The organism is Streptomyces sp. GLSS-08 (assembly GCF_056387915.1).
On the sequence record NZ_JBWJAQ010000002.1, the window covers coordinates 395,794 to 452,678 of the forward strand.

Genomic DNA, 56,885 nt, shown 5'->3' on the forward strand with positions numbered 1-56,885 from the left:
CACTCAGCATGGACGAGAAGTGGAACGCGTACCTGGAGGGCGACCAGCTCGCGTTGCACCGCAGTTGGACCGGACGCGGGATCTACGGGTTGACCGTGGCCGAGGGGCCAGCCGGCCGGTGGCGGTTGGTGGCCGCGCTGGTCGAATCGGACCCGGAGCGCTATCGCCGTCGCAGCGGGGAGACGGAGAGCGCCCTCCTGGAAGTCTTCCTGCGCCGCTGGTACATGGACGACACCCGGCCCGAACTGTGGCAGCGCTACCAGGAGTTGCATCGAGCGGAGCCCACGCCCGGCCCCGCGGCCGGCTAACAGACCAGTACTCCAGTAGGACTTTGCTGTCTGACCTGCGGGTTTTGCTGGGCGGCTGGACTGTAGCGGGACTTCGTTCGTGCGGGGGCGGTCCCACGGAGACCGCCCCTCGATCGTGCGACAACGCCGCAGGTAGTGACAGCGGCGGGGCAGCCTCCCAGGGTGATCACCGAGCTCGTCGCCGCGCAGCGGAACCTCGAACTGGACCTTCGCTTCCTGACCATCGGGCACCGCTTCGGAGTCGAGCTCCGCCGCCGCATGCGTGACTACGTACGCGGACTGCTTGCCCCGGTGACCCGAAAGGACAGCTGGCAGCTGACCGAACAGGCCGGCCACCCCACGCCCGACGGCCTGCAGCACCTCCTCGCCGGATCATCATGACTACCAGCCGAACGCGAGCTTGCGCCTGCCGTTCCGGCGCTCCGGCACCACCCGCTCGGACACCACGCGCCCCAGCAGGTGCACGACGGCGCGCACCGCCTCGGCGACTGTGTCCTAGCGCCAGGAGGCCGATCGCGGCGACCAGCGCGCTGTCCAGCGGCTCGTGCCACGACACGGAGGGCAAGTCGGGGGCGTTGGCACGCACCCGATGCCGGGAGCGAGGTCACCGTCCTGCCATACGCACTTGGCGGGGTGGTCCGCGGATCACCTCCCGCGCCATCGGGAACTGCGGGGCGGCGGATAGCGTGCGGGCATGACGATAACGAGGAAGCGGCAGGTCCTGTACCGGCAGGGCACTGGGTTCTGGCGGATGACGGCGAAGTGGGTTGGGGTCTTCGGGGCCCTGTGCTTGCTGGACGGCGGGCTGCTGCGATCGTGGGGCCACGCTCTGGTCTGGCCGATGATCGGGATTCTGCTGTGGGTGCCGTTCGGGATCGGCGTCGTCTGGTATCCGAGAAAGGACCAGCGGGTCACGCTGACGACGCGTGAACTGCGTGTACGGCGCAAGCGGCTGCCGATGGAAGAGGTGAACCTGCTGCACGTGGCGCGGCTGTGGCTGGAAGGGCGGTCGACTGCGGACGACCAGCCGGTGCTGGAGTGGACACGGTCCGACCGGGGGGTGTGGGTGCCCCTGCGGGACGGCCGGGCGTTCGGCGTGGAGTTTCGCGAACCCGCCGCCTTCGCCGAGGTGTTCGGCGCCTTCGCGGTTGCAGCGTGCGGCGGGCCGGAGGTCGTCCGCGCGAGAGCGGCAGCGGCCACCTACCCGGAGCCGCGCCCGATGCGGGCCCGCTCCGCCGACGACGGCTCCTGGCTGGATGTCCTGGACGTCTTCAGCTGAGAGCCGGAAGCGCACGGTAAGGGGCAGAAGGGTTCAGCGGTCCGCAGGAGATCCTGGGGCGGTAGGGGGACTCCACGCGGATAGCCCAGCCGCGGCGGCGAGCGTGGCAGGCCAGGGCGAGGACGTCGAGGTCGACGGAAACATCTGGACCATCGGCGCGGTCGGAGACCTGGTAGTAGGCGCGATGGGCTTCCAGCGCGTCGGCGGTGCCGATGACGCGTGCGCCGCGGGCGACGGCGAGCTGGACGGCGACGGTGCCCAGCGCGCCGGACGCGCCGTGGATGAGCAGGGTCTCACTGGCCTCGACGTCGAGCAGGTCCAGGACCCGGTCGAAACGGTCCACCGATTCCGTCGGCGGACCGTCATGCAAGATCAGCTCAAATGCATGGACATGATCGGCAACGGATCAGTAACCTGCTTCCCGACCAGCCTGTCGGTCATCCACAACCGACGGCACGGCCGGCCTGACCAGCCGGCCCGAACAGAGGGGGATCTTGTGCTCAACAGGAAGACGCTCGGCAAGAGGAAGCTCACCTCGCTCCTCACGACACCGCTGCTGCTCGGCGGCATCGCCGTGGCCGCGCCCGTCGCCTTGGCCACCCCGGCCAGCGCCGCGCCGCACGGCTGCTCGTTCCACCAGATCAACACCTACTCGATCAGTTCGACCTGCAGCTACGGCCCGGGAGAGCAGCGGGCCAAGATCCGCTGCACTGACGGCATCAACGGCGACACGTCCATCGTCTACGGCCCGTGGAAGCAGTGGTACCAGAAGTCCGTGGCCGCGTGCGGCGCGCCCCAGCGGACCAGCGCGAAGTTCATCGATACGCAGGTCAGGGACTGACCCGCAAGCCGCACAGGCTCTAGCCTGCGCGATTCACTTGCGGCCGTGTCCGGATCTTGAGCGGAAGCGAAAGTGCCTTCTGAGCTGGGTGATGAGGCTTCTCTAAGGCTTCTGTCACCACAGCAGGAAGGCACTTTCTGCTTGCGGTCGTAATATCTGGGCGGCCGACTGGTGAGGATTGAGACTCAGCCGTCTCCGTGACGGTTCGGCGAACGGCCTCCCTGCGGGCAGTCCCGAACCAAGAGCGTCGCGACCTGCGGGTTCGAAGTTCAGAAACAGGCTCGCATGGATAGGTTGCCGTCGATCTCCTCGCCCCGCACGCCGACCGCGAGATCGGCGTAGCCGTCGCCGTTGACGTCACCCGCGAGACGGATGAGCCGAACTCGTCGTAATTGTCCGGGCCCCGGCGACGCCACTCGTCGACTGGGTGAGGCGGGCGCTTCGGGAGGGGCCGGCGGACGAGTCGCACCAGATGCTGACGCGGCCCTTGGGCTTGGAGTAGAGGGATGTGCCGACGTTGATGTCGCCGTAGCCGTCCTTGTCGAAGCCGGCGATGACACCGTCGCCGCCGCGCTCGGAGCTGCCGCCGTTGCCGGACTGGGATTCCAGTCGGAGGCTGTTGACCGGGTGAGCGAACTCGCGCCGCCCTTGATGAACCAGACGTCGGACGCGATGAATTCGGAGCTGACTACGTCACCGACGATCGCGAGATCGGTCTTGTTGTCGCCGTTGACGTTGGCGGAGAACAGGGGAAAGGGGAGGGTCCCACACCCACCGCCCTTTCGTACCATGCGATCACGGATGTACGGCGCGATCACCGCTGTACGACACCGGGGCGCCTGCTGAAATCGGCGGCTTCCGGTTCCTTTCGGGGCAGTGCGGGGAGCCCGCCCGGCATCCCATACGCTGCGCCTGCAAGCCGCCCCTCCCACCCGCACTGGGCATGGGACGTGGGCGCATCTGATGTGCTACCAGGGGTGGGGACAGGGGAATGGGATCGCAGATCGCTGCGGAGCGGACACAGGCGTGTCCGGAGTGCGGCGTGGACGTACCGGTTGATCCGCGCTTCGGCGCGTGGTGTGCCGAGTGTGGCTGGAACATCGACCCCGGCGCGCCGGAGCCGGCCGCGGGGAGGACCGAGGCTCGGCGTCGACGTCTGGCCGACCGGCACGGGCGGCAACTGCTCGACGAGATGCGCCAGGGCGGGGCGAAAGCGCCCGGGCGCGACCTTCCCGGCATCCTCGCGCTGACGATCTCGACAGTCGTGAACGGCATCACGGTCGCGCTCGCCGTCATCGGAGTGCTGCTGTTCGTCCTGGGCTGGAGCACCGTCGTCCAGCCGGTGCTGGGCGCGGTGCTGATCGTCCTCGCCGTCGTACTGCGACCCCGCTTCGCGTCGCTCCCGGACAACGAACCGGTCCTGCACCGAGCGGACGCGCCGCGGCTGTTCGCGCTGATCGACGAGGTCGCGACGGCCATCGGCACCAATGGAGTCCACGCCGTGGTGATCGGTCCGGACACCAACGCGGGCGTCACACTCGTGGGGATCAGGCAGCGGCGTGTGCTGCACCTGGGTCTCGGGCTGTGGGAGATCCTCAGCCCGCAGCAACGCCTGGCGCTGCTGGGACATGAACTCGGCCACTACGCCAACGGGGACCTGCGCCGCGCCAAGACCGTCGGCAGCGCGCTGCGGTCCCTCGCACTGTGGTGCTACATGCTGGCGCCCGAGCCGTCACCGACGTTCCTCGAACGCATCGCCAACCTGCTGCTGGCCCCTCCGCGGTGGGCGGCCCGAGGACTGCTGGCGCTGCTCGACGGCCTGACCATGCGCGGCTCGCAGCGTTCGGAATACCTCGCCGACCGGGCCGCCGCCCGGATCGCCTCCAGTGAGAGTGCGGTGGAGCTCCTTGACCTGCTGCTTGTCGCCGACTCCGTTGACATCGAGCTGCGCCGGGAATCGGTGCTGGCCCAGACCGGCATCGGCGGGCGGTCACGCCGGGACGCGTGGGAGGGCCTGTGGGAACGACTCGCCGCCCACGTCGGGTCGGTACCGGAGCGGGAGTACGAGCGGCTGCGCCGGGTCAGCGCACTGCGCGGCCACAGCGTGGACTCGACGCACCCGCACACACACGCGCGTCGTCAGTGCGTCAGCGAGGGGGAACCGCAGCCCGCGCTGCTCTCCCTCGACGACGACGCGTCGGCCGCGATCACCGCGGAACTCGCCGCCGCCAGGAAGCGGGTGGCCCAGCAGGTCATCCGTGACTTCGCGGGCTGAGCAGCGGGAGCCTTGTCTCGGCAGCAGGTCGAGAAGATCCGCGAGCAGTCGTTCGACCAGTGAGACGTCGATGCGTACGAGGGCGGCCCGGCCGTCGGACCGGCCCGGCCACCCCCATGCGAACTCACAGGCAGCAACGTGCCCGAGCGCGGCACCTGCGTCTGCGCCGGGATGCTCACGCGTCGACGCTTTCAGCGAGTTTGCGTTGCCGCACGCCTCGCCGCCAACCCGCCTGCGCCCGGGGCGTGTTTTCCCCCAGGTGAGGTCACCGGTGTCCGAGGCCGACGGGGCCGTGATCGGCTTGGTCGCGCCGAACTTCATGTAGTCCATGGTGACGTCCATGCCACCGCCGTGCTCCTGCATACGGGGAGAATCTTGCCGCCGACCCAGATGTCGAGAACCATCCACGGTCGGAGCGGAGCAGATCGATGCGTCCAAGCTGCCGGCAAAGGAGAAGAGCCGCCATGAAGTTCCTCGCCTGGACCGGCAAGTTCTATCTCGCAAGCCCGCTTGTCGAGTGTGGTGCGAAGGCCGGTTGACGTTGACGGGGAACGACGGGGTGGCTGCACGTCGGGCTGGTCGTCGCCACGACCCCTGCGGTCTCAACGGGCCGGACCTCGCCGGACCGTGGGCCGGCTCACCCCAGGACGGCCACCACCGCCAACGCACCCACCAGCGAGTCGATCCGGTCCACGCATCCGCACGCAGTGAGCTCGCCGGCTACGTCCGCCCGGGCGCGCTCCAACAGCGAAGACTGCGCAGCCGCGGCTTCTTGGCCCGTGTTCGCAGGAGCGGTCCGGGCGGTCCCGGCCGGGCCGCGATTGTGCTTGACGCTCTCGAACGGCATGTGGAATGCAGCAGGCCGGACCACCTTGGTCGGCTCGGAAAGAGCTCGTCGGCACTGAGGGACGACCAGATGAGACAGACGGGCCGCCGATGTACCGAGACCGGTGGGGCCGCGGGCTTGCCCGGAGCCGCGCCCTGATGCACTTCACGCAAGGCCAGGTGAGCAGGACGCAGCCGGGCTGACCTCGGGTTTCAGTGGAATGACCATGGTACGGTCCCCCAACTTGATCATTCTTTTTAGCTGATCAGTGAAGTACACAGGGGGGAACATGAAGCGAAAATTCATGGCGTTGGCCATGTCCTTGGCGTTGTCCAGCACGCTCGCTGTCCATGCAGCAGGCACTGCGCAAGCCGCAGGGGCGTCGTCCTCAGGGGGCCAGGCACCCTCATCGACGGATGCTCTCACAAGGGTTACCGAAACTCCCGATGTCACGTCGGCTCAGTTGGCAGCCAAGCTGAGTGGGCGCCGAGTAGAAGCCGTCTCGGAGCGAATGGCGGCTTCGACTACATTCGCCAATCCTGACGGCACCCTCACCACCGAAGTCTCCTCGGGGCCCGTGCGGGTGCAGGAGGACGGCAAGTGGAAGCGCCTCGACACCAGGCTTGTTGACACAGGTCAGCAGCTGGAGCCTAGGACAGCTGTTGCCGACATCGCGCTGTCCGATGGAGGCTCCGAGGACTTCGCCACGGTAGCCCGCGGTGCGCGCTCCTTCGGGCTGGACTGGGGCAAGGCCCTCCCGGTTCCGCGGCTGGACGGTGACACCGCCGTTTACTCGTCGGTAGTCCCGGATGGTGATCTGCATGTCACCGCGCTCCCGAACGGGTTCTCCGAGTCGCTGATCCTCAACAAGCGGCCCACCGAGCCGCTCGAACTGCGCCTGCCCATCACCATGGAGGGCATGGAGCTGGAGAAGACCGCCCAGGGTCACCTGCGCCTTGAGGACACCAAGGGCGCGCTCATCGCCAGCGCGCCGGCGCCCCGGATGTGGGGAAGCGGAACGGACGCAAAGTCCGGCGAACCGCTGCGGTCCACGGAGATCGCCACCGCCATTGAGCGCACCGCCGAGGGCACCGTGCTCGTGCTCAGGCCCAGCCAGACGTTCCTGTCGGACCCCAGCGTCACCTACCCGCTCACCATCGACCCGACGACGACTCTTGCTGCCTCCACGGACACCTGGGTTGCCACCAACTACCCTGATTCGCAGCGTGGTTCGATTGAGTTGAAGGCCGGAACCTACGACGCGGGCGCCACCAAAGCCCGCTCGTACGTGAAGTTCGACGTGTCCAAGTACGCGGGCAAGCATATTCTTGGCGCGGAACTGCGTCTGCATTCGTACTGGTCGTCCACCTGCGCCACCACCGGATCAGGTGTCGAAGCCCGCCGAATAACCGAAAACTGGGACCCCAGCGGAATCACGTGGGGGGCTCAGCCGGCGACCACGGCGACGGGCGCGGCCGTAGCCAAAAGCGCCTACGGGTTCAGCTCCGCGTGCCCGGCGAACTTTATGCGCTGGAACGTCAGCACCACGGCCCAGGCCTGGGCGGATGGGCAGCCCAACCACGGCTTCCAGCTCAAGGCCGTTGACGAAGCCGACTCGCTGAGTTGGCGCCGCTTCCGGTCCGCCAACTACGTCGATGGCTCCCAGGGCCCGACCGAACCGGCCCTGTCCATCACCTACAACACCAAGCCGGGCATCGCCACACCGGCCGGCCCGGCCGAAGGCGCCGTCACCGCTGACACGACTCCGACGTTTCAGGCCAAGGCTGCCGACGCAGACGGCAACAACCTGCGCTTCACCTTTGAGGTGTGGAACGCAGACGGCACCACAAGAATGGCCTCAGGCGTCTCCCCCTACGTTGCTCCGGGCACACCCGGAGCGTGGACAGCCCCACCGCTGACTGCCGGATCCTACAAATGGCGCATCGCCACGTACGACGGCACCGACTGGAACGGTAACTGGTCGCAGTGGCGCACTCTGACCGTTGACACCTCAGTGCCGGCTGCACCGACCTTCACGTCCACCGACTACCCCGCAGACGGGCTGTGGCACGGGGACACCGGCCGTCCCGGAACCTTCAAGATCACAGACCCCGCCGGCAGCGCGGTGGCCGTCGAGTACACCTTCGACGGTGGAGTTGCTGCGAACGCATCTCTCACCAACGGGGCCACAAGCATCAACTGGGCACCTGCCAGCCGGGGAACGCACACGCTCAGCGCCCGGGTGAAGAGCGCGGCAGGTACCTGGTCCGAATGGGGCCAGCACCTCTTCCACGCAGGAGCCATCACCGGAAAGCTCGCCACACCGTTCATCAGTGAGATAGCCGAAACTCACTTCGCTGAGAATCTCCACCCCATGGATGAGACCGCGGACAGTGGTGAGGAGTACTCCGGAGAGGACATCCCCGAGGAAGGCGACGACGCTCCGCCCGGTTCTGTCGAACAAGTCGACCCGGAGAAGCAGGAAACCGAATACTCGGCGACTGCTACGCCGGTCATGGAACTGCCGGACAGCGCCGACAGCAATCTCACCAACACCAGCGCAGACGGCACCGCTCAGACCCTGCTGGACATGCCGGCAGCCGGCGCTTCCGCCGCGGAACTGAGCAACACCGGCCTGGTGATCTACCCCAACACTCAGCCCGACGCCGACACCGTGGCAATTCGCTCTGGCACGAGCCAGGTCGAGATCTTCCACCTGCTGCGCAGTGCTGATGCTCCCAGGTCCTTCACCTACAAAGCCAACCTCCAAGCCGGTCAGGAGCTCTCTTCGGTCTCGGAGAACACCTTGATGATCTCGAGCAGCCAGGGTGGTCTCGCTACCTTCATCTCCGCCCCGCTCGCCCTCGACGCCAAGGGCAGCACCGTACCGGTATCCATGGAGAAGTCCGGCAGCGACATCGTGATCAAACTCGACCCGGCGGCCGGCCAGACCGTGCACTACCCGGTCCTACTGGACCCGAGCGGGGGCGGATACACCGTCACACCCTCCGAGCGTGACTACTGCTTCTGGAACCCGTACGACTGTGGCGTGGCCCGCGACCAAGCCGACCGGGCGCTGTACTGGGCCAAGAAGCTATACCCCGATTCGACGCTCTTCCAAGGCACGGGCGACGCCTTCAGGCACTGCTGGTGGAACGCCTTGATGGAGATCAAATCGAACCATGAGACGGCGTACGAGGTTGCCACTCGTCACGAGTCGCAGTCCCGCGGAATTGACAAGACGATGGACCTGAACAACAACAAGAAGGGTCGCGAAATCGGCCGCTACTACGAAGACGCGTATCACTCTGTGGAGAAATCCAAGAGTTCCTGCAAGAGCGCAGTTTCGACCGGCAAGCTGTGGAAGATCAAGAATGGCAATCTGGTCAGGAGCAACGCATGACGCACATACTCAGCCGACGCATTGCACCCATCCTGGTCCTGGTTCAGCTCGCGTACGTCGCATTGCTCGAAGCCATGTTCGCTCTCGCACCCGACACCGCAGAGCTGGACCACACCAACCCTTCGAGCTCGGGCGGGATCCTGTATACCGCGGTCGGCGTCGCCGTGGTACTCACATGGGCGGGAGGAGCCGCACTCCTGGGACTGGACAAGGTGCGGACAAGTACACCCCGTGCCCTGAGTGTCGCCTGGCTCGCGGTCCTCGCTCTGGGAGAAGTCGCCGTCGCCGTCACTTTCCTGGCCAAGATCGCGAGGGAGGCCTTCGGCCCGGACACGCTGAGCGTCACCGCCGCCACAGCGATGTGCATACTCATCGCTCTGGCATGCGCCACTGAACTGCGCACACTCGTTCGTCCCTCTTCTGCCGACGCCAACAGCTGACGCGGGGGCATGAGCGCACGGAGGCCCCCGGCCATGGTCGGGGTGCCACCGTCACAGTCAGGTGCCGTTCCGCGCCGCTGTGGTCCTGGCCGTCGCCCACTCCGCCGGGTGAACCTCCGGCCCGGGTGAACCAGCGTCGCCACCCCAGCGTCGACCAGAGCATGAAACCGATCAGGGATGAACACATCGCGGAGCCGGGACTTGTCGTCGTCGACGTGGAGGTCGCGGATGACGAACCGCCCTCGCCTTCCAAACGGCGCCGGCCAGGATCTGGGCCACCGCGCCAGGAGACCGCACCACCCGGACGCCCGGCAAGCCGGGTGTCCGGGTGCGCTGCTATCTGGCCCTGCGCCAGGAACTCGGTGCCGTAGCGCGACCGGCCACGGAGCCGGTCAGCGTCCAGGTATCCGATCACGGCTTCGGGCCGGCAGCCGGGGCAGGGGGTGACGTCCTGCCGCATTGCGAGGAGCGCCTGCTCCTCGCTCACCGGCCCGGCTGCTTTCGGGGCCAGGGCGCAGATGCCGGTGTGCAGGACGTGCCGGGACGGCAAACGCTGCCTCGCACACAGCTCCTACCTGACGGCAGCCGAAGAAGGCCGTGTCACCGGAATGACCCAGGGTCAGGCCGGACAGCAGTGGACCTTCCCTGCCATTCCGTAGGTCCGAAAACGGAGAAGGGCGTTACCGGATATGAACAGTTAGCCTCTTCCGCCCTGAAGGGCGACGAAAGAGGCTATCGCCTGGGTTCGTGCACCGCTCGCGGTTTGCGCCACGCGACAAGCGCCGCCGATAGCTCTGAAGGGCAGCCGCTTACGGCCACGTCGTCGTAGCTTGCGTCCGAAGTGCTGCCCCCTTGGCGAAGTCGGGTGTAAGTGGTTGGCGTACAGGAAATCCCGGTGAGAACGATCATCGTCGGCTAGCACAACGGCCGGAGGCCCCGCTGAGGTTCGAGGAGAGATCGTTGGGCGGGTGTCGACGCTGGCTACGGTCCACTTCGTGCCGGTGGAACTTCAGGCCGCCCACCTCGCCACGAGGCCCAGTGCAGCACGTGGGAACCGCTGGCACCGCGCTGGTGACGACCACACGTCGTCGGGGCTGACGTGCCTCGCAGCCGTCGGCCAAAAGGCAGCCAAGGAAGGGTTCAGACATGACCGTAGACTTTTGCGCCTGGGACTCCCAGAGCCCGCAGTACGAGAAGGCGTTCGCGACGTTTCTCGCGCATACCGACCAGAAGCAGAACGCCCACACCTATCTCAGTCAGGTCGTCTCCACGCTCCCGCACCGCCGGGTGCTGCTGGATGCGGGAGCCGGCAGCGGCGAGACCACCGGCCACCTGGCCGGGCACTTCGGGCACACCATCGCCCTCGAACCCAACCCGGGTCTGCGCCAGCGCCTGGCGCACCGGCTTCCCCAGGCGCAGATCCTCGAAGAAGGGATTCTGGATGCCCGGCCTCGCAGCAAGGCCGACCTCGTGCTGTGCGCGCATGTCCTCTACTACATCCCGTTAGACCACTGGCCCGCCCACTTGCACCGGCTCGCGTCCTGGAAGTCCAGCGGCGGGGAGTGTGTCATCGTCCTGCAAAACCCCGACAGTGATTGCATGCGCATGCTGCAGCACTTCGGCGGCCCCCGATTCGATCCCAGCAGCGCGCTGGACGGCAGAGACACCAGGCTCGTCGACCGGGCCACCGTGCCTGCGTACGTGCGCGCCCCCGATCTGCCCAGCGCCGTCGAGATCGCCGCCTTCATGCTTGGCCTCGCCCCCTTGCCTGCCCCTCCCACCCGGGAGCAGGTCGAGGACTACGTCCAGGTCAACTTCTTCGCCGGCAGCGGGTACAGATTCACCTGCACGCAAGATTTCCTGCACATCGAGTAGCGAGATCGGGAGTCCACCATGGCCATCCAGTACGACGCCAAGGGCGACAGCTACCGGCGTTTCAAGGAAACCGCCGCGCTGCGCGGTCCTGAACGGGCGACGTCCGCGGAAAGCCGCACCGGCTGAGGCGCTGTGCCCGCTTTCCCGCCCAGACGCATCAGCAGCCTGAGCGCAGCCGTGCCCCACCCGCCTGCGGATGAGCCGGAGCCGGTCTGCCGAGGCGCCACCGCCGCCGTGCACCTCTGGGCCGCCCGGGCTGGAGCTCTGGCGGCGGAGGCCGGGGGTCAGGAGCGGCGGAAGCCGCGGTCGGGGTCGCGGGCCTGACCGGGACTGAAGGGCACGAACCACTCTGCGGCGGCCGGGTTGGCAAGTCCGAGGGCCTCGTTGATCTCGTTGCCGCTGTCCTCGATCCCGTCCAGGGAGGCATCGAAGAGCATCAGCACGTCGTGGTCCTCGAACAGGACGGCCCAGCACCAGTCCCAGTCGAAGTCCCGGTGCTCCTCATCCAGGCCGGCCACCGTCTCTGCGACCAGACGCGGCCGGTTCCGCGTCGGCGACCTGGCCCGGTCGATGCCCAGGTGCGGGGCCATCTCCTCGCCGGTGCAGCCCGGGCGGACGGTGCCCGTCTCGGCGAGGTCGGCGGCCAGGTCGTAGGAACAGCAGGCCATCTGCCGCCGCCACTGCTGGTCCTGGTGAAAGGTGATCGGTGGCAGTGAGCCCAGGACACGGACCTGGTCCCGCCCGAGCGGTGTGTGACCCCGGCCAGCCCGCAGGCCCCCAGTGCAGCACCCGTATCGCTGGCCGAAGCCCGTACAGCACCACCGCTCCGCTGACCAGCGTCGCCAGCGCACCCACCGCTATGACCGCCCAACCCAGCCCGGAGGCCCCTGAGCCTCTGCCGTGGTAGAGCAAGGAGGTCCCACTCGGCGTGCACGCCTGGCGAGGAGAGTCTCGTGGAGCCTGGCCCACACACCGGCCTCGGTCCACTCCGCCAGACGGGGCCAGCACGTCATACCGGAGCCGAAGCCGAGTTCCTGCGGTGTCGCCGCCCAGCTCACGTCCGCGTCGTGAGTCGCGCGACTGCTGCGTCGTATCGTGACCGGAGCCCTTCACCTGCCGATACCCGCAGCAGCGCGCCGAGCGCCCGTACCGCGCCGTCGTCGTAGCCGGACGACTCCGCTTCCCGGGCCGCCAGGTCGAGTTGCCCGATGCCCTCGGCCTCGTCCCCGAGCCCCAGCAGCGCCTCTCCCCTCACTATGAGGAGCAGTGTCCGGGGTACGTCGGCCGTGCCCGATCGGTCGTCGAAGGCCAAGGCCTCGGTCGCTGTGTCGAGGGCCAGGCGCCATTTCCCTGCGTCGGTCCAATGGCGGGCGAGGTGCTGCATGGCCAGTCTCTCCATGGTCCGGTCACCGGCCTTGCGCGCCAGCTCAACCGCCCGCTCGCACCCCTCCGCGGCCTCGTCCAGGCCGCCGAGCGCCGCTTGTGCCACGGCGAGAACGATCAGGGCGTTCGCCTCGGCCACCACGTCACCTGCCCGGGAGGCAAGCGTGGAGGCGGCCTCCAAACGGGTCAGCGCCTCCGCGATGCGCCCTTCCTCGATCAGCACCCAGCCGAGCACGTTCAGCACCCGTGACTCGCCGTGCTGATCGTCGTCGTCCCGTGCCGCCTCGAGCGCGGATTCCAGTAGCGGGACCCAGCCGTCGCGCACACGCCACACGATCAGCGGCCACAACGCCAGGACGATCCGCCAGGTCCTGCCGTGCAGTCCGGCGGCGTGCGCCGCGGCCACCGCCTGCGTGAGGCCGTCCCGCTCGGCTGCGTACCAGGCCACGGCGGCGGACCGATCGCCGAACTCCCGCACGGCGGCGGGCGGCAGGTAGTCCTCCGGCAGCGGGAAGCAGTCCTCGTTGCCGGGCTCGGCCGCCGCCACAGCCGCGAGGGCCGTGGCGATGTAGTGGTCGAGCACACGCTTGAGTGCATCCGGCCCGGCGTCCAGGCTGCTTGCGTAGAGCCGCACGAGATCGTGCATCGCCCATCGGCCGGACGCCGTCTCCGTGACGAGGTGCGCGACGGCCAGCCGCTCCATGGAAGTCTCGGCGGCTGCCGGGTCCGTGTCCGCCAGGGCGGCCGCCGCATACCGGTCGACGTGCGTACCGGGGTGGCAGCCGAGATGGGCGAACAGACGGGACACTTGCTGGGGGAGCTGTTGCAGCGTCACGCGCAGCGCCGCTCGTACGCCGGTGTCCTCCACGTCCAGCAGGCTCAGCCGGCGCGTCTCGTCGGACAGTTCGGCGGCCATCGCATCCAGCGACCAATCGGGCCGTTGCGCCAGCCGGGCAGCTGTCACGCGCAGCGCGAGGGGCAGGCCGCCGCACAGTTCGGCCAGCCGTCGGGCAGCCACTGGCTCTGCGCGAATCCGTTCCTCGCCCAGTACACCGGCGAGGAGCATCGTGCCGTCCTGCGGCCCGAGCACGTCCACCGCAACGGGGCGGGCGGTGTCGGTGACGATCAGCCCTGACAGCCGGTGTCTGCTGGTGACGAGGGTGACGCAGCGGCGACCGCCCGGCAGGAGCGGCCTGACCTGCTCGGAGTCCCGCGCGTTGTCCAGCACCACAAGGAGCCGGCGGTCGGCGGCGAGCGACCGGAACAGCGCGGCCGCGGCATTCACGGAATCCGGTATCCGGCCGTGCGACACCCCGAGTGCCGGCAGGAACTCGCGCAGCACCTCCATGAGGGTCGGCTCACCCGTGTCTGCGAAGCCGCGCAGGTCGGCGTAGAGCCGCCCGCCGGGAAATCCGGCCCGGCGGTGGTGGGCCCACTGCAGCACGAGGGCCGTCTTCCCCACTCCGGCGGGCCCGATGACCAGGCAGACGGGCGCCTCGCCCGCGGCGGCCCGGGACAGAACGGCGAGTTCCGCCGCCCGCCCATGAAAGCCACGCGGCGCGCGCGGCAGCAGATCGGGCGCGCCGGTCTGCGCGACGGCATCCGGTACGGCCGCAGGTGGCGGAACGTTCGTCATGGGGGTCCGGCGGGTACGACCCAGGCTCGCGGTGTGCTCCAACTCCCGGGCACCGGCCGCGTCCAGGCCCAAGGCCGCGGCCAACGCCTGCACGGTGCGGCGTTGCGGCCCCCGGGAGCGTCCGCGCTCCATGTCCGACAGCGCCCGCACGCTCACTCCCGCAGCATGCGCCAGCCCTTCCTGGCTCAGCCCGGCCCCCGTCCGCAGAGCATGCAAGAGTGTGCCGAAGTTCCCGGTGGCTGGTGTACCGGTGCCCATGTCTGGATGTCTCCTGGTCAGTGCGGCCCAGCTGAAACGCCGTACCTCGCCTGCAAAAGTATGCACGACGCTGCTTTTGCGGGTGAAACGCATCGCGCACTGTGCAACCTCATGATCAAGCACCTGCTCCAGACCAGACCAGACCGGACATGAGTTCTGGCCGACGAGGCGTACTTCTATCGCGAGATCCGCGACCAGGTCGCCGAGCGGGAGCACAGCGACGTAGTGGGTACGCCGGGTCGCCGACCGTGCATGGCGGATGACGCCGTCGACCCGGAGCTCGGTGTCTGCAGAGCCGCCCCGCCTCCCGGCCTACTGACGTCTATGATCACCAATTTGAACGACGGCGGGAACGGTCCGTCGGCAGTCCGCACCGAAAACACCCTCGTCTCAGCCCCGACAGTGGCGGCGAGGTCGGCTCCGATCCGCCGTTCCAAGACAACGATGCAGTCCGGAGCGTCGGACCGGCAAGGCGTCGACCATCCGGAGTTCGCCTGCAAGTTCCGCCGTGCACACCTCTTTCTGCTCGAGGGAAGTCGTGGCATGCTCACGGCCGACAGATTCATAGACACTGTTCATGCACGTGAATCGAGGGTGGGCGGTCTTGAGCGAGCTACACGGCAACGAGAGCGGAGACGGGCATACCCGCATCACGAGACGAACGCTGCTGGGCAGCGCCGTGACCGTCGCGGGCGGCGTTTTGGCCGGTACCGGCACGGCAGCGTCCGCCGCACCCACCCCGCACGGCGAAGTCCCGCTTCTCTGGCGCGAGTACACCCGCACGCCCTACACCCACCCGCAGATCCCCCACATCGGCCGAGCGGGCTACCGAGGGGGAGCCGCGCGCTTCTCCCGCCGCCCCCGCGTGTTCGACGTCCGCGCCTTCGGCGCCTCGGCGGACGGCACCACCGACTCCGCCCCCGCGATCAACCGTGCCATCGCCGCTGCCGGACGGGCCGGCGGTGGCACGGTCACCATCCCGCCCGGCACCTTCCGCATCGACGACGTCATCCGCGTCGGCCATTCGAACGTCGTCGTGCGCGGCGCCGGCAGTGGCCGCACCCGGCTGTACGCGTCGCGCAACCTCACCGAGCTGATCGGCGTCTACGGCTCCCGCTACGGTGGCGACAAGTCGTCCTGGTCCTGGGCGGGCGGCCTCATCTGGCTGGCGCCCGAGGCGCGCTGGAACTCCCTCGTCGCCGCGATCCGGGCCAAGGCGTGGCCGTTCGAGGGCTGGACCGGCAACCGGCGCGACGAATGGCGGCCGCTGACCGCCGTCGCCCCCGCCCGCCAGGGCTCCCGCACGGTGACGGTCGAACGGCCCGAGGCACTGCGCCCCGGCGTGCTCGTCCTCCTGCGGCTCGCCGACGACGCCGGTCACACCCTGCTGGAGCACATGGCGGGCGGCGGGCCCGGCGCCGAGGCGTACTACTGGGACGACAAGACGAAGCTGACCTCCTACGTGCCCTACGAGTGGCCGGTCCGCATCACCCGGGTGCACGGCCGGACGGTCACACTGGAGCGCCCCCTCCCCCTCGACGTACGCCCGGAATGGGACCCGCAGTTCACCACCCACGTGCCCGAACTCACGGGCTCGGGCGTCGAGGGCCTGACCCTGGAGGCCGTCGAGACACCGCAACAGCAGCACTTGCTCGACAAGGGGTACAACGGGGTCGTCCTGCAGTGCGCCTACGACTGCTGGGTGGACGACGTCACCGTCCGCCATGTCGACAACGGCTTCGGGCTGGTGGCCGCTTCCGCCTGCACCCTGCGCGGGACCCGGGTCGCCGGACGCGGCTCCCACCACCCCTACTTCTGCCGCGAGGGCTCCCACGACAACCTCATCGAGGACTTCACGATCGAGGAGCGCACCACCCCCGCCCCGGCCAACACCCAGCTGCACGGCATCAACGTCGAGGGGCTGTCCTCCTACAACGTGTGGTCGCGGGGCGACATGCGGATGGGCACCTTCGACAGTCACCGCGGTCTGCCCTTCGCCGACGTCCGCACCGACATCACCGTGAACAACAACGGCCGTCACGGCGGTGACGCCAGCGCGGGCCCCCTGTTCGGCGCCCGCTTCACGCACTGGAACATCCGCGTGACCAACGGCCGGGCGGGCCTGATGAAGATCGACGCTCTGGCACCCTACTCCGCCACCGTCGGCGTCAGCGAGGTCACGGAGTTCGACCAGATCGACGTCCCCGACCTCACGGGCGACCTGCACTCGCGCCTGGGGCTGTACGGCAGCCCCGACGCCGTACGACCGCGCAACCTGCATGAAGCCCAGCGCGCGCTGCGGCACTAGACCGCCCGCCGACCGGCAGCGGCCTGCCTGCCCGCTGCCCGCTGCCCGGTGAACGTGCGGGCCACCCGCCTGCGCCCGAAACGCCGCCAGGCCCGCCGTGCGGGCCGCGCTCACAGCACCTACCTGATCGGAGTTGATTGATGAGTGCTCGTCCCCGCCTCGGCGTCCTGCTGGCGGCGCTGATCGCCCTCACCGCGGGAGCCGTGCCCGCCGCCTCGGCGCAGGCGGCACACTCCGCGCCGGAAGTCCCGCACACCGCCGTCCTCGACGGCACCCGCCTGCAACAGGCGAAGATCCGCCTGGATCACGGCGACCGCCAACTGCGCCGGGCCGCGCGGGCGTTGACGGACCGTGCGGACGCGTTGCTGGACCAGGGGCCCTGGACAGTCGTGGACAAGCCGAGGCCCGCGCCCGGCGGCGACGTCCATGACTACCTCAGCCAGGCCCCGTACTGGTGGCCCTCCCAGCCGCCGACCGCCGACAACCCCTGGGGCTGCCCGTACGTGCAGCGCGACGGCCAGCGCAACCCCGAGGTCGACACCGGCACCGACCGGCAGGACGTCGAGAAGGTGTTCGACTCCGCCTACGACCTCTCGCTCGCCTGGTACTACACCGGCGAGAAGCGGTACGCCGTCAAGGCCGGGCAGATCCTGCGCACCTGGTTCCTCGCCCCGGCCACGCGGATGAACCCGAACCTGGACCACGCGCAGTTCATCCCCTGCAAGTACGACGGCCGCGCCATCGGCATCATCGACTTCTCCCAGTCGTACACCAGCGTCCTGGACGCACTCGCCGTCCTGAACACCGGCGCCACCGGGTGGACCAAGACGGACCGCAGCGGCATGTCGAAGTGGAACTCCGACTTCCTTGGCTGGCTCCGGAACAGCGACTTCGGTCGGCAGGAGGGGGCCGCGGCCAACAACCACGGCACGTTCTACGACATGCAGCTCGCCGCCCTCGCCTACGCGACGGGCGACGAGGACCTGGCCCGCCGGACGGTCCTGGACGCCCGCAGCAGGCGCATCGCCCCGCAGATCGCCGCGGACGGCAGCCAGCCCCAGGAACTGGCCCGCACCCGCAGCTGGCACTACTCGACCTTCGACCTGGTCGCCTACACCCGGCTCGCGGCCGTCGGCAGACACGTCGGCGTGAACCTGTGGAAGTACCACGGCCCGGACGGCCAGAGCCTGTTCTCGGCGGTGGACTACGTGCTGCCCGCCGCGACCGGCGCCGCCGCCTGGCCGCACCCGGAGCTCGAGTTCCACCGTTACGCGGCCTCCGACGTCGTCCACGCGGCCGCCGACGCGGGAGACACCCTGGCCCGTCAGGCCCTGCTCCTGCTGGAGGAACCACCGGGCGGCGACCTGTGGGCCCTGCGCCCGGCGGCAGAACAACTGGACTCCATCGCGGGATGACCCCCACGCCCCACCCGGCGGGACCAGCCGGCACACACCGGCGGGCCCGCCGGGCCCGGGGCACGGCCGGCCGCCCGCGGGGCAGCGGGCCTGCCGGGACAGGCGTGAAGCGCGGCCTGACGCGGAGCGCGGCCCGACCGGGCCGGGTGTCCGACGGCCCGCACGTGCGGCGCGGTGGAACCAGGGGCGGCCGGGGCCGCACGCCTTTGCCGTACGGTCACGTGGTCGTTGTTCTGCCGGGTGACGTCGAAGTCGTACGGGTTGCCGAAGACCTCCTCGTCACGGTTGCCGGAGGCGAACCGCATGACGACCTCGTCGCCCTCCTTGACCTGCTTGTCACCGAGTTCGACGTCACGGGTGGCGGTGCGGCGGAAGTGGTGTACGTGGACATCGTGATCGGCGCGGTCGTGGCGGCCGCCCTGCTGGTGTTCACCCTCGGGGTCGTCCTGGCGCCGGGGGAGGCCGTCGCCCCGCGGATGGTCCTCCTGCTCGGCGGACTCGGCGTGGCGGTCCTGGGCGTCGCGCTCATCGCGCTCGTACTGCGGACGCTGCTCGCCCAGGCCGTCGCGCGCGACAGGGAGGCGGCGCAGATGCAGGCCGGGCTGGACGAGGTGATCCGATGCCGATCACCGTCGACATCGACGTGATGATGGCCAGGCGGAAGATGTCCGTGGGGGAGCTCGCGGAGAGGGTGGGGATCACCCCCGCCAACCTCGCGGTGCTCAAGAACGGCCGCGCCAGGGCGGTGTGCTTCGCGACGCTCGCCGCGCTCTGCGAAGCCCTCGACTGCCATCCCGGAGACCTGCTCCGCTACGAGGCCGACGTCGACAGGCGGCCCGTCGGGGCCGGGGAGTCCGCGGACGGGTGACGGCCGTGCAAGGCGTCCGTCCCCCGCTCGCGGCGGGCAGCCGGAACCGGCGCCGCCCCGGGCGCGAAACGCCCGGGGCCCCGCCGACTTCGTCCGTGATCAGGACTGGTACGGCTGCTCCTGTTGCGGCTGCCCGTACGGCTGACCGCCGGCGCCGCTCGCCGCCTGTGCCTCGAGCTGCGCCGCCTGCTCCTTCGTCACCATCTGTTCCGCGCCGCAGAAGGTGCACTGCGTCTGGTACTTCGTCGAGAAGGGGAACAGGGGCACGAAGAACAGCGTGAACTTGGTGACCCGCTTCCGGAGCGTGTGCGCGGAGGGATTCCCGCACCGGCCGCACACGAGGGTGAGTATCGCCAGCTGGTACAGATACCCCTTGGTGCCAAAGATGATCATACTGTGACCCTTCCCGGTCCGGCGGCGGCCGGCTCTCCTGCGCGAGTGACGAGGCGTGCGTTCACCAAGGACGGTCTCATGCCGGTCGGCGCGGACTGCGGCGAGGTACCCGGCCGCTGCGGACCGAGCGCGGGTTGCGCCCGCCGCGCCCACCCGTCCGCGTCCACTCCGGAGCAACGGGCGCCCTGATGCAGGCACATCCAGTGTCCCCCGGCGCCGGACCGTGCGCACGACCGTGAAGGTGCCGTCCCGGCTGGCGGGTCCGTGCGTTTGAACCAGGTCAGGATTCGAGAAGCGCCGATGCCCGTGCTCCGCCTACCGTGACTGCCACAAGACGACGCAGACGTACCGTGCACGGCCGGTCGGACGAGCCGGGCGACAACGACGGAGACCGCGACGGCGGCTCCGCCCACAGATGGAGACACGATGAGCATGGCCACGAGGACGGACCCGCAGTCGCCCGCGCCGCACGCCGCCGACCGCCACGACATGATCCGCGTGCACGGCGCGCGCGTGAACAACCTCAAGGACGTCAGCATCGAGATCCCGAAGCGCCGGCTGACGGTGTTCACGGGAGTCTCCGGCTCGGGCAAGAGTTCGCTGGTCTTCGGCACGATCGCCGCCGAGTCGCAGCGGATGATCAACGAGACCTACAGCGCGTTCGTCCAGGGCTTCATGCCGGCACAGGCCCGGCCCGAGGTCGACGTGCTCGAAGGACTGACGACCGCGATCATCGTGGACCAGCAGCGGATGGGCACCGACCCCCGCTCCACGGTCGGCACCGCCACCGACGCGAACGCGATGCTGCGGATCCTCTTCAGCCGGCTCGGAAAGCCGCACATCGGCTCGCCCCAGGCCTTCTCGTTCAACGTCGCCTCCATCAGCGGTGCGGGTGCGGTCACGCTCGAACGGGCCGGGAAGACGGTGAAGGAGCGGCGCAGCTTCAACATCACCGGCGGCATGTGCCCGCACTGCGAAGGCCGCGGCACCGTCACCGACTTCGACCTGGCGCAGCTGTACGACGACACCAAGTCGCTCAGCGAGGGCGCGCTCACGATCCCCGGGTACAGCGTCGACGGCTGGTACGGCCGGATCTTCCGGGGCTGCGGCTTCTTCGACCCTGACAAGCCGATCCGCGAGTTCACCAAGAGGGAACTCCACGACCTCCTGTACAAGGAACCGACCAAGATCAAGGTCGACAACATCAACCTGACGTACGAGGGGCTGATCCCGAAGATCCAGAAGTCGTTCCTGGCGAAGGACAAGGAAGCCCTCCAGCCGCACATCCGGGCGTTCGTCGAGCGGGCGATGACGTTCACCACCTGTCCGGAGTGCGAGGGCACCCGGCTCACCGAGACGGCCAGGTCGTCACGGATCGGCAAGATCAACATCGCTGACGCGTGCGCGATGCAGATCAGCGACCTGGCCGAATGGGTCCGCGGCCTCGACGAGCCGTCGGTGGCTCCGCTGCTCGCCACGCTGCGGCAGACCCTCGACTCGTTCGTCGAGATCGGTCTCGGTTACCTGTCGCTCGACCGGCCGGCCGGCACGCTGTCGGGCGGCGAGGCGCAGCGCGTCAAGATGATCCGGCATCTCGGTTCCGCGCTCACCGACGTCACCTACGTCTTCGACGAGCCCACCATCGGACTGCACCCGCACGACATCCGGCGCATGAACGACCTGCTGCTGCGACTGCGCGACAAGGGCAACACCGTGCTGGTCGTGGAGCACAAGCCGGAGACGATCCTGATCGCCGACCACGTCGTCGACCTCGGCCCCGGCGCCGGTACGGCGGGCGGTGCCGTCTGCTACGAGGGCACGGTCGAAGGGCTGCGGTCCGCCGAAACGGTCACCGGCCGTCACTTCGACGACCGCGCCGGCCTGAAGGAAGACGTGCGGAAGTCCACCGGGACGCTCGAGATCCGCGGCGCGAAGGAACACAACCTGCGTGACGTCGACGTCGACATCCCGCTCGGCGTGCTCACCGTGATCACCGGCGTCGCCGGGTCCGGCAAGAGCTCGCTCATCCACGGCTCGGTCGCCGGGCGGGACGGCGTGGTGTCCGTGGACCAGACAGCCATCAAGGGGTCCCGGCGCAGCAACCCCGCGACCTACACCGGCCTGCTCGACCCGATCCGCAAGGCGTTCGCCAAGGCCAACGGCGTCAAGCCGGCGCTCTTCAGCGCCAACTCCGAGGGCGCCTGCCCCACGTGCAACGGCGCCGGGGTCATCTACACCGACCTGGCCATGATGGCCGGCATCGCCGTCCCCTGCGAGGTGTGCGAGGGGAAGCGGTTCCTGGCGTCGGTCCTCGACCACCGTCTGGGCGGCCGCGACATCGCCGAAGTCCTGGCGATGCCGGTGACCGAGGCGGAGGCCTTCTTCGCCGAGGGCGAGGCCCGCATCCCCGCCGCCCACCGGATCCTCACCCGTCTGGCCGACGTCGGCCTCGGCTACCTCAGCCTCGGCCAGCCCCTCACCACCCTGTCCGGCGGCGAGCGGCAACGCCTCAAGCTCGCCACCCACATGTCGGAGAAGGGCGGCGTCTACGTCCTCGACGAGCCGACCACCGGCCTGCACCTCGCCGACGTCGAGCAGCTGCTCGGCCTGCTCGACCGGCTCGTCGACTCCGGCAAGTCGGTCGTCGTCATCGAGCACCACCAGGCCGTCATGGCACACGCGGACTGGATCGTCGACCTCGGCCCCGGCGCCGGCCACGACGGCGGCCGCGTCGTCTTCGAGGGCACGCCCGCCGACCTCGTCGCCGCCCGCTCCACCGTCACCGGCGAGCACCTCGCGGAGTACGTGGCGGGCTGACAGGACACCCCGCGGCCGACGCCGCCGAGCCTGCCGAGGCGGGCTCGGCGGCGGGCTGGGATCCTGGAGGTGCCCTCGGGACGACCTGTGCGGCGCGAAGAACCGAGACCCCAGGAGCAGCCCGATGCGGCGGTCGACCGTTGCCCACCGGCCGAGAGACGGCGAGGCCGCACGCGTCGCCGGACTGTACACGCGCCGGTTCGGCCCGTGGCCGCCGACGGAACCCGTCGTCGTACTGCTCCACGGTCTCGGCCTCTCGGGCCGCTACTTCTACCCCCTGGCCAGGGAACTGGCCGCGGTCGGCCGCAGTGTGCTGGTGCCGGACCTGCCGGGCAGCGCCCGCTCCCGTGCCGCCGTCCGGCGCGCACCGGACACGGCGACGACCGTACGGGCGCTGCTGCGCTGGCACGCCGCCGCCGAGGCCGGACCCTGCGTGGTGGTGGCCAACTCGGTCGGCTGCCAGGTGGCGGTGGCCCTCGCCGCCGAGCGGGGACCGCGGGTCCAGCGGCTGGTCCTCGTGGGTCCCGCCCTGGACGCGACGGCACCGTCCGCCGGGCGCCAACTGCTGCGCCTCCTGCTCGACGCACCCAGGGAACCGCTCGCGCTCCTCGCGCTGGTCGCCCTGGACTACCTGGTCACCGGGGTCGCCAGGTTCGTCGGGGCGTTCCGCCAGGCCAGGCGGGACGCGCTCGGGCCGTTCACCGCCCGGCTGCGCGCGGTGCGGGTCCCCGTCCTCGTCGTGCGCGGCGCCGGTGACAGCGTGGCGCCCGCGCCCTGGGCCGAGCGCGTGGCCGCGGAACCGTCCGACGGCCGGCTCGCCGTCGTCCCCGCCTCGGCCCACGCCGTGCACTTCAGCCGGCCCGGCCTCGTGGCGCGTCTGATCATGGACTTTCTGTGAGGGCCGATCCGGCTCGCACTCCGCACAGGCCGCGGCCGAGGGGCCCTTCCGTCCCGCCCGGGGCGCCGGCGCCGGTACCGCCCGCCCGGACCCCTTCCACCTCCCCATGGCACGACACGCATATTCGACCGCCGCCTGGGCACTCCGAGTTGCACAGGCCGCCCCGAGCATTCGGCGGAGCTCGGATGTTCGGAACGGGCCGCCCTGCCTCGCCCGTCACCCCTAGGAGGGGCCGTGAGCGTGCGTATCGGAGTGGAAGAGGAGTTCCACGTCGTCGAGGTGGAGACCGGCTTGCTGGTGCCTCGGGCAGGCTCCCTGCTCGAACGCCTGCCCGAGCGGACCTTCACGGCCGAGCTGAAGCAGTCCGTCGTCGAGACGAACAGCGCCGTGCACGCGTCGCTCGACGACCTGCACGCCGACCTGACCGGCAGCCGGCGGCAGCTGGACACCGCTGCCACCGCCCAGGGCCTCGCCGTGGTGGCCGCCGGCACGGTGCCGCTGGTCCGCCGTACCTCGGCCGTGCCGGCCACCCCGGGCCTGCGGTACCGCCACATGGTCGACGAGTACCGCGCGGTCGCCGACGAGCAGCTGATCTGCGGTGCCCAGGTCCACGTGGACGTGCCGGACCGCGACACCGCCGTACAGGTCATGTGCGAGCTCTCCCCGTGGCTGCCCCCGCTGCTCGCGCTGTCCGCCAGCTCGCCCTTCTGGCAGGGTGCCGACACCGGCTACGCGAGCTGGCGCACGATGCTGTGGCAGCGATGGCCCACCGCGGGTCCCGTCGGCTGCTTCGAGAACGCCGCCGAGTACGACGCCGTCGTGCGCGAACTCATCGACACGGGTGTCATCAGTGACGCCGGGATGATCTATTACGACGTACGGCCCTCCGCGCACCAGCGGACCCTGGAGCTGCGCGTCTGCGACTCCTGCCCGCGTCCGGAGACGGTGGTGCTCATCGCCGGGCTGTTCCGCGCCCTGGTGATGGGGGCTCAGGAACGGCTGGCGGCGCGCGGCGCGCCCTCGTGCCGGGGACGACACGAGTGGCTGCGTGCCGCGACCTGGCGGGCCGCGCGGTCCGGTCTCGAGGACGGCCTGATCGACCCGGAGACCCGCCGTGAGGCACCGGCGAGCCGGGTGGTCCGCGGTCTTCTCGCCCACGTACGCCCGCAGCTCGAGGCCAACGGGGACTGGGCGGCCATCGAGGTTCTCGCCGAGGAGGCCCTGGCGCAGGGCAGTGCCGCCCATCGCATGCGCCGCGTCGCGGACCGGGAGGACCTGCTGGCCTGCGTCGATCTGGCGATCGCCGAGACCCGGGGCGACCGCCGCGGAACCGAGGCCGCCGAACGCAACCACCTCAATCCCTCCGCACCACTGGACGAGGGCCCTTTCGGCCCCGACTCGGCCCGGATCGCCGGCGCCTGACGCGGTGGTGACCCCGGCCCGCCCTTCGGCCGGGAGAGCGCCGGCACGGGTACGGCGCCTCGCGCCCGCCGCGGAAAGCACCGGCGCCGGCCGGTTCCGAAGGTGCGCACAGGCGCCGGCGGGTCCGAAGTCGTTCAAGTCCGAGCGGCTCGCAGGCACCGACCGGACATGAACGACCGCACGGGTCACGGGAACGACTGACTCACATGAACGACCGCGCGGGTCACACGACCGCCTGCTCCTCGCCCGGCCTCCGCAGCACGCTGAGCACGTCGTCGCGTCCGGCCACCGCCTCCAGGGACAGCGTGCGGTACCCGGCCTGGTCGAACAGCACGGTGATGCGGTCGCCGTCCTCGCTCAGGACCGTCCCGTCCCCCCACTCCCCGTGCCGCACGTCGGTCCCGACGGGGAAGTCGGCCACCGCCGGGTGCGCGGACCGCGATCCGTCGCCGGGCTCGTCGTCGTCCCGCGCCTCGCACACGTCGCAGCTGCCGCAAGGCGCCTCGTAGGCCTCGCCGAAGTAGCCGAGCAGGAAGTAACGCCGGCAGCCGGTCGTCTCGGCGTACGAGCGGGCCATGTCGACCCGGGATCTGTCGGTCCGGCGGTGTGCCTCCGCGGTGCGGGCGGCCTGGTCCACCGCGTCGTCCGGTGACGTGGACTGAGCCGGGACTATCTCGCCCGCCGCACCGGTCGTGACGGCACCGGCCTCCTCGAGCAGGTTCACCGCCGCCGTGACCCTGTTGCGGGTCAGCCCGGTCTCCTGGCGGAGTTCCTCCACGTCAGCGGGGTCCGCCCGGCGTTCGTGGACGGCGTCGGCCACCTCGGACAGGACGTCACGGCTGGGGGAGCGGGCCGCGAAGTACGCCTGCATGCCGGTGTCCTCCGGCCGGTAGTGCAGGACGGCGAGCGCCGGACCGCCGTCCCGGCCGCCACGGCCGATCTCCTGGTAGTAGGCGTCCAGCGAACCCGGCAGGGAGGCGTGCAGCACGAACCGCACGTCCTCCTTGTCGATGCCCATGCCGAACGCCGAGGTGGCCACGATCACGTCGGCCTCACCGGACAGGAACGCGTCGTGGACACGGGAACGTTCGGCGGCACGGAGCCCCGCGTGGTAGGCCTCGGCGGCCAGCCCGAGAGCGGCCAGCTCCCCGGCGTAGTACTCGGTGTCCCTGCGGGTCGCCGCGTAGACGATGCCCGGCTTCGGCTCGGCCGCGGCCCGTTCGACGACCGTCCGGCGCCGGTCCTCCTCGGCGAGGAAGCGGCGCGCCTCCAGCCGGATGTTCGGGCGGTCGAAGCCGGCCACCACCAGCCGCGCGTGGTTCATGCCGAGCCGCTCGACGATCTCCTTGCGTACCGGCGGAGCCGCCGTCGCGGTCAGTGCGAGGACCGGTGGGCGGCCCACCCGCCGCGCCGCGTGCGCCAGGCGCAGGTAGTCGGGACGGAAGTCGTGACCCCAGGACGACACGCACTGCGCCTCGTCCACCACGAACAGGGCGGGGCGCATCCCGGCGAGCCGCTCCAGCACGTCCTCGCGGGCCAGTTGTTCCGGCGACAGGTACAAGAGCCGGGCTTCTCCGCGGACCACGGACTCCCACGCCGCCTCCGTCTGCGCGACTCCGAGGTCCGAGTTCACGGCGACCGCGCCGGGCGCATGCTCACCGTCGGGCAGATTCGCGATCTGGTCCCGCTGGAGCGCCAGCAGCGGTGAGACGACCACGACCGGCCCGTCCAGCAGCACCGAGGGAACCTGGTAGACGGCGGACTTGCCCGCGCCGGTCGGCATGACGACCAGGGCGTCGCGGCCCTCCATCACCCACTCCATGGCGGTGAGCTGCTCGGGCAGAAGCGTGTCCCAGCCGAACACCTCCGAGGCCGTCTTCCGCAGCCGTGCGGCCTCCCCGCCGCCTGTCGATGCCGCCCCACGGCCCATTCCCGCTCCTCCGCTCCTGGCTCGGCGCCTTCCGTCGGCGGCACGATGTGCCGCCCGCGCCCATGGAAGCCCCCGGGTACCCGCGGGAACCCCGGCGCAGTCCACCGGCCGCGGTCCACCGGCCGGAACGGCCGCGCGCCGGGCGGAGTTGCGGCTCGGCAGGCAGACCAAAGCCGACAGACCAAAGCCGACACAACACAGTGCGACTTTGCATGATCATGCGTAAGGGTGCATACTCTTCCTATGTCTAAGGTCCTCACCTCCCTTCCCACCGGCGAGCGCGTCGGAATCGCCTTCTCGGGCGGCCTCGACACCTCCGTCGCGGTCGCGTGGATGCGCGACAAGGGCGCCGTCCCGTGCACGTACACCGCCGACATCGGCCAGTACGACGAGCCGGACATCGCCTCGGTGCCCGACCGTGCGCAGACCTACGGCGCCGAGATCGCGCGGCTGGTCGACTGCCGCGCGGCGCTCGTCGAGGAGGGCCTGGCCGCGCTGACCTGCGGGGCGTTCCACATCCGCTCGGGCGGCCGTGCGTACTTCAACACCACGCCGCTCGGCCGGGCCGTCACGGGCACCCTGCTGGTCCGGGCGATGCTCGAGGACGACGTGCAGATCTGGGGCGACGGCTCGACCTTCAAGGGCAACGACATCGAGCGGTTCTACCGCTACGGCCTGCTCGCCAACCCGCACCTGCGAATCTACAAGCCGTGGCTCGACGCGGACTTCGTGACCGAGCTCGGCGGCCGCAAGGAAATGTCGGAGTGGCTGCTCGCCCACGACCTGCCCTACCGCGACAGCGCCGAGAAGGCGTACTCCACCGACGCCAACATCTGGGGCGCCACGCACGAGGCGAAGACCCTGGAGCACCTCGACACGGGCGTGGAGACCGTCGAGCCGATCATGGGCGTGCGGTTCTGGGACCCGTCGGTCGAGATCGCCACGGAGGACGTGACCATCGGCTTCGACCAGGGCCGCCCGGTGACGATCAACGGCAAGGAGTTCGCCTCAGCCGTCGACCTGGTGATGGAGGCCAACGCCGTCGGCGGCCGCCACGGCCTCGGCATGTCGGACCAGATCGAGAACCGCATCATCGAGGCCAAGAGCCGGGGCATCTACGAGGCACCCGGCATGGCCCTGCTGCACGCCGCGTACGAACGCCTGGTCAACGCGATCCACAACGAGGACACCCTCGCGCAGTACCACGCCGAGGGACGGCGCCTCGGGCGGCTGATGTACGAGGGACGCTGGCTCGACCCGCAGGCGCTGATGATCCGGGAGTCCCTCCAGCGCTGGGTCGGCTCGGCGGTCACCGGCGAGGTCACCCTGCGGCTGCGGCGCGGCGAGGACTACTCGATCCTCGACACCACGGGCCCGGCGTTCAGCTACCACCCGGACAAGCTGTCGATGGAGCGCACGGAGGACTCCGCGTTCGGCCCCGTGGACCGGATCGGCCAGCTCACCATGCGCAACCTCGACATCGCCGACTCGCGCGCCAAGCTGGAGCAGTACGCCGGTCTCGGCCTCATCGGGACCGCGAATCCGGCCATCGGTGCCGCCCAGGCCGCCGCGACCGGACTGATCGGCACGATGCCCGAGGGCGGCGCCGAGGCCATCGCCTCCCGCGGCGAGGTGTCCGCGGAGGACGAGATGCTGGACCGCGCCGCGATGGAGTCGGGCACGGACTGACCGACGCGATTTTGGGGACGGCCCCGCCGGGGGACGCCTCGGCCGCGAGCCGGCCGGAAGCCGCCGAACCCGTTGCCGGGACGTCCGCACGAAGCCGATCGAGGCGGGAGTCGTCGAGTGAAAGGAGCGCAGGCGGGCACTGGGATGGGAGACTGCTGCTGCCGGGTTGCTTCCGGTCGCCTCAACTCGGCGGGGCCCGCCCGCCGCGCGTCCTCTCCGGCGTGGCGAGAGGGGTACGGGGTGCTCGGACGACGGGAGACTCATCAGTGAGCGCACACGAGCCGAGCTCTGGGCCCGGACCGCAGGCTCCGCCCTCCCCGGGCAGCCACGGCAAGGGCCGGGCCATCGGGCTCGCCGGGGTGCTGGCCGCCGCGGAGACGGCGGCACCGGTCGAATCCCTCGACGTCGTCGCCCGCATGCTGAAAGAGCGCCTCAACGCGACGATGGTGTCTTTCCTCATCACGGACTTCACCGGCGGGTCGGTGGTGCGTATCGGTGCCGCCGGCACCGTCGAGACCGACGAGCCCGCCCGGCGCATCGATCTGCCGGGCACGCTGTACGACGAAGTGATCCGCACCCAGCAGCCGACCATGGAGACCAAGGACGACGGGCGCACGGTGCGGGTCGTCGCGCCGGTCACCAACCGGGGGGACGCCATTGGCCTCCTGGAGCTCTTCCTCCCCAGGGCGCCCGACGCGGCGGCGATGCGGGAGATCGGCGAGACGGCGCACGCGCTCGCGTACATCGTCATCGCCAACCGCTCGTTCACCGACGTCTACCAGTGGGGCCGCCGCACCAGACCACTGAGCCTGGCCGCCGAGATCCAGCACCGCCTGCTGCCCGACTCCCTGGCCTGCGAGGCCGCGCAGTTCACGGTCGCCGGGGCACTGGAGCCCGCCGACCTGGTCGGCGGTGACACGTTCGACTACGTCATCGACCGCGACACCGTGCAGCTGTCCGTCACCGACGCCATGGGGCACGACGTGGACGCCGCACTGCTCGCCACGCTGGCCGTGGGGGCGCTGCGCCGGGCCCGGCGGGCGGGAGCCGGACTCGTCGAACAGGCCGGACAGGCCCACCGGGCGATGCTCGAGCACGGCACGCGGAAGTACGTCACCGGCCAGCTGCTGCGCATCAGCCTGGTCGACGGCCGCGTCGAGTTCGTCAACGCGGGACACCCCTGGCCGCTGCGACTGCGCCACGGGAAGGTGGAGGAACTCAGCGTCGACATCGACATGCCGTTCGGTTTCCACTTCCCGCACAGCTACCGGGTCCAGCACCTGGACGTGCAGCCCGGCGACCGCCTGATCATGGTCACGGACGGCATGCTCGAACGCGGCGCGAGCGACGTGGACCTGAACGGCCTGATAGAGCGCACCAGTGACCTGCATCCCAGGGAGGCCGCCCGCACGATGATCGCGCAGGTCATCGCCTCGAACGACGGGCATCTCCAGGACGATGCGACGATCATGTGCCTGGACTGGCACGGCGTCAGGCGCTCCGAGCGGCACGCCGACACCGGAGCCGACCTCACCGGGGCCTCCCCCTCGCCGACACCGCCCTTCTGACGAGCGCCTCGCCCCGAACGCCCTTCGGCAGCGAAGAACCGCGAGGCCAGTGCCCGGTGACGTCGACGGTAAGGTGGTTGATCGTCGGAGCGGCTCCGCCGCATCCGGCACAGGGCGGGGGGCGGGCCGGTCCCGCGACCGTCAGCCGTCCCGGGATCGACGACGCCCCCGGGGAAGACCCGCACCCCGCGAAGACCGACGCCCGCGGGAGAGAGCGTGCGCATGCCCACGACGCCCGGTGTGGCCGCCTCCCCGCCGTGACCCTTCGCCCCTGAGCAGCGCGGGCCGCAGCCCGGCTCCGCTGCCACCTCCGACTCCGGTTCGCCCCGCGCGAGCACCACGGGCGGCCGTCCCGGTCTTCCCGCACCTCCCCGCTCGCCCTCACGACATCGGGCGTGCCCGAGCACGACAGGTACTCTCCTTGCCCACGTCCATACTGTCCCCGGCCGCGCGACTGCGCGCTCTGCGCCCCGACTGGCTGTCCGACCCGAAGGTCTGGCGCACCGAGGTGCTGGCCGGGCTGGTGGTCGCGCTCGCGCTGATCCCGGAGGCGATCTCGTTCTCGATCATCGCCGGCGTCGACCCCGCAATCGGGCTGTTCGCCTCCTTCACCATGGCCGTGACCATCTCCGTCGTCGGCGGGCGGCGCGCGATGATCTCCGCCGCGACCGGTGCCGTCGCTCTGGTCATCGGCCCGCTCAACCGGGAACACGGGCTCGGATACCTGGTCGCCGCAGTCATCCTGGCGGGTGTCATCCAGATCGCCCTCGGCGCGCTCGGCGTCGCCAAGCTGATGCGGTTCGTGCCCCGCAGCGTGATGGTCGGCTTCGTCAACGCGCTCGCCATCCTGATCTTCGTGGCACAGGTGCCCGAGATGCATGACGTGCCCTGGGCCGTCTACCCGCTGCTCGCCGCCGGCCTGGCGCTCATGGTGTTCTTCCCCCGGATCACCCGGGCGGTCCCGGCACCGCTCGTGTCGATCGTCATCCTCACCGCCGTCACCGTGGCGGCCGGCATCGCCGTACCCACCGTGGGGGACAAGGGCGACCTGCCGTCCTCGCTGCCGGTGCCGGGCCTGCCGGACGTTCCGTTCACGACGGACACCCTCACGACCGTCGCTCCGTACGCGCTGGCTATGGCGCTGGTCGGTCTGATGGAGTCGCTGATGACGGCCAAGCTCGTCGACGACATCACCGACACGCACTCCAGCAAGACCCGTGAGTCCATCGGACAGGGCGTCGCCAACATCGTCACCGGCTTCCTCGGCGGCATGGGCGGGTGCGCGATGATCGGCCAGACCATGATCAACGTGAAGGTGTCAGGTGCCCGTACGCGCGTGTCCACCTTCCTGGCGGGTTCGTTCCTGATGGTGCTGTGCATCGTCTTCGGCCCGGTCGTCTCCGACATCCCGATGGCCGCCCTGGTCGCCGTCATGGTGATGGTGTCCTTCGCGACCTTCGACTGGCACTCCATCGCCCCGAAGACCCTCAGGCGGATGCCCGCCGGAGAGATCACCGTCATGGTCGTCACCGTCGGCTGCGTGGTGGCCACGAGCAACCTCGCGATCGGCGTCGTCGTCGGCTCCGTCACCGCCATGGTGATCTTCGCAAGGCGCGTCGCCCACTTCGCCACCGTCACCTCGGTCACCGCACCGGACGGCGGCCAGGTCGTCTACTCCGTGACCGGCGAACTGTTCTTCGCCTCCTCCAACGACCTCGTCGGCCAGTTCGACTACGCCACGGACGCCGACAGGGTCGTCATCGACCTGTCCGCCGCCCACATCTGGGACGCCTCCTCCGTCGCCGCCCTGGACGCCGTCGGGACCAAGTACGCGCAGCGCGGCAAGACCGTCGAGATCGTCGGGCTGAACTCACCGAGCGCGCGCATCCACGACCGGCTCAGCGGCGAACTGGCCGGCGGTGGCTGACCGGCCCTCGAAGAGGAGGCCGTGGTGTCCCGCTCCGGTCACGGCAGCAGGCGTTGTTCCTTGGCCACGGCCACCGCGCCGGCCCGCGTGTCGACGGAGAGCTTGCCGTAGATGCGTCCGAGATGGGTCTTCACTGTCGCCTCGCTGATGAAGAGGGCTCTCGCGATCTCCCGGTTGCCGAGTCCCCGCGCGAGCTGCGCCAGGATGTCCCGCTCGCGGGCGGTGAGCGTGGGCCGCGGGCTGCGCAGGTTGGCCATGACGCGGCCGGCGACGGGAGCCGAGAGCGCGGTACGGCCCTGGGCGGCGTCGTGGATCGCGGCGAAGAGCTCCTCCGGCCGTTCGGCCTTGAGCAGGTAGCCCGTCGCTCCGGCCTCGATGGCGCGGGTGATGTCGGCGTCCGTGTCGTACGTCGTGAGGACCAGGACGCGCGGGCCGTTCCCGGGAGCCGTGAGGCGGCGGGTAGTCTCCACGCCGTCGATCCCGGCACCGAGCTGGAGGTCTATCAGCACCACGTCCGGACACAGCTTCGCACTCAGCGCGAGCGCCTGCTCTCCTGTGCCCGCCTCGCCGACGACCTCGATGTCGGGGGTGCTGTCGAGCAGCGCGAGCAGCCCGGCCCGTACCACGACATGGTCGTCGCACAGCAGGATGCGGACGGGGCGGGACGTGCCGGTCGCACCGGTCATCGGGAGGGCTCCAGCGGGATCGCGGCGGACAGGACGGCGCCCTCTCCGGGTGCGGACTCGATGGTCAGGGCGCCGCCGAGCTGACGGGCACGGGCACGCATCGCGGGCACCCCGTGGCCGCGCACACCGGACGCGCGGGTGTCCGGGCCCTCGGGGGCGAAACCGCGGCCGTCGTCGGCGACGTCCAGGACGACCAGGTCGTCCAGCAGCGTGAGGGTGAGCGTGGCCGTACGCGCGCCGGAGTGCTCCCGTACGTTCGCCAGCGCGCCCTGGGCGATCCGCAGCAGTGCGGAACGGACCCGCTCGGGAAGCCCGGGCCCGCGGTCGCCGTCGTCGACGTGCACCTGGACGGTGAGGTGCTCGCCCGACTCGCGTGCGGCCAGCGCTCGCAGCGCCTGGCCGAGGTCACCGCCGCGGGCCAGGTCGGCCGGGGCCAGGTCGTGCACGAAGCGGCGGGCCTCGTCGAGACTGTGTTCGGTGACCGCTTCGGCGGTCCGCAGGTGCGTGCGCGCCCTGTCCGGGTCGGACTCCCAGACCCGGTCCGCTGCCTGGAGGAGCATCTGCTGGCTCGACAGCCCCTGGGCGAGCGTGTCGTGGATCTCCATCGACAGCCGCTGCCGCTCGGCGAGGGTGCCTTCGCGGCGCTCGGAGGCGGCCAGCTCGCGGCGGGTGCGGACCAGGTCGTCGATGAGCACGCGCTGCCGCACCGTCTGCCGTTCCATCTGGAGGAAGACGGCGGTGGCGATCGCGGCCACGGCGGGCGGCGCGAGCAGCAGGTTCGGGTCGAAGCCGCCGGCCAGCCGGAGCTGGGCGGCCACGACGAGGGCCGTCAGTGCGACAACCAGCGCGAGTGCGGACCGCGCGGGGAGGACGCGCAGCCCCGTGTAGAAGAGCGGCACCGCACACCAGGAGAAGCTGGGGGCGAGCACGACGAGCACCATCCACACCACGACGACCGCGGCCAGCCGGACGAGCCGTAGCGGGGAGCGCTCCGCGTCCGCCCCGGTCGGCAGCGGTGTCCGGGCGAACGGCCACCGGTACCCGAGTGCGGCCCCCGGGAGCGGGATGGCGTACAGGACCGCCAGGAGAACGCTGAGCGCGACGATCCACGGGGTGCGGGCTTCCCCGGGATGGCGCAGCAGGAAGCGCGCGAGCGCACCGCCCAGCAGGAGGAAGAACGCCACGTGCATCACGGCCGCGAGCCGGCGCGTGTCCGCGGCGTACCTCTCGTCCGTGGACGCGCCCATGCCGTCGACGCGGTCGGTGCCCGTGTCCGATCCGTCGGTACGGCCGGCGTCCCCGCCGTACGCCCCGCCGGTGCCCGCCTCCCCGGCGGACGTCCGGTCCGTGCCCGCGTCCATGCCGTCCACCTCCTTCACCGCTCCCGCCTGCCCGAACGTTCCCATTGTCGCCAGCTCCGGCCACCCACGGGTCATCCGATCGGTCGACCCCGGGGTCGACCGATCGGCACGCCGGGACCCGCCGAAACGACGACGGTCATGGATCCCGGGCGGCGCCAGGCTGGAGAGCGGAAGAAGCGAACCACCGTCACCACCAGGAGTCGATCCCATGAAGAAGCCTTCCCGCCGCGCCCGCGTCGCCACCGGCGGCGCCGTGATCGCCGCCGTCGCCGCCCTCGCCTTCGGCACGGTGTCCGCGAACGCCTCGGCGCCCGCCTCCACCGGCACCGCCCCCGCGACGGACGTGAGGAACGGCGGCACCGTCTCGTCCAGCCATCTCACGGTGGACGCCGCGGCCGAGGCCGCGCAGGCCGCCCTCGACGCCGCCGAGAAGGAGAACCAGAAGGTCACCGTCGCGGTCGTCGACCGCAACGGCAACACCGTCGTCACCCTTCGCGGCGACGGCGCCGGCCCGCAGTCCTACGAGTCCGCGCAGCGCAAGGCGTACACGGCCGTCGCCTGGAACGCGCCCACCTCACAGCTCGCCGAGCGCCTGAAGCAGACGCCGAACCTGAAGGACATCCCCGGCACGCTGTTCCTGGCCGGCGGCGCGCCGGTCGCCGTCAAGGGGGCCCCGGTCGCGGGCGTCGGTGTCGCGGGCGCGCCGTCCGGAGCCCTGGACGAGAAGTTCGCCGCGGCGGGAGTGGCGGCGCTGGGGCGCTGAGTCAGCCCGGGGGACTGAGCCGGCCCGGGCCGCCGCGGGCCGTCGAAGACGGCGTGCGGCCGCCCCCGGATCGGAGCGGGACGTGAATCAGTGCGAGTGGGGCGGGTAGGCGGCGTTCTGCACAGTTCACTGACGCGAGGGAGACGCCGTGACGCAGAAGAGTGAAGGCGAGCAGGTCAACCGGTTCTGCAAGGCTTGCGGTACCCCTGCCGAGAACGGGAGCCTGTGCGAGCGCTGCGGCAAGGTGCTGCACCTGCCCAATGACGCGGGCCTGGTCGAGGACCAAGGCGCCGTGGTGCGGCGGGACTTCGAGGGCCGCCGCGATCACTCGGGCTGAGAACCGGCCACCGCGCGGCTCTCCGGGCGCGGGAACGACTGCCGCACCCCCGTTTTCACGCCTCTTCGTTCGCGGTCCGCTGGACGACGAATTTGTGGGTACACGGGCCGCATGGCAACGAAGAACGATCACCCCATTCCCCTGCGGGCGATGCGCCAGCTGCGCCGGATCCGCATGTTCTATGCGGCGGGCGCCCTTCTGTGGGCGGTGTCGGCGGTCTGGCTCGGACGGGAGCATCCCGGGAGCCGGCAGATGTGGGTGTCCGTCCTCTTCGTCGCGGTCTTCGCCGGGCTGTTGTCCGTGACGTCCCTGTGGCTGTGGCGTCAGGGGACCCAGCGTGCGGGGGCGAACGGCCGTCACGCCGGTGCGCGCGGGATGGCGGCCGGCCGCCACGCGAGCGCCTGAGTCCGGGGGCCGCCCGCTCGTCACCCGGTCCCGCAGTCGGGGCTCGGCATGCCACACCGCGCGTCCCACGCCCACCAGTTGCTCCCACGCGTCCCACGGCTCCACGAGCCGTCCCACGCGCGCGCCCCGGCGAAAGCGCCACGCGCACGCGCCCCGGCGGAACCGCGCGAGTTCCGCCGGGGCGAGCACATCACTACGACATCCGGCGCGGCCGGTGCGGCACGGGTGCCGGTCAGCGGGTCGAGGTGACCCGGTGTTCCTTCAGAGCGGCGCAGTTGGAGCCGCTCACCTGGACGTAGACGTTGGCGATGTGGCCGCCCCAGTCGACGCAGTAGCCCTTGCCGTAGACGTAGGTCGGTCCGGCGTACGAGGTGTACTGCCCGTAGTCCTCGTCCCCCTGCTCGGTGGCGGGAATGTAGACCCAGGCCGACATCTCCTTGACGGTGCCCGGGTTGTTGCGGATGGTGGCTACGCAGTTCTTGCCGTTCGAGGCGTTGTACGTGAGGTAGACCGTGCCGAGCGAGCCGATGGCCGCCGAGTTCACGGTGCGGTAGCTGCTTCCACAGATCTTCTGCGGTGTCGTGTTGGGTGCGGCGGAGGCGGGTGCCGCCAACGCGGTCGTGGCTCCCAGGGACAGAGCCGCCAACGCCGCGGCGCCCAGAGCGGAACGGGTGAATCGCATATTTCCCCCTTGTAACCGAAGGAGTTGCTTGCTCCTGTCTGGTGTGACCTGCGAGACATCCGGATGGTTGTAGCCTCTTCGCAAAACACCGGAAAACGATCACTCGCACCCGCGTGGCGACCGGTTGGCGGCCCGCCGGGGAACCTGGCCCCTCTCCCTGGCTGGCCCAGGCGCTCGCGCTGGCCGGTCACACCTAGAGCGGCCAGTGACCTCTTCGAACGCGCGACGGACTGCGCCAACGACGCGGGGCTCCTGGCCGAGGAGGTCGACCCGTCCGGCGGGGACCTCCTCGGCAACTTCCCGCAGGCCTTCAGTCACACAGGCCCGGTGGACGCCGCTTGGGCCATCCACCAGGCCACCTCGCCCGGCGGCCCGGCGGTGTCGGCGCAGTGCGGAACGACGGGGCTGAACCGGTTTTCGTGCCGCTTGCAGCTAGCAATGAGTCCTGGTACCGAATTTGACTAAACACATACTCAACAGGCGTATCGCCTCTGGACAACGTTGTCAGCATCCGGGCAGAGTGTCCTTCCCCGGAATGCGGATTCCGGCTCCACTCAGGGAAGGGCTGACGTGATGGTCGCGTACGGAGCACTCGACATCGGCGGTACGAAGATCGCCGGGGCGCTCGTGGACCCGCAGGGCCGGCTGCTGGCTCGTGCGCAACGGCCCACGCCGGCAGGCGAGTCGGCCGAGACCCTGATGGACGCGGTCACGACGGTGCTGGACGAGCTGGCCGGGCACCCGGCTTGGCGAGCCCTCACCTGCCTGGGCATGGCGAGCGCGGGCCCCGTCGACACGGCCGCCGGAACCGTGAGCCCCGTCAACATCCCCGGCTGGCGCGGCTATCCGCTGGTCGACAGAGTCCGCTCACACCCATGTGTGCCCGCCCACACGACCCCGGTGCTGATCGGGGACGCCGTCGCCATGACCGCCGCAGAACACTGGCTGGGTGCTGCTCGCGGTGTGGACAACGCCCTGTGCATGGTGATCTCGACCGGCGTCGGCGGTGGGCTGGTCCTCGACGGGCGGCTGCATGCGGGGCGGTCGGGCAACGCCGGTCACATCGGCCACATCTCGGTCGACCTGAACGGGCCCAAGTGCCCTTGCGGCAGCCGGGGTTGCGTGGAACGGCTGGCCAGCGGCACGGCGATCGCGGCGCACGCCCTCGCGACGGGCTGGACACCACCCGCCGGGGTCGCGCCGACCGCCGCTGCCGTCGCAGCGGCGGCCCGGGAGGGTGACGCCCTCGCGCAGGCGGCGTACGAACGGGCGGCGCAGGCGCTGGCGGCGGCCATCGCCGCGACGGCCGCCCTGGTCGAACTCGACCTCGTGGTCATAGGCGGGGGAGTGGCGCAGGCCGGCGACACGCTGTTCGCACCGTTGCGCCGGTGGATGTCGGAGTACGCGGTCCTCGACTTCGCCCGGGACGTGCCGATCGTGCCCGCCGAACTGGCCCTGGACGCAGGCCTGATCGGCGCGGCGGCGGCAGCAGCAGGTGCCACGTGGGGCGAGCCGGGGACGGCCGCCGCGGAAACGGGCGGCCCGCAATTCCGGGAAGGCCGCGCCTGCGGAAGCGAAAAGGCCGTCGGTCACGCCGGATACGGCACAAGGTCGACGACCTGACCACTTCGACGGATGAACTACGCCTGGGAGCAGGCACATGGCGGTTGTGTCACCGGCGACGCCCGCAGACCCGCACTGCCGTCACGCCGTCCCGCACCGAGAGTGAGTCACCGGCGCTGTTCGACACAAACACCGGGGACGTCGCTCGCGCAGGACGCGCCCGTCTCATCGCTTGAGGCCGCTGCTGTAGTTGGCACGCTCAGGCGATCGTTCGGGCGTTGCCGTGGCAGTTCGGCGTGCCGCACCGCGTCCGAGGTGAGGACGATCACGACGCCGAATCCGCCGAAGGTTCCGCAGCCGACGAACACCGGGCCGGCGCCCCAGACCCCGATGGCGGCGCCGACCAGCGGATAGCCGAGGGGCGCGAGACCGACCATGGTGAGCATGACGATCGAAGTGATCCGGCCGAGATAGGCCGGGTCCGCCGCAGTCTGTATGAGCGCGTTGTCCAGGCTGCCGAAGATGCCCGCACACAGCCCGATGACCGCGGCCAGGAGCACGGCGTGCCAAAGGGCCGGCACCAGGCCGATGGCAGCCGCCCCCGTACAGCCTGCCAACAGCGTCCCGGCCAGCATCAGTCCGGCCCGCGGCAGCCAACCGGTGACGGCGAGCAGCGCGGCACTCGCCGCTGCGCCGGCACTGAAGCTGCAGACGATCCATCCGTAGCCGGAAGGGCCCCAGCCGCGTTCGGCGTTGAGGAGCAGCAAGCCGACGTTGAAGGTGCTGACGAGGCCGAGCTCGCAGACGGCACCGGCAGCGATGAGCGGGCCGATGAGCCTGTGGCGACGGATGTAGCGCAGGCCGTCGAGCAGTTCCTGCCGGGCGGTGCCGGATGCCTGACGCTTCTCGTCACGCGGCCCCAGGGAGCGCATTCGTATCGTGAGCAGGAGCGGCAAGGACAGTGAGAAGAGCAGTCCCGCGACGCTGAAAGCGGCCGATGGGCCACCGAGCCCCATGGCCAGGCCGCCGATCGGCGGGCCCGCGATCTGGGCGAGGCGCGTCGACAGCGAGCGCATGCCGGTGACCCGGGCCAGCTGGTCCGGGGTGGTGATGTGCGGCGGGAGGGCGCCGACAGCGGGTACGAACAGCGCGTCCACGGCGCCGAAGACGAGCGCCACCGTGATCAGGATCCACAGAGCCGGCGCCGACACCGCGATGCACATGGCGGCCGTCAGGATCAGCAGACAGCGCACGGTGTCACTGCCGAGCATCACCCGCCGGGGGTCGAACCGGTCGGCCACCACGCCCCCGCCGAGCATGAGTAACGCCCGCGGCAGCGCCCCGGCGGCCATGACGAGCCCGACTTCACTGGGACCGGCGGCCTTCTGCGCGGACCATCCCAGGGCGACGAAGTAGACGCTGTCACCGACGAGGGAGACGGTGTACGCGGCCAGCCAGCGCAGCACGTTGCCGTCTCGGTGGGCCGGTGCGCCGACGCGTTCGGGTGCGACTGTCCGTGCTGTGGCCATCGAGGACTCCGACATGTCGGGGGTGCGGCAGGGTCAGGGCCGGAAGGGGAAGCCGTAGAGGTGCACCGACACGTGCTCACGGTCCTCGGTGTCGCCGGCCTTCTTCGCGGCCTTGCCGCGCTCACGCCAACGCCGAGCGAGCGCCTCCAGTTCGTGGCCCATCTCGGCGAGTTCGGTGGGGGTGAGGTCGAGCAGCCACTCGGAGCTGAAGGACGCGTCGGACCATGCCGTGCCCCAGGCTGACTTCTGGTCGAGATACGCGCGGTACTGCGCGACACGGGTGTCGAAGATGCCCCGGGTCACCGCACCGACCGCGGCGGCCCCTTCGGGCGTGCCCGCGAAGTCGGAGTCGCGGAAACCCCAGCCTTCCTCGGACGCCACCTGCCACCACCGCTCGCGGCCGTCGGTGCCCTGACCGCTCGTCTGGGACACGAAGCCGTGATCGGCCAGCTTGCGCAGGTGGTAACTGACCAGCGACGGGGTCTCGCCGACGTGCTCGGCGAGCTGGGAGGCGGTCGCGGTGCCCGCGGCGTACAGCAGCCGGTACAGCTGCATCCGCAACGGGATCATGAATGCCCTCAACCGTGACAGGTCAGTGATCTGTTCGGGCTCGCGCTTCGGTCGCATGCCGCAACCGTAGGTATGAAGCGAAAATTGCGCAATAACTGCTTCAGAGTCGGCCGGCTTCGCCGCGGTCGGCCCGCGAAAGGGCATGCGCGGCGGTCGGGGCGCCCCGGCCGGCCCACGGGGGGCCAGTTGGGGCACCCGCATCCGTCGCGCTGCCGCGCAGACCCGACCCGCACCTGCCCCCCGCCCAGCCATGTGCTCGACGACCGCGCCGATCCGAGAAGACCCGTGCCCCGGTCGGAAGGCATCCGATCAGCCCCGATATCGCTCCCGACAACTGAACTAGAGCTAAACTTAACCGGTTTGGCTTCAACGGTTGCTCTCGTGGAAGTCTCCTTCTAGCCTCTCTCCCAGCCGCTGCGAAGGCATTCCTCACCACCCCCCACCCCCGGTCACGGAAACAAGTGGTGGCCTTCGGCGACGGCTTGCCGTCCCGCTGTCCGGTGTGAGCCGCACACCGCATCCCCGGGCAGCGGGATTCCACCGGCCCGCACACTTCCTCACCGGGCTCGCCATAAGCCAGGAACGGGGAATGAGCGTGTCCGCGCCCCGCCGGGCCGGACGGGCGAGCCGGAAGAACAGCCCTGCACCGAACGGCCATGCCGCGCGGACCGAACACGTCTCGGACGCGGCCGGCACGAGCGACCACCTTGGGAGCGACAATGAGAAGAAGACTGGCCACCGCGGCGGGAGCGCTGCTGGCCATCGCGGCCTCGCTGCTGGCCGTCCCGTCCACCGCGCACGCGCAATCACAGGCGGAACAGGGATTCCACGTCAGTGACGGCCGCCTGCTGGACGCGAACGGCAAGGACTTCGTCCTGCGCGGCGTGAACCACGCCCACGCCTGGTACCCCACCAGGACCCCGCAGGCGCTGAAGGACATCAAGGCGCTGGGCGCCAACTCGGTGCGGGTGGTCCTGGCCACGGGAGACCGCTGGACCAAGAACGACGCAGCCGACGTCGCCGCGGTCGTCACCCAGTGCAAACAGAACCGCCTGGTCTGCGTTCTCGAGGCGCACGACACCACGGGATACGGGGAGCAGGCCGGTGCGGTGTCGCTGCCCCGCGCCGTGGACTACTGGCTGAGCATTCAGGACGTACTGAAGGGCCAGGAGAAGTACGTCATCCTCAACCTGGGAAACGAGCCCCACGGCAATTCCGGCTACACCGCGTGGACTTCGGACACGCAGAACGCCATCAAGCGTATGCGTGACGCCGGCTTCGACCACACACTCATGGCCGACGCACCCAACTGGGGCCAGGACTGGGCGTTCACCATGCGGGACAACGCCGCAAAGGTGTTCGCCGGCGATCCCGACCGCAACACGGTGTTCTCGATCCACATGTACGGAGTCTTCGACACCGCAAGTGAGGTGAACGACTACCTGAACCGGTTTACTTCACAGCATCTCCCCCTTGTCGTCGGCGAGTTCGGCAATGCCCACTCGGACGGCGACCCCGACGAGGACGCCATCATGGCCGCGTCCCAGCGGCAGGCCGTGGGGTACCTCGGCTGGTCCTGGAGCGGCAACGGCGGCGGAGTCGAATACCTCGACCTGGCCACCGACTTCGACGCCTCCCGGCTTTCCGCCTGGGGCCGACGTCTCTTCGAGGGCGCCAACGGCATCAAGCAGACCTCGCGGGAGGCCAGCGTCTTCGCCTCCGGTCCAGCGGACGGCAGCTGCGCCGTCAGCTACCGGCTCAGCGACTGGGGCAACTCGTTCAACGCGGACGTGACCATACGCAACACCGGCACCACGGCGGTCAAGGGCTGGCGCCTCGACTTCGCCTTCCCCGGGCAGCAGAAGGTCAACTCCGCCTGGAACGCCCGTACGACCCAGGACGGCAGTCAGGTGCGCGCCACCAACGAGTCCTGGACCGAGACGATCCCCGCCGGCGGCTCAGTGACCTTCGGCTTCAACGGCTCCTCCACCGGAAACAACGGGGTCCCCGCCTCCTTCGCCCTCAACGGCAGCGGTTGCGCGAAGAATTGACGGACGTGCACGTGCGCAGGGCCGCATCCCCCGTGGGCGCGGCCCTGCATACGTTGCTCAGGTCGTCTCGGTTCTGCGTGGATTCCCGCGGGCGCGGTGCCGCGTGCGTTTCCCGTAGGCACCGTGGCGGTCGCGGCCGCCACGGCGTGCGCCCCCCGGCTACGAGCCGGCCTCCGGCGCCCTGGCGGTGGATCCCCTTGGCGTCAGCGTGGGTGTCGGCGCCTGATGCGCACCGCTGTGCGTCCCGTTGATGACATCGAACAGGACCCGCGCCACCTCGGCGCCGAAGTGGTGCACATCGTGGCTCATCGCCGACAGCGTCGGATGGGTGATCCGGCACAGCTGGGAGTCGTCCCAGGCGATCAGCGACAGGTCGTCGGGAACCGAGAACCCCATCTCGGCCGCGACGCCCGCGCCCGCGACGGCCATGATGTCGTTGTCGTAGACGATGGCGGTGGGGCGGTCCGCGGCGAGCAGCAGCGAGCGGGTGGCGCGGGCGCCCTCCTTCTCGTCGAAGCCCGTCGCGATCTGGCGGGCCGCCTCCAGCCCGAGTTCACGGGTCGTGGACGCGAACGCGCGTGCCCGGATGGCGCTGTGGCCGAGGTCGGCAGGACCGCCGACCCGGGCGATCCTGCGATGGCCGAGAGCCGCCAGATAGCGGACGGCTTCGGCGACCGCCGAGGCGTCGTCGGTCCACACCGCCGGGAAGGGCCCGGTCAGGGAGGGATGGCCGACCGCGACGGCGGGCAGACCGGTGCCCTGCAGCGACGGCAGCCGGGGATCGTTCTCACGGAAGTCCACCAGGATCGCCCCGGCGATCATCCGGCCGCCCCACCAGGCCTTGTAGAGAGCGATCTCCTCGTCGAGGTCCCGCACCAGGCGCAGGAGCAGCGAACAGGACCGCTCCGCCAGGACGCTCTCGATGCCGGAGATGAACTCCATGTAGAAGGGTTCGAGGCCGAGCAGCCGCGCCGGCCGGCACAGGGCCAGCCCGACGATGTCCACCCGCTGGTTGGACAGGCTGCGCGCGGTGGCGCTGGGGGCCCAGCCCAGTTCCCGGGCCGCCTCGAAGATCCGTTCGCGGGTGGCCGCCGAGACGCCCGGCTTGTGGTTGAACGCGAGCGACACCGCCCCCTTGGACACTCCCGCGCGGGCGGCGACGTCCTTGATCGTGACCCGCTCCGCCGAGCCGCTCATGTGACGTCCACGCAGTACAGGGCGGCCCTGACGTCCTGCTCGCCGACGGGACCGCAGCCGGTGACCCGGATGCGTGTGCGCTCGCCGGGCAACAGGGTCTGTGGGCCGCGGTCACAGACGGCGGCCGGGCCGAGCCGGTCGGGCTGGAGCAGCAGGTCTCGGACGAGGGTACGGGCGGTCACCACGACATCGACTCTATCCTCCCGCCCCTCCACCGGCTCGACTCCGACTTCGTAAGCGGGCCGGGGGCAGGCGAAGTCCTTGTCCGCGACGGGGAAATGGAGCGCGCGGAGCCCATCGGCGTCGGCGACCAGGAACTCCTTGGCGGACCGCTCGGCAGGGGCGACCTCCCGCGGCACCGGGAGCCTGACGACCGAACGGGGAGCGGCCGCTACGTCGAGGACGCTCTCGCGGAGCAGTGTCCCGTCCGCCGCGCAGCGCCGCAGTGTCACCGCCGTCCGCCAGGGTGTGGCGGACTGGTTGACCGCGGCGAGGACGAGACCGTCCGCGTCCGGCTGCACGGTCAGGAGGCGGTCGGCGTAGACGCGACGCAACTCGTGGTACAGCGGTTTGAGGCGGCCGTCACCGTCGATCGCGGCCCATGAGGTGACGGGCCAGCAGTCGTTCAGCTGCCAGACGACCGTGCCGGCGCAGACGGGCCAGTGCGAGCGCCAGTGCTCGATCCCCGCCGCGACGGCCCGGGCCTGGACGAGCTGGGTCAGGTAGTGCCAGCGGTCGAAGTCGCCCTCGGGCAGCGGGAAGTGGCGTGCCACCCCCCGGTCGAGCTTGCCGTTGCCGTCCTCGGCCTTCTGGTGGTGGAGCATGCCGGGGGAGTCGGGGGCGAGCCGCTCGCCGGGCAGGGCGCGGCGCAGGGTGGCCTGCGCGGGCGGTGCCTGCCAGCCGAACTCCGCGACGAACCGGGGCACGCTCGCGCGGTACTCGGCGTAGTCCTGGCGGTTCCACACCTCCCAGGAGTGATGGGTGCCGTGCGCCGGGTCGTTGGGGTGGTGGTCCCAGGATCCGGACCAGGGGCTGCCCGCGGTGTAGGGGCGGGTCGGGTCGAGTTCGGCGACGATCCGGGGGAGCAGCCCCAGGTAGTAGCCCTCACCCCAGGAGTCGCCGGCGAGCGCGCCCTCCCAGTCCCAGTCGCGAAAGCCCCAAAGGTTCTCGTTGTTGCCGTTCCACAGCACGAGGGAGGCGTGCGACATGAGCCGGACAACGTTGTCACGGGCTTCCGCCTCGACCTCTCCGCGCAGCGGCTGTTCCTCGGGGTAGGCGGAGCAGGCGAAGAGGAAGTCCTGCCAGACCATCAGGCCCAGTTCGTCGCAGACGTCGTAGAAGGCGTCGTCCTCGTAGATGCCGCCGCCCCACACCCGCACCAGATCGATGTTCGCTTGGGCGGCCTGGGTGAGCCGGGTCCGGTAGCGCTCGGGGGTCACCCGGGAGGGGAAGGCGTCGTCGGGGATCCAGTTGACGCCGCGGGCGAAGATCCGTACGCCGTTGACGACCAGGGTGAAGCCGGTGCCGTGTTCGTCGGCCGAGCGGTCGAGCTCGACCGTCCGGAAGCCGATCCGCCGTTCCCAGGCGTCGAGGGGGCGCCCCTCGTCGTCGCTGAGGGCGATGTGGAGGTCGTACAGGGGCTGTTCGCCGTAGCCGCGGGGCCACCACAGGCGCGGGCCGGACACCTCCAGCCGCAGCGTCACCTCGTCACCCGTGAGGACGGCCTCGGCATGGGCGCCGGCCACCCGGGCCTCGACGCGCAGCGCGCGCCCCTGCCCCCGCACCGTCCGCTCCACACCGAGGTGCACGTCGACCCGGCCGCCGCCCTGGTCGACGGTGACCACGGGGCGCACGTCGTCGATGCGGGCGGTGGACCAGTGTTCCAGCCGCACCGGCCGCCAGATACCCGCCGTCACCAGCGTCGGCCCCCAGTCCCAGCCGAAGTTGCAGGCCATCTTGCGTATGTACTGCGACGGTTCCGGATAGACGTTGGGCCGCTCTCCGGTGACGGCCCGCACGGCCGCGGCCTCGTCGTAGGCGGAGGCGAAACGGACCTCCAGTTCCCCGGTGCGGCCCGTGACGTCGAACCGGTGGCGCCGGTGCATGTTGCGGGTCGTCCCGAGCGGCCGGCCGTCCAGGGTGATGTCCGCGGCGGTGTCCAGGCCGTCGAAGACCAGATCGGTCCGCTCGTGCCCGGTGGCGTGTGCGAGGGGGCGCGTGTACGTCCAGGCACGACGCCCCACCCAGGCGAGGTCGGTCTCGTTGTGGCCGATGAAGGGGTCGGGGATGACCCCGGCGGTCAGCAGGTCGGTGTGGACGCAGCCTGGCACCGCGGCCTCCAGAAGTTCCTCGTCATGGCGCAGGCTCCAGCCCTCGGTGAGCTGGGTGACGTCCTTCATGGTGCGGCTCCAATCGCCTGACTCAGGCTGGTGGATGGACAACGGCGACAACCTAACCCGCTGATCAGGTCCTGTCCATAAACCGGTCTAGTCCTTCTCGGCACTCGTAAGTCCTGGCCTGACCGTTGCGGTGTCTGGGATTTGGGCACTGCCTGGTAACGATTAAGCATCGTGCTGGAAATCTTAGCTTTACCGGTTAACCCACGGCTGACATAGTGCCGACATCCCACCCGCAGAGCTGAGCCGCACACTTGAAGGAGCTGGGCACATGGGGAACAAGAAGACGCTCACGGGAGCGCTTCTGGCCGTCACGGTCCTGACCGTCGCGGGATGCAGCGGTCAGGGCGCGGCCTCCGGTGAGACGGCGAAGGCGCCCGCCGACCCCGCCGACGCAGCGGGCACCATCAAGGTCCTCACACACCGGACCGACCTCGTCCAGAACGGGACGATGGACAAGTACGCCGCCGAGTTCAACAAGACCTACCCCAAGGTGAAGGTGAAGTTCGAGGCCCTCACCGACTACGAGGGCGAGGTCAAGATCCGGATGAACACCGAGGACTACGGTGACGTCCTGATGATCCCGGCCGCCATCGCCAAGAACGACTACCCGAAGTTCTTCGCTCCGCTGGGCAGCGCCGCGGACCTGGGCGGCAGGTACCGCTTCAGCGACAAGACGGAGGTCGGCGGCAAGGTCTACGGCATCACCACCTTCGGCACCGCCAACGGCTTCCTCTACAACAAGGCCGTTTGGAAGAAGGCCGGCGTCACCGAGTGGCCCACCACGCCGCGGGAGTTCTACGACGACCTGAAGGCGATCAAATCCCGGACGGACGCGGTGCCGTACTACACGAACTTCAAGGACGGCTGGCCGCTGACCGCCTGGAGCAACAGCATCGGCTCGGTCACCTGTGACGCCAAGGCCAACGACAAGCTCGCCGGCCCGGTCTCCCCGTGGAAGCGGGGCGGTGAACTGCACACGATCGACTCGCTCCTCCACGACATCGTCAAGGGCGGCCTGTCCGAGAAGGACCCCAACACCACCAACTGGGAGGCGTCCAAGGGGATGATCGCCCAAGGCAAGGTCGCCAGCATGCAGTTGGGATCCTGGGCCATCACGCAGATGCGAGACGCCGCCCGGAAGGCCGGGGCCGACCCCGACGACATCGGCTTCATGCCCTTCCCGGCCCAGAAGGACGGCAAGTACTGCGCCGTGCTCGCCTCCGACTACCAGCAGGCGGTCAACATCCACTCCGACGACAGGGCGGCGGCGCGGGCCTGGATCGACTGGTTCACGGAGAAGTCCGGCTTCTCGGCGAAGGAAGGCGCTGTCCCTGCACTGAAGTCCGCTGCCATGCCCGGCACACTGAAGGACTTCGTTGACAACGATGTCACCTTCCTGGAGCGCTCGGAGGCCGAGACCGGCGACGTGAACACCATCGACAACGCGGCGGAGATAGGCCTGAACAAGCCGGACTACCGCCAGAAGCTGGTCGACCTCGCTCGTGGTGCCCAGAAGGGCGATCTCGACGACTTCTTCGCGGACCTCGACAAGCGCTGGAACGAGGCGGCCGAAGCCGCGGGCTCCTGACCGTCAGCCTGCCCCTGCCGCCAAGCAGCCACGGCCCCGTCCGGACCGGCGGACGGGGCCGACCGCCCGTCGCAGATCAGCGGACGACGAAAGGCCCGACATGACCGAGACGACCGACACGGCGCCCGCGAAGGTGCCGCGCACCGCCGCCCCACCCCGCAGGACGGCACGCCGCCCCGCTACTCCGGGTGGCAGCCTGCGAAGCGGCCCCCTGCTGCGCCGCCTCACCCCGTGGCTCTTCCTCGCGTTCCCCCTGATCCTGCTGGTCACGTTCACCTACGTGCCCGTGGGCAACATGATCTATTACAGCTTCACCGACTGGGACGGCGTCAGTCCCGACCGGAACGTCACGGGCTTCGACAACTACCGGCAGCTCTTCACCCGGCCCGAACTGTTCCGGGTGTTCTTCGTCAGCTTCTACTACCTCGCCGCCTCCGCCGTGCAGATCGTGGCCGCCCTGTACTTCGCGACCGTCCTCAGCTTCGACCTGCGCTTCCGGAACCTCTTCAAGGGAATCCTGTTCTTCCCGTACCTCATCAACGGCGTGGCCATCGGGTTCGTCTTCCTCTACTTCTTCCAGGACGGCGGCACGCTGGACTCGGTGCTGTCCTGGTTCGGCGCCGGATCCGACCACGCGTGGCTCGGTGACCCCGAGTCGGCGAACACCTCGCTCGCCGGCGTGTCCGTGTGGCGCTACACCGGGCTCAACTTCGTACTGTTCCTCGGCGCGATCCAGTCGATCCCCGCCGAGCAGTACGAGGCGGCGCAACTGGACGGAGCCACCCGGTGGCAGCAGTTCCGCCACCTCATCGCCCCGAGCATCCGGCCGGTGCTCAGTCTCAGCGTCATCCTGGCGATCTCCGGGTCCCTGTCGGTGTTCGAGATCCCCTACATCATGACCGGCGGCGCGACCGGCACCTCGACCTTCGTCATCCAGACGGTCAAGCTCGCCTTCCAGTTCAACAAGACGGGCCTGGCGTCGGCCGCCGCCGTCGTCCTGCTGCTGATCATCCTGCTGATCACCTGGATCCAGCGCCGCCTCGTGCCCGACGAGAAGGTGGACCTCGTATGACCACGTCCCTGCCCGCCCGCCGACGCCGGATCGCACCGGCCCTGACCTACCTGTCGCTGATCGTCGCGTCACTGGTCATCCTGGTGCCGCTCGTCGTCGTCTTCCTCACCTCGCTCAAGACCTCCAAGGAGGTCACCGACGGCGGCGCCCTGACGCTGCCGGGTGACTGGCTCAACTTCGGCAACTACGCGACGGCGTTCACCGACGGCAAGATGCTGTCCGCCTTCGGCAACACCGCGTTCATCCTGCTCTTCTCCATCACCGGAACGGTCCTCATCGGGTCGATGACGGCGTACGCGATCGACCGCTTCGCGTTCCGGGCGAAGAAGCCGGTCATGGCGCTGTTCCTGATCGCCACCCTGGTCCCCGGCGTCACCACCCAGGTCGCCACCTTCCAAGTGGTCAACAGCTTCGGCCTGTTCAACAGTCTCTGGGCGCCGGTCCTGCTGTACATGGGGACGGACATCGTCTCGATCTACATCTTCCTGCAGTTCATCCGGGGCATTCCGGTCTCCCTGGACGAGGCCGCCCGCCTCGACGGGGCCAACGCGTTCACCATCTACTGGAAGATCATCCTGCCGCTGCTGAAGCCGGCGATCGCCACGGTCGTGATCATCAAGGGGATCACCGTCTACAACGACTTCTACATCCCCTTCCTCTACATGCCCTCGGAGGAGCTCGGCACCATCTCGACCGCCCTGTTCCGCTTCAAGGGACCCTTCGGGGCGCACTGGGAGGACATCTCGGCCGGCACCATCCTGGTGATCGTCCCGACCCTGCTGGTGTTCCTCTTCCTCCAGCGCTACATCTACAACGGCTTCGCTCAGGGCGCGACCAAGTGACACCCGCCGGCTCCGCGGCCACCGCCGCGGAGCCGAGCTCACTCACGGCCTTCCGGACCACGAGGGTTCTGGTCCACCGGTCCGGCAGCCTCGGCTGATCCGCGGGCCACGCCCGCGGGTGCGCGTCCTCCGCTTCATCGCAGGGTGAGCCGGGTCTCGGACTCGACGCGGGTCAGCTTCTCCGGGTTGCGGACGTAGTACAGGCTCGTGATGCGGTCGTCCTCGACGCGGATCCCCATGATGCCGTCGAGTTCCCCGTCCAGGCGTACGACGAGTGCCGGGTTGCCGTTGACCACGGTGGGGTCACACGTGATCGTGCCCTTGGTCTTGCTGATGCCGCCGAGGTAGAAGCGGACCACCTTCTCGGCGCCGACGACCGGCCGCAGCGCGGCCCGCTTGATGCCACCCCCATCGCTCACGAGGACGACCTCGGGGGCGAGCACGTCGAGGAGGTCCTGCGGGTTCCCGGTCTCGAGCGCACGCTGGAACGACTCCAGAACCGCCCGGGCCTGACGCTGTGAGGTCACCTTGGAGGGGCGGCGGGCATCGACGTGCCGCCGGGCGCGGTGTGCGATCTGGCGCACGGCAGCCGGGGTCTTGCCGACGGCCTCGGCGATCTCGTCGTAGCCCACCTCGAAGACCTCGCGCAGCACGAACACCGCCCGCTCGGTCGGCGAGAGTCTCTCCAGGACGAGCATCATCGCCATGGAGACGCTCTCGGCGAGTTCGACGTCCTCGGCCACGTCCGGCGTGGTGAGCATCGGCTCGGGCAGCCACTGCCCGACGTACGCCTCCCTGCGACGCCGCAGGGTGCGCAGCCGGTTGAGGGACTGCCGGGTCGTGATCCGCACCAGATAGGCCCGTTGGTCGCGCACCTGCTCCAGATCGACCCCGACCCAGCGCAGCCAGGTCTCCTGGAGGACGTCTTCCGCGTCGGCCGCCGACCCGAGCATCTCGTACGCGACGGTGAAGAGCAGGTTGCGGTGGGCGACGAACGCCTCGGTCGCCGGGTCGGTGGGGTGGTTACTCATGTCTCGGCATCCTTCCGTCGCCTCGGCCTTCCTGCCGGGAATTTCCGAGCGCGTATGCACAACAAGGGGCCTGTCCGCCAACAGCCGTTCGCCGTGCCCCGCCTGTCCGGCGCGGCCGAGGAGGAGACACCACCCGGCGTACGACTGTGACACGCAGGCCGATGATGATCCACCGCCTGAGCGGCCGCTGAGGAACGCGTGCGTGCAGCGGCACCCCGTGAGAGGGGTGTCACCGCACGACCTGCGCTCCGGATCCGCTCTCTCAGACCGAATCGACGCGTGCCTCTGCCTCGGGCCTTTGCTGAGGACCGGCCGGCAACCCGCCGTTCCTGGCTTCCAGCAGCTGGTTTCGCTGCGTACCTCCCGAGACGCGGTGCAAGCCGTACGAACCGGGCTTGCCCGCCTCGTCGACGAGATACTTGACGACGCCCTTGCACACGTACTCCTTGATCTTCGCGCCAGGCCGGCCGGCGATGTGGAACGGCCGTGCGACGTCGTCGCGGCGGGCGAACTGGAAGATGCCCGCGCCTCGGCCCAGACTGATGCACTGACCGGCGAACACCTGATTCAGGGGAGCGGGCTGCTCACCGGCGATCCGGGCCAGCACCGTGTCCGCGGCCCGTGCCCCCAGCGGGAGCGCGGCCTGGCAGCTCATCCGCAGCGGCAGGCCCGACGGCGCCGCCGAGTCCCCGGCCGCGACGATGCGCATGTCGTCCACGCTGGTCAGCGTCTCGTCAGTCAGCAGACGGCCCAGGGCGTCGGTGCTCAGCCCGCTGCGGACGGCCAGGTCCGGCACGCCGAATCCGGCGGTCCAGATGGTCACCGCGCTCGGCAGGGTGCGGCCCCCGCCGAGCTCCACGGCATCGCGAGTCACGGCTGTCACCTTCGTGCCGGTGCCGTCGAGCACCGTCACGCCGAGCCTGTCGAGGCGCCTGGCGACCGAACGCCGTCCCCGCGGGTGCAGGTACGGACCGAGCACGCCGCCGCACACCAGGGTCACCCGGCGGCCCTGCTCCGCCAGCTCGGCTGCGGTCTCGATGCCGGTCGGACCGGCTCCGACCACGGTGACCGCGGCCGTCACCGGTGCCGCGTCGAGAACAGGCCGCAGACGCTGCGCGTCCTCCAGGCCGGCGATGGGGTACGCGAACTCGGACGCTCCGGGGACGCCCGGGTCGGCACTGCCGCTGCCCACCGCGTAGACCAGGTAGTCGTAGCCGACCGTGCCACCCGTCGCCAGCGTTACGCGGCGCTCCGAGGCGGCGATCCGTGTCACGGTGTCCACGAGCAGGCCGACGCCCTCGGCCAGGACCTCGCGGTAGTCGACGACCGCGCTGTCGGACCCGCCGACCAGCTGGTGCAGGCGGATCCGGTGGACGAAGGACGGTCGCGGGTTGATCAGCGTCACCGTGATGTCGTCCCGCTGCGTGAAGCGGTTGGCGGCGAGGACGCCGGCGTATCCGCCGCCGATCACGACGACTTCGGTCTTCTCAGCCATGGTGTCTCCTTCATTCCGAGTGCGTTCGGCCTTGAGACACCGCGCTTCGGGACGCTGTGACAGCGTGTGAAGCAGATCACGTCGTACGTGGACGGGACGCGGCTGCGCGCCCTCTCTCGGTACGGTCGGGTCGGTTTCGGGCCCGGTGAGACGGTAGGCGAAAGGATTCATCCGAGGTGGCAGGGAGCTTCCAGGCCATCACTCCAACAGAAAAGGATCACTCGTCCTTCCGTCTTCGTTCCGGGACTTGTCCCTCGCTGGAGGCATTACGGGCGAGGGACCCCCATGGGCTCGTCCCGCCCGGCTGCGCCGCGACTGAGGAATGCAAAAGAATCCTTTCTGTAGGATGCTGTCCTGCCATACAAGAAACCATTCTGCACCACGCTGAATCGAAATCAAGACCTGCGAATTCTTATTCGATTCAATTCCTATAGCCTGCAATAAATACCTTTTGCGAAGTTTAGCTAGCCCTGTGTGTCCCGCGTTCTGCGGTGTTTTGGTGAGTAATGTGCGGACGACGCAATGAGGGCTTCCGGGAAACCGTGAACGGTCTCGGAGCCGCCGCTTTCGCACAGAAAATCGGTTTCGTATGAAGTCCAGATCTCCCGATGTCGCACGACGCCGTACTGTCTCCTCCTGGCTCACGGCGGCTTTCGCCACGGCTGTTTCCGCAGCACTGGTCGTCGTGGCACCGGCCCCGGCGTTCGCCGCCACTCCCGTACCGCTGGGCACGGCAGAAAGCTTCGCGGTGCTGGCAGGTCAATCGGTCACCAACACCGGGCCCTCGGTGATCACCGGCGATGTCGGTGTCAGCCCCGGCACGGCGATCACCGGGTTCCCGCCGGGAATCGTGAACGGGGTCATGCACGCCGCGGACGCTGTCGCGCTCCAGGCCAAGTCCGATCTGGTGGCGGCGTACAACGATGCCGCGGGCCAGGCCTCGAACGGGGCACTCCCGCCGGACGCCGGAGGGCTGACGCTGGTACCCGGCGTCTACACCGCCTCTTCCACGCTGGGTCTCACCGGCACCCTCACCCTCGACGCACAGGGCGACCCCAACGCTGTCTGGATCTTCCAGGTCGGCTCGGGGCTGACGACGGCGTCCGGCAGCAACGTCGCCCTCATCAACGGCGCGCAGGCGTGCAACGTGTTCTGGGAGGTCGGCAGTTCGGCGACCCTCGGCACCGACTCGACGTTCATCGGCACCATCATGGCCCTGACCTCGATCAGTGCCAACACCCGAGCGAGCATCGACGGCCGGGCGCTGGCGCGTGAGGGGTCGGTCACCCTGGACACGAACAGGATCACCCGCCCAACCTGCGCCGGCGGCACCACATCCGGCACGACCACCGGCACCACGACAGGGACGACCACCGCCGGCACCACCGCCGGCACGACGGCCGGTACGACGGCCGGTACGACCGGCGGTACGACGGCCGGTACGACCGGCGGCACGACGGCCGGTACGACCGCCGGCACGACTGCCGGTACGACCGGCGCCACGACGGCTGGTACGACCGGCGGTACGGCTGGTACGACCGGCGGTACGACGGGCGGCACTCCCACGGGCGGCGCGGTCGGTGGCGCAATGGGCGGCACCACCGGCGGTACTCCGGGCGGTGCGACCACCGGCGGTGCGACCACCGGCGGTACTCCGGGCGGTGCGACCACCGGCGGTGCGACCACCGGCGGTGCAACGACCGGCGGTGCAACGGGCGGCGGCCACACGGGTGGTGGACACGGTGGCGATCACGGTGGTGGTTACCCGGGCGGCGGTCACGGTGACGGTCACACCGGTGGCGGCCACGGTGGCGGCCACGGCGGTGGTGACTACGGTGGCGGTCACGGAAGCAAGCCGGGTCACGGAAGCAAGCCGGGTCACGGCCACGAGGGATACGACAAGTCCCAGGTGCACGGCGGGTACGGCGAGTGGCCCATGGCTCCGGGCAAGGGCGAGTGGCCCATGGCTTCGGGCAAGGGCGAGTGGCCCATGGCCGCGGGCAAGTTCGAGGGTTAGCCGAGGGCGCGAAGCACGCGCTGCCGGCTGAGCGGTGCGCGGCGGGGATTCTCTCCGGCCCGCCGCGCACCGCCCCAGTTCAGGTCACGGGGCGGACCGGAGTGAACGTACGACGGACGAGAGGGACAGGGCGACCAGTGCTGGGCGGAGTCGAAGCAGAGCACGAGCGGAAGAGTGAGCGGGCCGACGGCTCGGAGCCGGCCGTCGGCGCCACGGCTGACGGGTCAGGGCGACATGGAACAGGTGAGAGACGGGAGGCGCCCGGTGCGCGCAGGCGGACGGTGAGGGGGATTCTCAACACCGGCGTGGCTCTCTGTCTGGCCATGACCCTGGCACACGTCGTGCTGGTCTTCCTGCACGTGGCGCCCCCGAACGTCGTCTCGCAGCGCTACAAGTCCCAGGTGGACGCCTGGATCTTTCCGCTCTTCGAACAGAACTGGCGGCTCTTCGCGCCGGACCCGGAATCCGTCAACCGGACGGTGTCCGCGCGGACCGCGCACACCGCCCGCGACGGTTCGGTCCGAGTGAGTCCCTGGTTCGATCTGACCGCGGTGGACGAAGCGGCCATCGAGCACAACCCCTTTCCGAGTCACACCTCGCAGAACCTTCTGCGCCGGTCCTGGACGTCCTACGTCGAACTGCACGGAAGCGATGACATCTCGCGTTCGGCCCGGGCCGTGATGATGCAGCAGTACCTGCGCAACGTCGCCGCCGACCGAGTCGCCGAGCTGAGCGGCAAGCCGTTCGAGTCCATCCAGCTCCGGGTCGCCACGCTGCCCGTCGCCGCTCCCGGCACCCGGGACAGTGACCGCCGTGCCGCTTCCGCGCATGCCCAGACACGGCTTCTGCCCTGGTGGAAGGTAGCCCCCGATGGAGAATGACCCGATGCGTCACCAGACGGCTCCAGGGCGACACCCCTCGCCGTCCTCGCCCACCTCCCCGTTCGCGGAGGCATCTCCGGGCAAGGCGTCCGGGCGTCACCTGCCAGCGATGGTGCCGGGTCTGCCCGGCGGTCCGATCCGGCGCGCCTGGGCCCTGCTGACCGACCGCCCCGTCTCCCTCTACGCCGTGTCGGTGCTGCGCATCGGATACGGCTTGCTCTACCTGGTCTTCCTGCTTCGCGAGTTCTCGCACCGCGACGTAATCTGGGGGCCCGGTTCACCGTGGACGCCGGCTCTCGCGCGGCAGCTCTTCGACCAGACGGGCTGGGCCAGCGTGCTCACGCTGTCGGACAGCCGTCTCTACTTCGAACTCTGCTATGCCGCGGCGCTGGTCGTCTGCGTCCTGTTCCTGCTGGGCTGGCGCACTCGTGCCGTGTCCGTGCTCTTCGCCGTTGTCGTCGCGTCCTTCCACGGACGGGCGATCTACATGACGGACGGAGGCGACAACCTCGTTCTCCTCATGGCGGTCTACCTCCCCCTCACCGCGTGCGGACGCAGATGGTCCCTGGACGCCAGAAGAGCCCGTCGCCGGGCGGCGGGGAATTCACGAGTCCGGTGGCCGGCCGGCGCCGTACCGGAACTGCGCGAGGCGCGCAGCACCTTCGTGACGGCCGTGCACAACTGCGGGCTCCTCGTGATCGCCCTCCAGGTCTGCTTCCTCTACGGCGCGGCGGGTCTGTACAAGGTGCAGGGCGGAACCTGGGGCGCCGGAACCGCACTGCACTACGTCCTGAACCTCGAACTCTTCCAGCCCTGGCCCGCGGTCTCCCACTGGGCGGACGGTCAGGCGGCCACCCTGGCGGTGGCCGGCTACCTGACCGTGCTTCTCCAGGTCGCGTTTCCTTTTGTGCTGTTCGGCAGGCTCAAGTACCCGGTACTGGCGATGCTGCTCGGCATGCACACCGGGATCGCGGTCCTCATGGGACTGCCGTTGTTCTCCGGTGCAATGATCATCGCGGACGCGGTGTTCCTGCCGGACCGGTTCTACCTCGCGGTGGGCAGCCGGGCCGGCCGGGCCGGGCGGTGGTCGGGCGCGGCGCGGGCCGTGTCGGCGGCGCGGCCGGAAACGGTCCCGAAGCAGACCGAGCGCAGTCCCTCCGTGACCAGTGTTTCCTGATTCTCGTCCCTCGTGCGCCGGTACGCCGTGAGCAGCCCCGGCAGGTAGACCTCGCCGTGGTCCGGTCCGTACCGCTCCGGCCTTTCAGGCCGGGGGAGCGTCGCGAGCTGCCTCCACGGTGGGATAGAGCCGCAGGATCGTGTCGGCGCCCGTGATGCCGAACAGCCTTGCGAGGTTGGTGGGCGTCGCGGCGAGGCGCAGATCGGTGAGCTGGTGGAAACGCAGCAAGAGGTTGAGGAAGCTGGAGTCGCCGAACGTGACGCCGCTCAGATCGAGGATGACTGTGTGATGCCGTGTGCGGGCCGCCTCCAGATCGTCGGCGACGGGAGCGATGCTCGAGGCATCGAGGTCGCCGCGCGGCACGATGACGGGGGGCGCGGGAAGTGCGCTGTCGTGTGTCGCCATGGGCTGAGTATTACCGATGATCGGATCCGTATGGACGGGAGGGAGCACTTTGGTGAAGGCAGCGTGATGTACGCGTGCGGGTGCGCCGTGGAGGGGTACTCGAACGGCGCACTCCGGACAGGGGTGCGTACTGGGGAGGCCGCTGGAGCGGGATCGGGCGGCGCCGCAGCCGCGAGGTATGGAGATGGTGGAATTGCGCCTCAGTGAGGTTTACAGCGGGCAGCCGGGCTGTATAGCGACGGCCAGGCGGTCGGTGACGGCGTTCCTGGCCCGGATCGGCACCGACACGGCCGTGCGGATCCCGGCCGACACGGTGGGGCGGGCGCAGCTCGTGGTGAGCGAACTGATGACCAACGCGGTCCAGCACACCGGCGGCGAGTGTGGGCTGCAGCTCGAGCTGGTCGCCGACGAGGTGGAGATCACCGTCTGGGACACGGACGCGTCGCCGACCGAGGTCACCGTGGCCAAGCCCGATCCACTGCGTGCGGGACAGCACGGCCTGGAGATCGTGAAGGCGCTGTGCGGCCGCCTCCGCGTCAGTCCGGTGCCGCGAGGCAAGCAGGTGCAGGTCCGCATGGCGCTTCCGCTCGCGGCGTAGGACCTCCCCGGGCGTCGACCGCCCAGCCGTATGCGCCGAACCGGATCACCTCTGTCTCACGTGTCCGCGGACCGTGGGCGATGACCGCACTCGGCGGCGGCCCCGTCCCACTGCGGATCCCCCGGCGCGAACGCGCGTGTCGCGCCGTCTCGAGCGCCTGTAACCGGGAGTCATCTCCGTCCGGCCGGGATCCCTGACCTGGCAAGGTATCCACAACCTCCGGGCAGGGCTAGGCTGTTGGGCGAAGCCCCAGCCCCCGGCAGCGATGTCTTTGTTCCGCCCCGGGAGGCCCACCGTGTTCGTACTGCTTGTCCTCGTGATCGCGGTGCTGTTCGGTCTCGGCTTCATCAGCCCCATCTGGTGGGTGGCCGCAGCGCTGCTGGCCCTCGCCGCCAGCCGCCACCGGCGTGATCATGGCCCCGGCCGGGGGCGCCCGTACGGTGCCGACGCCGGTGAGTACCGCGAGTACGAGGCGCG

General features: G+C 70.0%; 47 protein-coding genes and 5 pseudogenes (1 of these 52 running past the window's edge). 32 read left to right on the forward strand and 20 right to left on the reverse strand.

Features of this window, described 5'->3' with window-relative positions; genetic code table 11:
- Positions 1-470: 470 nt before the first annotated feature.
- Positions 471-683, forward strand: a pseudogene (locus AC0ZLC_RS04520) (IS701 family transposase); the annotation flags it as partial.
- A 319-nt stretch (positions 684-1,002) separates the two neighbouring features.
- Positions 1,003-1,587, forward strand: coding sequence for a hypothetical protein (locus AC0ZLC_RS04525; RefSeq protein ID WP_476750549.1), 585 nt, complete (start codon positions 1,003-1,005; stop codon positions 1,585-1,587).
- Here the strand turns inward: AC0ZLC_RS04525 and AC0ZLC_RS04530 are convergent.
- Positions 1,580-1,801: an Imm49 family immunity protein gene (locus AC0ZLC_RS04530; protein WP_476750740.1), complete on the reverse strand. Its 222-nt coding sequence runs from the start codon at positions 1,799-1,801 to the stop codon at positions 1,580-1,582. The two genes, AC0ZLC_RS04525 and AC0ZLC_RS04530, sit on opposite strands and share 8 nt — an antisense overlap.
- Positions 1,790-1,927: pseudogene (locus AC0ZLC_RS04535) on the reverse strand (NADP-dependent oxidoreductase); the annotation flags it as partial. The gene AC0ZLC_RS04530 and the pseudogene AC0ZLC_RS04535, both read right to left, overlap by 12 nt.
- A 156-nt stretch (positions 1,928-2,083) precedes the next feature.
- Between AC0ZLC_RS04535 and AC0ZLC_RS04540 the strand changes: the two are divergent.
- On the forward strand, positions 2,084-2,428 hold the full coding sequence (locus AC0ZLC_RS04540) for a hypothetical protein (RefSeq protein WP_476750550.1): 345 nt from the start codon (positions 2,084-2,086) through the stop codon (positions 2,426-2,428).
- 269 nt (positions 2,429-2,697) lie between these two features.
- Here the strand turns inward: AC0ZLC_RS04540 and AC0ZLC_RS04545 are convergent, their stop codons facing one another.
- The gene (locus AC0ZLC_RS04545; protein WP_476750741.1) at positions 2,698-3,219 is read right to left on the reverse strand and encodes an FG-GAP repeat protein; all 522 of its coding nucleotides are present in this window, start codon (positions 3,217-3,219) and stop codon (positions 2,698-2,700) included.
- 251 nt (positions 3,220-3,470) lie between these two features.
- On the opposite strand from AC0ZLC_RS04545, the gene AC0ZLC_RS04550 reads away from it, so the two are divergent.
- On the forward strand, positions 3,471-4,703 hold the full coding sequence (locus AC0ZLC_RS04550) for a M48 family metallopeptidase (RefSeq protein WP_476750551.1): 1,233 nt from the start codon (positions 3,471-3,473) through the stop codon (positions 4,701-4,703).
- A gap of 991 nt (positions 4,704-5,694) precedes the next feature.
- Here the strand turns inward: AC0ZLC_RS04550 and AC0ZLC_RS04555 are convergent.
- Positions 5,695-5,868: a hypothetical protein gene (locus tag AC0ZLC_RS04555; protein WP_476750552.1), complete on the reverse strand. Its 174-nt coding sequence runs from the start codon at positions 5,866-5,868 to the stop codon at positions 5,695-5,697.
- Positions 5,869-5,992: 124 nt separating this feature from the next.
- Here AC0ZLC_RS04555 and AC0ZLC_RS04560 point away from each other — a divergent pair, with 124 nt between their 5' ends.
- The 4 genes and pseudogenes from AC0ZLC_RS04560 (at position 5,993) to AC0ZLC_RS04575 (ending at position 11,247) form a co-directional block, all read left to right on the forward strand.
- Entirely contained in the window at positions 5,993-8,932 is a 2,940-nt protein-coding gene (locus AC0ZLC_RS04560; RefSeq protein WP_476750553.1) for a DNRLRE domain-containing protein, read from the forward strand.
- Positions 8,929-9,372, forward strand: a complete 444-nt coding sequence (locus AC0ZLC_RS04565) for a hypothetical protein (protein ID WP_476750554.1) — start codon at positions 8,929-8,931, stop codon at positions 9,370-9,372. Before AC0ZLC_RS04560 ends, AC0ZLC_RS04565 begins: the two co-directional genes overlap by 4 nt.
- Positions 9,373-9,533: 161 nt before the next feature.
- Positions 9,534-9,721 (forward strand): annotated as a pseudogene (locus AC0ZLC_RS04570) (DUF6207 family protein); the annotation flags it as partial.
- A 797-nt stretch (positions 9,722-10,518) separates the two neighbouring features.
- A complete protein-coding gene (locus AC0ZLC_RS04575; protein WP_476750555.1) occupies positions 10,519-11,247 on the forward strand; it encodes a class I SAM-dependent methyltransferase in 729 nt (242 codons plus the stop codon).
- A gap of 284 nt (positions 11,248-11,531) precedes the next feature.
- Here the strand turns inward: AC0ZLC_RS04575 and AC0ZLC_RS04580 are convergent, their stop codons facing one another.
- The 3 genes and pseudogenes from AC0ZLC_RS04580 to AC0ZLC_RS04590 form a co-directional block, all read right to left on the reverse strand.
- Positions 11,532-11,915, reverse strand: coding sequence for a hypothetical protein (locus AC0ZLC_RS04580; protein WP_476750556.1), 384 nt, complete (start codon positions 11,913-11,915; stop codon positions 11,532-11,534).
- A 267-nt stretch (positions 11,916-12,182) separates the two neighbouring features.
- Positions 12,183-12,290: pseudogene (locus AC0ZLC_RS04585) on the reverse strand (IS5/IS1182 family transposase); the annotation flags it as partial.
- Between the two features lie 11 nt (positions 12,291-12,301).
- A complete protein-coding gene (locus AC0ZLC_RS04590) occupies positions 12,302-14,740 on the reverse strand; it encodes a helix-turn-helix domain-containing protein (protein WP_476750557.1) in 2,439 nt (812 codons plus the stop codon).
- 361 nt (positions 14,741-15,101) lie between these two features.
- Between AC0ZLC_RS04590 and AC0ZLC_RS04595 the strand changes: the two genes are divergently transcribed.
- Positions 15,102-16,832 (forward strand): glycosyl hydrolase family 28-related protein, encoded by a 1,731-nt coding sequence (locus tag AC0ZLC_RS04595; protein ID WP_476750558.1) that lies wholly within the window; start codon positions 15,102-15,104, stop codon positions 16,830-16,832.
- A gap of 140 nt (positions 16,833-16,972) precedes the next feature.
- Complete coding sequence (locus AC0ZLC_RS04600) at positions 16,973-18,247, forward strand: alginate lyase family protein (RefSeq protein ID WP_476750559.1); 1,275 nt, start codon at positions 16,973-16,975, stop codon at positions 18,245-18,247.
- On the opposite strand, the pseudogene AC0ZLC_RS04605 reads toward AC0ZLC_RS04600, so the two are convergent.
- A pseudogene (locus AC0ZLC_RS04605) lies at positions 18,157-18,570 on the reverse strand (hypothetical protein); the annotation flags it as partial. The gene AC0ZLC_RS04600 and the pseudogene AC0ZLC_RS04605 sit on opposite strands and share 91 nt — an antisense overlap.
- Here AC0ZLC_RS04605 and AC0ZLC_RS04610 point away from each other — a divergent pair.
- Positions 18,469-18,894: a DUF2975 domain-containing protein gene (locus tag AC0ZLC_RS04610; protein WP_476750560.1), complete on the forward strand. Its 426-nt coding sequence runs from the start codon at positions 18,469-18,471 to the stop codon at positions 18,892-18,894. The pseudogene AC0ZLC_RS04605 and the gene AC0ZLC_RS04610 overlap by 102 nt on opposite strands.
- Entirely contained in the window at positions 18,867-19,115 is a 249-nt protein-coding gene (locus AC0ZLC_RS04615; protein WP_476750561.1) for a helix-turn-helix domain-containing protein, read from the forward strand. The genes AC0ZLC_RS04610 and AC0ZLC_RS04615 overlap by 28 nt, the downstream gene beginning before the upstream one ends.
- A gap of 99 nt (positions 19,116-19,214) precedes the next feature.
- Here AC0ZLC_RS04615 and AC0ZLC_RS04620 read toward each other — a convergent pair whose 3' ends face one another.
- Positions 19,215-19,508, reverse strand: coding sequence for a zinc-ribbon domain-containing protein (locus AC0ZLC_RS04620; RefSeq protein WP_476750562.1), 294 nt, complete (start codon positions 19,506-19,508; stop codon positions 19,215-19,217).
- Positions 19,509-19,934: 426 nt separating this feature from the next.
- Between AC0ZLC_RS04620 and AC0ZLC_RS04625 the strand changes: the two genes are divergently transcribed.
- From AC0ZLC_RS04625 to AC0ZLC_RS04635, 3 genes are all read left to right on the forward strand, one after another.
- Positions 19,935-22,325, forward strand: coding sequence for an ATP-binding cassette domain-containing protein (locus AC0ZLC_RS04625; RefSeq protein ID WP_476750563.1), 2,391 nt, complete (start codon positions 19,935-19,937; stop codon positions 22,323-22,325).
- 124 nt (positions 22,326-22,449) lie between these two features.
- Positions 22,450-23,223 (forward strand): alpha/beta fold hydrolase, encoded by a 774-nt coding sequence (locus AC0ZLC_RS04630; RefSeq protein ID WP_476750564.1) that lies wholly within the window; start codon positions 22,450-22,452, stop codon positions 23,221-23,223.
- A 234-nt stretch (positions 23,224-23,457) separates the two neighbouring features.
- On the forward strand, positions 23,458-24,645 hold the full coding sequence (locus AC0ZLC_RS04635) for a carboxylate-amine ligase (RefSeq protein WP_476750565.1): 1,188 nt from the start codon (positions 23,458-23,460) through the stop codon (positions 24,643-24,645).
- A gap of 223 nt (positions 24,646-24,868) precedes the next feature.
- Here AC0ZLC_RS04635 and AC0ZLC_RS04640 read toward each other — a convergent pair whose 3' ends face one another.
- Complete coding sequence (locus AC0ZLC_RS04640) at positions 24,869-26,575, reverse strand: RecQ family ATP-dependent DNA helicase (protein ID WP_476750566.1); 1,707 nt, start codon at positions 26,573-26,575, stop codon at positions 24,869-24,871.
- Positions 26,576-26,818: 243 nt separating this feature from the next.
- On the opposite strand from AC0ZLC_RS04640, the gene argG reads away from it, so the two are divergent.
- The 3 genes from argG (at position 26,819) to AC0ZLC_RS04655 (ending at position 31,759) form a co-directional block, all read left to right on the forward strand.
- A complete protein-coding gene (argG, locus tag AC0ZLC_RS04645) occupies positions 26,819-28,264 on the forward strand; it encodes an argininosuccinate synthase (RefSeq protein WP_476750567.1) in 1,446 nt (481 codons plus the stop codon).
- Between the two features lie 344 nt (positions 28,265-28,608).
- A complete protein-coding gene (locus AC0ZLC_RS04650) occupies positions 28,609-29,832 on the forward strand; it encodes a PP2C family protein-serine/threonine phosphatase (protein ID WP_476750742.1) in 1,224 nt (407 codons plus the stop codon).
- A gap of 421 nt (positions 29,833-30,253) precedes the next feature.
- Positions 30,254-31,759 carry a SulP family inorganic anion transporter gene (locus AC0ZLC_RS04655; RefSeq protein WP_476750568.1) on the forward strand — a complete coding sequence of 502 codons (1,506 nt, stop codon included), beginning with the start codon at positions 30,254-30,256 and terminating at the stop codon, positions 31,757-31,759.
- 38 nt (positions 31,760-31,797) lie between these two features.
- On the opposite strand, the gene AC0ZLC_RS04660 is transcribed toward AC0ZLC_RS04655, so the two are convergent.
- Positions 31,798-32,445 (reverse strand): response regulator, encoded by a 648-nt coding sequence (locus tag AC0ZLC_RS04660; protein ID WP_476750569.1) that lies wholly within the window; start codon positions 32,443-32,445, stop codon positions 31,798-31,800.
- The gene (locus AC0ZLC_RS04665) at positions 32,442-33,692 is read right to left on the reverse strand and encodes a sensor histidine kinase (RefSeq protein WP_476750743.1); all 1,251 of its coding nucleotides are present in this window, start codon (positions 33,690-33,692) and stop codon (positions 32,442-32,444) included. The genes AC0ZLC_RS04660 and AC0ZLC_RS04665 overlap by 4 nt, the downstream gene beginning before the upstream one ends.
- A gap of 322 nt (positions 33,693-34,014) precedes the next feature.
- Here AC0ZLC_RS04665 and AC0ZLC_RS04670 point away from each other — a divergent pair, with 322 nt between their 5' ends.
- The 3 genes from AC0ZLC_RS04670 (at position 34,015) to AC0ZLC_RS04680 (ending at position 35,311) form a co-directional block, all read left to right on the forward strand.
- Entirely contained in the window at positions 34,015-34,569 is a 555-nt protein-coding gene (locus AC0ZLC_RS04670) for a GlcG/HbpS family heme-binding protein (RefSeq protein ID WP_476750570.1), read from the forward strand.
- Between the two features lie 148 nt (positions 34,570-34,717).
- Positions 34,718-34,906, forward strand: a complete 189-nt coding sequence (locus AC0ZLC_RS04675) for a hypothetical protein (protein WP_476750571.1) — start codon at positions 34,718-34,720, stop codon at positions 34,904-34,906.
- Positions 34,907-35,017: 111 nt separating this feature from the next.
- Positions 35,018-35,311 (forward strand): hypothetical protein, encoded by a 294-nt coding sequence (locus AC0ZLC_RS04680; RefSeq protein ID WP_476750572.1) that lies wholly within the window; start codon positions 35,018-35,020, stop codon positions 35,309-35,311.
- Positions 35,312-35,543: 232 nt separating this feature from the next.
- On the opposite strand, the gene AC0ZLC_RS04685 is transcribed toward AC0ZLC_RS04680, so the two are convergent.
- Positions 35,544-35,993 carry a spore-associated protein gene (locus tag AC0ZLC_RS04685; protein WP_476750573.1) on the reverse strand — a complete coding sequence of 150 codons (450 nt, stop codon included), beginning with the start codon at positions 35,991-35,993 and terminating at the stop codon, positions 35,544-35,546.
- Positions 35,994-36,056: 63 nt separating this feature from the next.
- On the opposite strand from AC0ZLC_RS04685, the gene AC0ZLC_RS04690 reads away from it, so the two are divergent.
- Complete coding sequence (locus AC0ZLC_RS04690) at positions 36,057-36,458, forward strand: glycoside hydrolase family 15 protein (protein ID WP_476750744.1); 402 nt, start codon at positions 36,057-36,059, stop codon at positions 36,456-36,458.
- Between the two features lie 108 nt (positions 36,459-36,566).
- Positions 36,567-37,616: an ROK family protein gene (locus tag AC0ZLC_RS04695; RefSeq protein ID WP_476750745.1), complete on the forward strand. Its 1,050-nt coding sequence runs from the start codon at positions 36,567-36,569 to the stop codon at positions 37,614-37,616.
- Positions 37,617-37,723: 107 nt separating this feature from the next.
- Here the strand turns inward: AC0ZLC_RS04695 and AC0ZLC_RS04700 are convergent, their stop codons facing one another.
- Together AC0ZLC_RS04700 and AC0ZLC_RS04705 are read right to left on the reverse strand one after the other, a co-directional pair.
- On the reverse strand, positions 37,724-39,085 hold the full coding sequence (locus AC0ZLC_RS04700; RefSeq protein WP_476750574.1) for an MFS transporter: 1,362 nt from the start codon (positions 39,083-39,085) through the stop codon (positions 37,724-37,726).
- Positions 39,086-39,118: 33 nt separating this feature from the next.
- Positions 39,119-39,712, reverse strand: a complete 594-nt coding sequence (locus AC0ZLC_RS04705) for an ArsR/SmtB family transcription factor (RefSeq protein ID WP_476750575.1) — start codon at positions 39,710-39,712, stop codon at positions 39,119-39,121.
- A gap of 662 nt (positions 39,713-40,374) precedes the next feature.
- Here AC0ZLC_RS04705 and AC0ZLC_RS04710 point away from each other — a divergent pair.
- Positions 40,375-41,706 carry a cellulase family glycosylhydrolase gene (locus tag AC0ZLC_RS04710; protein ID WP_476750576.1) on the forward strand — a complete coding sequence of 444 codons (1,332 nt, stop codon included), beginning with the start codon at positions 40,375-40,377 and terminating at the stop codon, positions 41,704-41,706.
- 159 nt (positions 41,707-41,865) lie between these two features.
- On the opposite strand, the gene AC0ZLC_RS04715 is transcribed toward AC0ZLC_RS04710, so the two are convergent.
- Positions 41,866-42,903 (reverse strand): LacI family DNA-binding transcriptional regulator, encoded by a 1,038-nt coding sequence (locus tag AC0ZLC_RS04715; protein WP_476750577.1) that lies wholly within the window; start codon positions 42,901-42,903, stop codon positions 41,866-41,868.
- Positions 42,900-45,302, reverse strand: coding sequence for a glycoside hydrolase family 2 protein (locus tag AC0ZLC_RS04720; RefSeq protein ID WP_476750578.1), 2,403 nt, complete (start codon positions 45,300-45,302; stop codon positions 42,900-42,902). The genes AC0ZLC_RS04715 and AC0ZLC_RS04720 overlap by 4 nt, the downstream gene beginning before the upstream one ends.
- Before the next feature lie 268 nt (positions 45,303-45,570).
- Between AC0ZLC_RS04720 and AC0ZLC_RS04725 the strand changes: the two genes are divergently transcribed.
- From AC0ZLC_RS04725 to AC0ZLC_RS04735, 3 genes are all read left to right on the forward strand, one after another.
- Positions 45,571-46,890 (forward strand): ABC transporter substrate-binding protein, encoded by a 1,320-nt coding sequence (locus tag AC0ZLC_RS04725; RefSeq protein WP_476750579.1) that lies wholly within the window; start codon positions 45,571-45,573, stop codon positions 46,888-46,890.
- A gap of 100 nt (positions 46,891-46,990) precedes the next feature.
- Positions 46,991-47,962, forward strand: coding sequence for a carbohydrate ABC transporter permease (locus AC0ZLC_RS04730; protein ID WP_476750580.1), 972 nt, complete (start codon positions 46,991-46,993; stop codon positions 47,960-47,962).
- Complete coding sequence (locus AC0ZLC_RS04735; RefSeq protein WP_476750581.1) at positions 47,959-48,804, forward strand: carbohydrate ABC transporter permease; 846 nt, start codon at positions 47,959-47,961, stop codon at positions 48,802-48,804. The genes AC0ZLC_RS04730 and AC0ZLC_RS04735 overlap by 4 nt, the downstream gene beginning before the upstream one ends.
- Positions 48,805-48,938: 134 nt before the next feature.
- Here the strand turns inward: AC0ZLC_RS04735 and AC0ZLC_RS04740 are convergent, their stop codons facing one another.
- Together AC0ZLC_RS04740 and AC0ZLC_RS04745 are read right to left on the reverse strand one after the other, a co-directional pair.
- Positions 48,939-49,835: an RNA polymerase sigma-70 factor gene (locus tag AC0ZLC_RS04740; RefSeq protein ID WP_476750582.1), complete on the reverse strand. Its 897-nt coding sequence runs from the start codon at positions 49,833-49,835 to the stop codon at positions 48,939-48,941.
- Between the two features lie 262 nt (positions 49,836-50,097).
- The gene (locus AC0ZLC_RS04745; RefSeq protein WP_476750583.1) at positions 50,098-51,330 is read right to left on the reverse strand and encodes an NAD(P)/FAD-dependent oxidoreductase; all 1,233 of its coding nucleotides are present in this window, start codon (positions 51,328-51,330) and stop codon (positions 50,098-50,100) included.
- A 589-nt stretch (positions 51,331-51,919) separates the two neighbouring features.
- Between AC0ZLC_RS04745 and AC0ZLC_RS04750 the strand changes: the two genes are divergently transcribed.
- The 3 genes from AC0ZLC_RS04750 to AC0ZLC_RS04760 all read left to right on the forward strand — a co-directional run bounded on the left by AC0ZLC_RS04750 (position 51,920) and on the right by AC0ZLC_RS04760 (position 55,405).
- On the forward strand, positions 51,920-53,347 hold the full coding sequence (locus tag AC0ZLC_RS04750; protein ID WP_476750584.1) for an ice-binding family protein: 1,428 nt from the start codon (positions 51,920-51,922) through the stop codon (positions 53,345-53,347).
- Between the two features lie 323 nt (positions 53,348-53,670).
- Positions 53,671-54,228, forward strand: a complete 558-nt coding sequence (locus AC0ZLC_RS04755; RefSeq protein WP_476750585.1) for a DUF5819 family protein — start codon at positions 53,671-53,673, stop codon at positions 54,226-54,228.
- 109 nt (positions 54,229-54,337) lie between these two features.
- Positions 54,338-55,405, forward strand: coding sequence for an HTTM domain-containing protein (locus tag AC0ZLC_RS04760; protein ID WP_476750746.1), 1,068 nt, complete (start codon positions 54,338-54,340; stop codon positions 55,403-55,405).
- Positions 55,406-55,489: 84 nt separating this feature from the next.
- Here the strand turns inward: AC0ZLC_RS04760 and AC0ZLC_RS04765 are convergent, their stop codons facing one another.
- On the reverse strand, positions 55,490-55,810 hold the full coding sequence (locus AC0ZLC_RS04765) for an STAS domain-containing protein (protein WP_476750586.1): 321 nt from the start codon (positions 55,808-55,810) through the stop codon (positions 55,490-55,492).
- Between the two features lie 184 nt (positions 55,811-55,994).
- On the opposite strand from AC0ZLC_RS04765, the gene AC0ZLC_RS04770 reads away from it, so the two are divergent.
- Positions 55,995-56,408, forward strand: coding sequence for an ATP-binding protein (locus AC0ZLC_RS04770; protein ID WP_476750587.1), 414 nt, complete (start codon positions 55,995-55,997; stop codon positions 56,406-56,408).
- Between the two features lie 295 nt (positions 56,409-56,703).
- Positions 56,704-56,885 carry the 5' portion of a hypothetical protein gene (locus AC0ZLC_RS04775; protein ID WP_476750588.1) on the forward strand. Its footprint extends 115 nt past the window's final position, so 182 of the gene's 297 nt are visible here — the first part of the coding sequence; it begins with the start codon at positions 56,704-56,706; the stop codon falls past the right edge of the window.

Coding starts and splice junctions, on each gene's coding strand:
- AC0ZLC_RS04525 (WP_476750549.1), top strand. CDS start 1,003: ATGACGATAACGAGGAAGCGGCAGGTCCTGTACCGGCAGGGCACTGGG.
- AC0ZLC_RS04545 (WP_476750741.1), bottom strand. CDS start 3,219: ATGGTACGAAAGGGCGGTGGGTGTGGGACCCTCCCCTTTCCCCTGTTC.
- AC0ZLC_RS04565 (WP_476750554.1), top strand. CDS start 8,929: ATGACGCACATACTCAGCCGACGCATTGCACCCATCCTGGTCCTGGTT.
- AC0ZLC_RS04575 (WP_476750555.1), top strand. CDS start 10,519: ATGACCGTAGACTTTTGCGCCTGGGACTCCCAGAGCCCGCAGTACGAG.
- AC0ZLC_RS04580 (WP_476750556.1), bottom strand. CDS start 11,915: ATGGCCTGCTGTTCCTACGACCTGGCCGCCGACCTCGCCGAGACGGGC.
- AC0ZLC_RS04595 (WP_476750558.1), top strand. CDS start 15,102: ATGCACGTGAATCGAGGGTGGGCGGTCTTGAGCGAGCTACACGGCAAC.
- AC0ZLC_RS04600 (WP_476750559.1), top strand. CDS start 16,973: ATGAGTGCTCGTCCCCGCCTCGGCGTCCTGCTGGCGGCGCTGATCGCC.
- AC0ZLC_RS04615 (WP_476750561.1), top strand. CDS start 18,867: ATGCCGATCACCGTCGACATCGACGTGATGATGGCCAGGCGGAAGATG.
- AC0ZLC_RS04620 (WP_476750562.1), bottom strand. CDS start 19,508: ATGATCATCTTTGGCACCAAGGGGTATCTGTACCAGCTGGCGATACTC.
- AC0ZLC_RS04625 (WP_476750563.1), top strand. CDS start 19,935: ATGAGCATGGCCACGAGGACGGACCCGCAGTCGCCCGCGCCGCACGCC.
- AC0ZLC_RS04630 (WP_476750564.1), top strand. CDS start 22,450: ATGCGGCGGTCGACCGTTGCCCACCGGCCGAGAGACGGCGAGGCCGCA.
- AC0ZLC_RS04640 (WP_476750566.1), bottom strand. CDS start 26,575: ATGGGCCGTGGGGCGGCATCGACAGGCGGCGGGGAGGCCGCACGGCTG.
- argG (WP_476750567.1), top strand. CDS start 26,819: ATGTCTAAGGTCCTCACCTCCCTTCCCACCGGCGAGCGCGTCGGAATC.
- AC0ZLC_RS04660 (WP_476750569.1), bottom strand. CDS start 32,445: ATGACCGGTGCGACCGGCACGTCCCGCCCCGTCCGCATCCTGCTGTGC.
- AC0ZLC_RS04665 (WP_476750743.1), bottom strand. CDS start 33,692: ATGGGCGCGTCCACGGACGAGAGGTACGCCGCGGACACGCGCCGGCTC.
- AC0ZLC_RS04670 (WP_476750570.1), top strand. CDS start 34,015: ATGAAGAAGCCTTCCCGCCGCGCCCGCGTCGCCACCGGCGGCGCCGTG.
- AC0ZLC_RS04680 (WP_476750572.1), top strand. CDS start 35,018: ATGGCAACGAAGAACGATCACCCCATTCCCCTGCGGGCGATGCGCCAG.
- AC0ZLC_RS04685 (WP_476750573.1), bottom strand. CDS start 35,993: ATGCGATTCACCCGTTCCGCTCTGGGCGCCGCGGCGTTGGCGGCTCTG.
- AC0ZLC_RS04690 (WP_476750744.1), top strand. CDS start 36,057: ATGGTTGTAGCCTCTTCGCAAAACACCGGAAAACGATCACTCGCACCC.
- AC0ZLC_RS04695 (WP_476750745.1), top strand. CDS start 36,567: ATGGTCGCGTACGGAGCACTCGACATCGGCGGTACGAAGATCGCCGGG.
- AC0ZLC_RS04700 (WP_476750574.1), bottom strand. CDS start 39,085: ATGGCCACAGCACGGACAGTCGCACCCGAACGCGTCGGCGCACCGGCC.
- AC0ZLC_RS04705 (WP_476750575.1), bottom strand. CDS start 39,712: ATGCGACCGAAGCGCGAGCCCGAACAGATCACTGACCTGTCACGGTTG.
- AC0ZLC_RS04710 (WP_476750576.1), top strand. CDS start 40,375: ATGAGAAGAAGACTGGCCACCGCGGCGGGAGCGCTGCTGGCCATCGCG.
- AC0ZLC_RS04715 (WP_476750577.1), bottom strand. CDS start 42,903: ATGAGCGGCTCGGCGGAGCGGGTCACGATCAAGGACGTCGCCGCCCGC.
- AC0ZLC_RS04720 (WP_476750578.1), bottom strand. CDS start 45,302: ATGAAGGACGTCACCCAGCTCACCGAGGGCTGGAGCCTGCGCCATGAC.
- AC0ZLC_RS04725 (WP_476750579.1), top strand. CDS start 45,571: ATGGGGAACAAGAAGACGCTCACGGGAGCGCTTCTGGCCGTCACGGTC.
- AC0ZLC_RS04730 (WP_476750580.1), top strand. CDS start 46,991: ATGACCGAGACGACCGACACGGCGCCCGCGAAGGTGCCGCGCACCGCC.
- AC0ZLC_RS04735 (WP_476750581.1), top strand. CDS start 47,959: ATGACCACGTCCCTGCCCGCCCGCCGACGCCGGATCGCACCGGCCCTG.
- AC0ZLC_RS04740 (WP_476750582.1), bottom strand. CDS start 49,835: ATGAGTAACCACCCCACCGACCCGGCGACCGAGGCGTTCGTCGCCCAC.
- AC0ZLC_RS04745 (WP_476750583.1), bottom strand. CDS start 51,330: ATGGCTGAGAAGACCGAAGTCGTCGTGATCGGCGGCGGATACGCCGGC.
- AC0ZLC_RS04750 (WP_476750584.1), top strand. CDS start 51,920: ATGAAGTCCAGATCTCCCGATGTCGCACGACGCCGTACTGTCTCCTCC.
- AC0ZLC_RS04755 (WP_476750585.1), top strand. CDS start 53,671: ATGACCCTGGCACACGTCGTGCTGGTCTTCCTGCACGTGGCGCCCCCG.
- AC0ZLC_RS04760 (WP_476750746.1), top strand. CDS start 54,338: ATGGTGCCGGGTCTGCCCGGCGGTCCGATCCGGCGCGCCTGGGCCCTG.
- AC0ZLC_RS04765 (WP_476750586.1), bottom strand. CDS start 55,810: ATGGCGACACACGACAGCGCACTTCCCGCGCCCCCCGTCATCGTGCCG.
- AC0ZLC_RS04770 (WP_476750587.1), top strand. CDS start 55,995: ATGGTGGAATTGCGCCTCAGTGAGGTTTACAGCGGGCAGCCGGGCTGT.